This window comes from Psychrobacillus sp. (assembly GCF_032154225.1).
GTDB lineage: Bacteria > Bacillota > Bacilli > Bacillales_A > Planococcaceae > Psychrobacillus.
The window spans coordinates 1-57,671 of the sequence record NZ_JALDYF010000006.1 but is presented as its reverse complement, the minus strand read 5'-3'; the positions used below and the strand labels follow the sequence as shown (position 1 = coordinate 57,671).

Sequence of the window (57,671 nt, the reverse complement as noted above, 5' to 3'; positions counted from 1 at the left end):
CGGTATTATAGTAGATATTTGTAAAAGAAGGGAGGTATACTTTATGACACAAAAGAATTTTCTTGCAACTTTATTACTTTGCCTCTTTGTAGGCGGCTTCGGTGTACATAGGTTTTACGTTGGTAAAATTGGTACTGGGCTTTTAATGTTCTTCACATTCGGTGGATTAGGAATTTGGACGTTAATTGATTTCATTATGATCGCCATCGGGAAGTTTACAGACAAAGAAGGACATTTAATCAAAGCGTAATTATACAATTTTACTTCGCAATTCGCACTAATTATACCCGAAAGGACGTTTAAAGAAGACATCTTCTTTAAACGTCCTTTCATTATCTTCCTATACATATTCCATACATTTCTATATATTAAAATCAGGTGATCATATGAAAACAACTATTTACGTAAACGATGAAAAATTCATCGCTGGAATAACGCTTAAAGATGAAACGGAATTAGAAAACAATAATATGGCACTCCATGCTTGCGAAACACAAGAGCATATAATCGAAAATCGCAAAAAGTTAGCCGCATCCTTTCATTGCGAGCTAAGCGATTTTGTTTGTGCCAATCAAACACATAGCTCCAATTTCCACCGAGTAACATCAGATGATAAAGGCAAAGGTGCTGAACAAATAGGTACTGCCATTGCAAACACAGATGCCCTATATACGTACGAACCAAATCTTGTCTTATGCAGCTTCACTGCCGACTGCGTTCCAGTCATTTTTTACAATGAAATAAATGGCCTCATTGGCGTAGTTCATTCAGGCTGGCAAGGTACTGTCAAAGAGATTACTTGCAAACTGTTTGAACATTTAACACAAGTGGAACATTGTAACCCAAAACATATACATGTCCAAATTGGTGCAGCACTTAGCCAAGAAAAATTCGAAGTCGATGAAGATGTATATGTAAAATTTAAAAATCTAGGCTATGCCAATGACTTTATCTATTACAACGACCAAACTTGCAAATATCATATTGATAATCAACAAACTGTGAAAAAGCAATGTGAACTAGCAGGGATTCCAACTGAACAAATTAAAATTGATCAGACCTGCACATATTTAGATCCAAATGGCTTTTCCTATCGCCAAGACAAAAAAAGCGGAAGACATTTGAATTTTATTATGAGAAAAGAATAATTACAAAAAGCACATCTACTGTATAAAGTGATGTGCTTTCTAGTTATTTAATTTCATAAAAGCTGTCTCTTCCACTAAAGTCGATGTGTTAAATAAAAACAACACATCTGCAATTCCATTCATAGACATATACTCCGAAATGCTCCCGTTATAATACCGAATATCAATTACATGAATTTCCGATACATGGTTTATCAGGAAAGGGATTAAGCTATGTGCGTAGGAATCTTTCAGAACTAAAAGCTTTTCTTGTGAGATTTGCTGCGCTTCTAATTCTGTTGTAAGTGTCATTAAAGCATGGACACCACCTAAGAAATAAGCATACTTATCTTTCTTCGTAAGGTAGCTTGTATCGTACATACTTGTCAGTGTTTTATTTGTATCAGCAACATATACCTCTGTTGTTGGGTTATTATGAGGAATATAAGCTTCAATAGTATCTGGAGACAAACGATTAAACTGCCCCCTTGTATGATAGCTTCCAAGAAATGAATTGCTCACTGTTTGAATCGAAAAACCCTTCTGATCAAGCGGATGCCAGCCTTTCTCTTCTGCATACGCAACATAAGCCAAATAAGCCCCATATGTCGTCCAATGATGATCCGTCCGATAGTAAATTGACTCCGAAGCATGCGAACTTAAGAAATCAAAACCATTTATAAAAGTTAACTTGTTTTGCATATGATTGCCTACAAATTGATGGACTTTTTTTTGTGAGTACGACGGTGCAAACGCTGGCAAACGTTCCGGATACAAACCAACTGATGTAGGAGCAAGCATGAAAGTCATATTTACTTCTGGATGGTCACTAGAAAATTGATTCACCGACTCTATATATTGCATAACCTTCATATAATCAGGCTCTAAAAACTTTTCAAATAAATAACCGTCTTTCCCTTTATAAATCTCATTATTCTCTTGCTGCAATCGAGATTGTTCTGATGCTGATTTTATCCATAACCACTTGTCTCGAAAAGGAAAATGATCCGTGATGAAACTCTCAGCATCTTCCGCATATTTCTTAGACATTAAGTTATCCCAAGTTAAACGTGGAGCACTTTGTAAATATCGGTTTTCCAACTCCGAGAATCGTGGATGAGGCAAGACGAAAAATAACAGAGTGATTAAAAACAACATGCCAACAAACCCAAAAACTAATAATCGCTCTGCTTTTTGCTTCACCACTTCCAACCTCCCTAGAAACGAAAATATAAAAATGGATTAAAAGTTGCATCCACTAAATAAGCTACCGATAGCAAGAAAAGAAACGCATACCAAATAAGATGAAAGAACGATAGATTATCTCTTTTTAAGCTCTGTCCCACAGGTAAAGAGGCAATAATTAGCACAACAAGTAAAATGACATTCGTATAAAAAAGGTATACAGTATCATTATTCCAAAATGATTGACCATTAAGTCCCGTCATTGCACTCAAGTAATGGATAATCGAAGAAGGCTGATCAAAGGCAAACAGCACCCAACCAATTAAAATCAGTATAAGTGCATAGATGTGTCTAACCCAACGTGGTAAAGACAAAAGCATCTTTAACCCCCACCATTTCTCAAATAAAAGAATGACACCGAAATACAATCCCCATAAGATAAAATTCCAACTTGCTCCATGCCAAAACCCCGTAAGTAGCCAAACAATCAGTATATTACGCATTTGAATGATTAAACCCCGACGATTGCCACCAAGTGGAATGTAGACGTATTCTCGGAACCAACTACCTAGAGATATATGCCATCTTCTCCAAAAGTCCGTGATGCTCTGCGCAATATATGGCTTATTGAAATTTTCATTAAAGCGAAAGCCAAACATAAGACCGAGACCAATCGCCATATCGGAATATCCACTAAAATCGAAATAGATTTGGAACGCGAATGCGATTATGCCCAGCCAGGCGGTTAATACTGGCATTGTCTCTAAACTTGAGCTCGAAATAGTATCCCACAGCAGCCCAATATTATTTGCCAGTAACACTTTCTTTGCTAGTCCAATAACGAATCGTCGGACCCCTTCTGCAAACATTCCCATGCTTTCCAAGCGATCTTGCAACTGCTCCGCTATCGTACTATATTTTACAATTGGTCCTGCAACTAATTGAGGGAATAGCGCGACATACGTTCCAAAATCAATCCAATTTCGCTGTGCCTTAGCCGTTCCTCTATATACGTCTATAATGTAAGACATTGATTGAAACGTATAAAAAGATATACCAATAGGAAGTGGCAGCTCCGTTAAAGGTATATCTGTACCTAACAAGGTATTTACATTTTCAATAAGGAAATCTGCATATTTAAAATAAGATAGCAACGCAAGGTTCACGATAATAGAACACGCAACGATACATTTTCGTTTCATTGTAGTCCAATTAGGTTTATCGAGTAGCAAACCGAAGCCATAATCTGTAACAGTAGATACCAACATAATAACGATATAAACTGGCTCGCCCCAAGCATAGAAGATTAAACTCATGATAAATAAAATCAAATTCCTTATTCGCCTTGGCGAACAATAATAAATAGCTAGAACAGCTGGAAGGAATAAGAATAAGAAAAGAAGGCTACTAAATACCATAGCCGCTTACTTTTGTTTGAAGAAGCTCTCATAAACTTCTACAAGCTCATCTGGTTTGTCTGAAATAATCAGTAACACATAATTTCCTTTCGTAATGAGCTTATAATTTTTAGCATTTTCATATTGGTCTGGAAGATAATGCTCAAATTGCTTTTGTACACTTTCCGCTCGCTCCTTTACTGCCAATTCAACGTCAGCGACATCTTTTGCGTCTTTTACTTTTAATATAGCAATTTCATTTGTCTTCACATTCATCATCGGTATTCTAATTGAAAAATCTTCAAGCTTTTCTGGCTCTATATTATATAGGCTCTTCACTTCATCCGGTTGCAATTCCATTAGTGAGGGTTGTTCTACCTTCTCCATCATTTGGTCTATCATTTCTTTCGCAGACAGTTTTGCCTCGATGTTTGCTGATTTATCTCCAGAACAAGCTGCAATCACCATACCTAATACTAAGGTTAATATAAGTAAAACCATTCTTTTTTTCATTGTTATTTACTCTCCTTTTTCTATATGTTGAACTTCAAAGTGATTAGACGTAGGTAATCTACTAATGTTACACATAATATCATTTCCAAAATACGGATATTTAATCGTACTTAAAATAAAATCTTTTCCAGTTATGAGAAAAGTAAAAAAGTCGCTCTAACACAAAGGTTAGAACAACTTTTCGTGATGTATCATTTTTTTTAATTACTAGTAAGCTTTATTTCTTCAATCATCCACTCATATTGCGAATCTCCAAGCCCGTACTGTGAAAACAGTGTAAGCAACTCTTTTACGAGATTGTCTTTCTTCAGATTATTTTTAATATAGCGGTTAATATCACTATGTTTTTCTCTGTAACGAAGGTATAAATTCATCGCCTGATAAGTGACTGGTAACAATTTCGCATCACTTTTTTCCCTGTTACAAAGTACCGTTTTATAAATATCATTATAACCATCTACATTAATTTCTATAGCATCCGATAACATGCTATCCGTCTGTTCCTGTGCCATACAAAAAAGGACATCACCATCAAAATCTATTTGCTCCAAATACGAAAGAATTGTTATTAAGTTCATCTGACAAAACATATCGTCACCAAACCATAAAACGATAATACCAAACTGTTCTTCAAGTAGCGGTTTTAACGGTTCGATTACAATTTTTCTATAATCTTCAGGTGTAGAGTTTAAAGAATACGCCCTTTTTTCGATAAACTCAGAGGAAAATATTTTTTCATCTGTTTCCCCCCAACACATTGCTTCATTAAATGGAATATAGACCGATTTTTCGTTCATCAAGTGATTACTTTGAAAAGATTTAAGCATACATTGTCCATTTAAAACGTGTAGTGTTTTGAAGGGATAATCTTGTTCAATTTGGTTTTGTACATTTTTTATCGTTTCATTTTTCATCATTATGTGCTCCTTATTTTGAAATAGTGAGGAACTTTTTTTCTGATAAATAGCAAAAGGCATTGGATTTTCACGAAACCTTTTAGGAGTTGTGCCAACCATAGCAGAAAATGCTCTTGAAAATGATTCTTGCGACGAATAGCCATATTTTATCGCAATATCAATAATTCTATCGTTTGTACTTTCCAACTCTTTTGCAGCACTAAGTAAACGGCGCTTTTGCATATAGCTTTTCATCGTTTCACCAAAACTTCGATGAAAAATAACAGAACAATAATACGGAGAAAAACTACAGTGCTTTGCCAATTTACTTAAAGAAAAGTCTTCGGTTAGATTTTTCTCCACATAATCCAATATTTTTTGGACATCCATTTCTATCATCAAACATCCCCCCTCTCAAAAGTTAACACGTCTTGAATCGGCAATTTTGATATTCGTTGTGGTGATTTTTATAAACTGACACCTACATTTTTTACTAAGTTGATACTTTTAAGTACATAAATCCTTTGTTAAGGTTATCAATAAATATAAGAGGAGAAAGTAGGTTATAGCTATGCAAAAAACAACAACTTATTCAAACGTCCGCACTTTTGATTTAATTGTAACATCCATGCTAATCGCACTCGTATTCGTCGCAACGATCTTATTAAATATTAAACTTCCTATTACAGCAAATGGTGGATTAGTCCATCTTGGAACTGGTATGCTCTTTATAGCGTCTATCGTATTTGGTCCAAAAAAAGGAGCACTTGCAGGAGCTATAGGTATGGGATTATTTGACTTAGTATCTGCTTATACTTTATGGGCACCTTTCACCATTGTTGCACGTGGCTTACAAGGATATATCGTTGGAAAAATCGCTTGGTCTAATGGGCGGAAAGGAAACAGCCTTGTTTTCAACCTAATTGCTACTATCGCCTCTATTCCCTTTATGTTGGCTGTTTATTACATTTGTGAACGAGTTATATACGGCAGTTGGGTCCTACCACTAGCATCTATTCCAGGGAATATTGTACAAAACGTTGTAGGAATTTGTGTAGCCCTTCCTGTTTGTATTGTACTTAAAAAAATTCCTATGTTTAAATAATTTCAAAAAAGACCCTTCAATCTGAAAATCAATTGAAGGGTCTTTGAATTTAATTTTGTTCAGGCAAGCTTTCGCTTAACCCCAGTGTTTGTGCTGTTGAAGTATGAACTTCTTCTAAAAGTTCTGGGTTTTCCATTAACTTCAAGCCATATGAAGGAACCATTTCTTTCAACTTCGGCTCCCACTCTGCCATATGTTGTGGGAAACATTTTTTAATAACTTCAAACATAACGTGAACAGCTGTAGAAGCACCAGGAGATGCACCTAATAATGCCGCAATCGAGCCATCCTCAGCTGTAATAACTTCTGTACCAAATTGAAGCGTTCCTTTACCACCCGCTTCAGTATCCTTGATGACTTGTACACGTTGACCTGCTACTACGAAATCCCACTCATCGATTTTAGCAGTTGGGATAAATTCTCGTAATTCTTCCATACGTTGCTCTTTCGATAACATAAGCTGTTGGATCAAGTATTTCGTCAATGACATTTCTTTTGCTCCCGCCGCTAACATCGTTAAGACATTATTCGGTTTTACAGAAGTTATTAAATCGAGCATTGAACCTGTTTTCAAGAACTTCGGTGAGAAGCCGGCAAACGGTCCGAACAGCAATGATTTTTTATTGTCAATGAATCTTGTATCAAGATGTGGCACAGACATTGGTGGAGCACCAACCGCAGCTTTACCATATACTTTTGCATGATGCTGGGCTATAACCTCTGGATTGTTACACACCATAAATATTCCACTTACCGGGAATCCACCAATATGTTTTCCTTCAGGAATACCTGTTTTTTGTAGCAAATGCAGACTTCCGCCACCGCCACCGATAAAGACGAATTTAGCAGTATGACGTTCTACATTGCCTGCATTCTTTACTTTTACTTCCCACGAACCATCGTTCATACGGTTAATATTATCGACGCTGTGGTTGTAATGGATATCAACGTTATTAGATTTTAAGTGATCAAATAACATGCGTGTTAAAGCTCCAAAGTTAACATCCGTTCCAGTGTCAATTTTAGTTGCCGCTATCGCTTCATTCGTTGAACGGTCTTGCATAATAAGCGGAATCCATTCCATCAGTTTTTCTGGGTTATCCGAAAACTCCATTCCTTTAAATAAAGGATTGTTTGACATCGTCTCAAAACGCTTCTTTAAAAATGCTACGTTTTTATCACCTTGCACCATACTCATATGTGGCAACGGCATGATAAAGTCTTGCGGATTATTAATCAGCTTCTTATTCACAAGATATGACCAAAACTGCATAGAAAGTTGAAACTGTTCGTTAACATTTATAGCTTTGCTAATATCTACAGAGCCATCAGGTTTTTCACTTGTGTAGTTAAGCTCACATAGTGCTGCATGCCCTGTTCCTGCATTATTCCATTCATTGGAGCTTTCTTCTCCTGCACTTTCGAGCTTTTCGAATACTTTAATTTCCCATTCTGGTACTAATTCTTTCAACATTGTTCCTAAAGTCGCACTCATAATTCCGGCACCAATTAAGATGACGTCTGTTTTAGTTTCTCCGTTGCTCATTTTTACCATCCCTATACTCTAATATTCGCAGAAAAAGCCACTGGCCTTTTCTGTGTCGATTATACTAACTTTATGTGCATTACATTCACAAACTATACCCATTATATAATAGTTGTAGTTTATTTAAAAGGCAGTAAAAGGCATCTGTCTAAAAGGTTATAGTGATAATGGACTTTAATAAATTTTTTTGTGGTTAAAGAGCAGGCTTTACTTATGTCATGCTTTCTCTTACATCTTCAAATAAAGTTATTTCAGCCTATTAATTATCTAATTCTAATGTCAGATACTTGTAATCACCATCTGAAGTAATCTCACCATTTTTCACCTTTAAATCTTGTTTAAATAGCGGTCCACTTATGACTGTGGTATGAAACTCTCCTGCTTCACCACAAGGATCGATACCTCTTTCCTCTAACTCTTTCATATACTCTAAAGTAAGAACACGTCCAAGATCCTCTTCTTTCATTCCCTTTTTTAAATTAACTGTCACTACCTTTGTTACAAAGCCTAAATGTATAAACTCCTCCACTACATCTTTATGTCCTTTTTGCCAAAGCGGCATACCAAGTTCAAGCCCTACACTGCTTGTGACTCTTTCATGCCAACAATCTTCTTCTGGTACATCAATATCACCTGTTACAAGTACCTCTGCACCTAATTCTTTCGCATCTTTTAGTAGCTTTACAAATACTCCTTCATAACCTGCCCATGTTGTAGCCCCTGTGTAAAGTGGAAGTCCTATTGATTCTGCTTGTGCTTTAAGCACCGATGGAATCAGACTATGTGATCTTGATCTTTCACCGTTTTCCTCCATCATTACAATAATTCCTATGGCAGTACCTTCTTGCATAGCTTTGTACAGCGCTAGAGTGCTGTCTTTCCCCCCGCTATATGATGCTATGAATTTTTTATTTTTTGCTCCATCAATCCAGTTTTTCATTTTTATATCACGGCTACTCAAAATATTAAAAAAAGTAGCTTCCCCTTCCTCTTTTTTATAACTGTATCACTAATAAATCCATAATAAAAAGCAGGGAATCTATTCACTATTTCCCCACTTTTTAATGTTATTTATCATTTTTAGTTTCTAAAAAACCTATATTACGTCGCTGCTGCAGTTATTAAGTAGCACTTAACAACTTCTTCTCCAAGAAGTTCCCCTTAACCGAAAACCTTTTTTATATGAATACTGATATTTTATTTAGATGTTTGATACATTAGGAAGTCTGTTTGATTTTCCATCGAACCAATCGCCTCTTTTTTATGTCTTTAGCCTATTTACTGCATGGCCCTTATTATTTTGCTCTAATATAATCCATGAAAATCTTCTTTATGATAGCTAACTGATCACCTGGCGCTAAATCATCATTTAAAAAGGGAATCCTTTTAAATAACGAAAGCTTTCTTGAAAATAATCCGAAAGCATTTATTACAGTAGCTAAATCATCTTTGATTGAGTTATCCGATTGAATGGAACCGTCTTGCATACTTTCTTCTACTATAATTGATAATGCATCCACTATTTTTTTCCGGACTTCAATATAATCCTGATAATTACTAAGCTCCCCAAGTGAGGTAGAAGCATAACTTTCAAACGCTTCAAGCAACTGAGTGTATTCGACATTTTCTGGTTCAACATCCGAAATAAAATGATCAAATAGCTTTTCAATTTTTTCAAGACATGTACCATTTATAGAAGCAACCGATTGAAAGATAGCTAAATATCCTTCCAAAATATTTACCGCCACAGCTACAATCAAATTATCCTTTTTAGGGAAGTAGCGGAAAACTGTTGCAACTCCAATATTTTCTTCATCCGCAATATCCTGCATCGTAGTTTTTTCAAAGCCTTTTCTACTAAAAACCCTTCCTGCGGCCTCAATAATACTCTGCATTCGTTTATTTTTTCCTTCTTTTCTTTCCTGTTCCCATCTATCTTGAGGATTCACATGTACAGCTCCCATTCCAACTTCATTAATGTTAATGATGCTATCAAATAACCCTAAAACCGTCAATTTGGGGAATTACAAAACTATTTAATTGTCATTTACTAAAACTATTATTATACTATCACTATAGTGATGATAGCTTAACTATCACTACAATTACAAATATATGGTGGGGAGAGATTTCGATGACACGATTAACAAACAAAGTAGCTATTATTACAGGGGCAGCTAGTGGACAAGGTGCAGAAGAAGCACGATTATTTGCTAAAGAAGGGGCAAAAGTAATCGCAACGGATGTACAATTCGAGTTATTAGAGACTGTTGTGCAAGAGATTAAGGCAAATGGTGGAGACGCTATCGCTATAAAACATAACGTAACATCAGCAGATGACTGGAAAATGGTTGTCGAAACAGCTGTGCAGGAATTTGGAAAAGTTGATATTCTGGTAAATAATGCGGGTATTACTGGTTTAATTACTCAAACTATTGAAGATCTGGATGAAGCTACTTGGGATAAAATTCTTGATATAAATACAAAAGGTCCATACTTAGGTATCAAAGCAGTCCTTCCTGAGATGAAAAAAGTTGGTGGCGGTAGTATTGTTAATATCTCTTCACTTTCAGGTATTAATGGAGTAGGTAATGCCGCTTATAACAGTTCAAAAGGTGGGCTTCGACTTTTGACTAAAAATGTGGCTCTAGATTATGGAAAATATAATATTCGAGTTAACTCGATTCATCCTGGTACAATTGAAACGCCAATGATTGAGATGTTTACTAGCAATAAAGAAGTAAGAGAAATGACATTAGCTGGCATCCCTCTAAATGTACTTGGCAAACCTTCTGACATCGCATACGGAGTTCTATATTTAGCTTCTGACGAATCTAAATTTGTTACTGGAATTGAATTAATTATCGACGGTGGCTCTATTTTACATTAATTTTTTACACAAAGATGCTGTAATAGAAAAAACGAAGGGTGTTGGATATATCCGATTCCCTTCGTTTTTTTATGATGTTTATACTACTTCATCTAGACGATAAAGCCTCACCTACTTATGGTAAGGTTCACCGTATCATCCTAACAGTGAATTTTAAGGGGCACTCTTTTGGCTGCCTTCAATGGCAGTTACAAATAAGCCCGTGTCCCAACAGGAACACGAGCAACAAATTTGTTTAGAATCCTTCCACCTGTCCCACAGTTGCCGTGCCAGTCAGACTTGAAGGCACCGGCAAGGAGAGTCATTTATATAACAAAGAAGGTATTGCCCCTAGTAGATTTGATTAACAATACCTTCTTTAGTTATTAGACTTTATTTAGTATGATGGGACTGCTCTTGTCTTGATTGTAGCTAAAGTGCTTGAATGTTTGTCGTAAGATGGGTAGTTATTTGAAATGCTGAGTTTACTCACTTATTAACTAGATCAATGCATTGAAATATGTAGGGGTTGATTCAGCTCTAAATTTCTCCGTATATCCGCCTACCTATTGGTTGGCAGCCTCTTTGAAAGCTTGCAAAAATACACCGATTGGCTGCATACCTTGGATGAGGTGCTTTCCAATATCGTGAATATGATCATTGAGGTGGATAAAAGTAGCCGCAACAACGACAAAGCTGCTCTCGCTAAGTGCATTCGAAAGAATCGACTCAATGGATCTCAATACGCTGATTATCGGGGCAATAAATATAGTTGCGAGCACTATTCCACCTCCAGCCTAATCTCTTATACACCATATGAAAGTAGAAAAGATTCCTCATCCGTCCTAATGATAGTAGACCATGCTATTCATCGGATACGCCAAGCCCTTTGTTTCGTTCTTTAAATCTCTCGTTATGCGACGATACATAAGCCATTCTCGGCGCCTCTGGATCCATGTACCGTTTGGCACTGTTAAGCGCTAAGGCTGCATCCGTGAACGCCCCGGCAATGAGGTTGAGCTTGCTTTCGTAATTGACGAAGTCGCCAGCCCCGAAGATACCCGGCAAGTTCGTCTCAAGTCTTGGGCTGACGAATATGTTCCAGTCGTCCATATCCAGTCCCCAATCCTTGATACCTGTAAAATCTGACTTCAGCCCGTGGTTAACGATAACCTCGTCTATTTCCAACTCACGCGAGTCTCCTGATTCGATATGAGTAATCGTCACCCGTTCAATCATCTTTCCGTTGCCGCTGTATAACTGCGTGACTTCATATGGCGTAAATACATCGGCAGAAGACTCCTTCATTCTAACAATGTTTTTCTCATGTCCGCCGAAGTGGTCGCGCCTATGTACGACTGTGACCTGAGCAGCGATGGAAATCAGCTCGTTTGCCCAATCGACAGCAGAGTTTCCTCCACCCGAAATAAGTACTCGTTTCCCCCTAAAAGGCTCTAGTTCCTGCACCGTATAATGCAGATTGGATACCTCATAGCGCTCAGCCCCTTCCAGCTCCAGCTTCGCCATTCGCAGAATGCCGCGACCGATAGCCAGAATGACCGTACGTGTCCAGTGCTTCTCCCCCGTTGCCGCCTCCAGAATGTACGTCGAATCAGCTCGTTTCTCCAATCCGATAATGTGCTGATCGAATACAATCGTCGGATCGAACGTTTTCGCCTGCTCCGACAATTGGGCGATTAACTTCTCGCACAGGACTGGCGCAACTCCCCCAACATCCCAAATCATTTTCTCAGGATAAATAAGCATCCGCCCGCCCAGCTCTTCTTTCGCTTCTATTAGCTTCGTCTTTAAATCGCGCATTCCACTATAAAAAGCAGTATACATTCCCGCAGGACCACCGCCGATAATCGTCACATCGTATAATTCAAGCTGCTCAGTCAATTCGATGTCCTCCTCTAGCCGACTCATATAACGCCCGCGCTATGATAATCATTATCAACATAATTGTAGCTTCGGTAACGTGACAATAACAATGGACAAAATCGATGGTTGCTTTATACAAAATGGAGGATGCAGACCTTTCAGTCGCAAGCAAAACCAAATCAAGCTAACGATCGCAGTATATCATCGATTTTTTTGCCGTTGGAAATAATTCCGTTATTCATCCAAGTTAGAAAATCAACCTCGTAAACGCGGTTGTTTCGTACAGCGGGCAGATCACACCACTCTGGCAGCTCCAACAGCTCCCTCTCCTTTCCTTCTGCCTGGCTATGCCACTTATCAAAAGTAATAAACAGATGATCCGCGGATAACGTACTCAGATCCTCTACAGAGAGATTGAACATGCCCGGCCTATTCGCTTTTGAAGCTACACCTACTGCAGAGTGGGAGCGCAATCCAACATCTCCATAAAGAACAGTGGAAACGAAGCCTTTCCCTTCTTCCGTATATTGGATGATATGGTCCGCCGAGATACGCAAAAAAGCGACCGTTTCACTTTTCATAACTTGACTAAGCCTATGACTCGCGCTCCGTGCTTTGAAATCATAATTTGCAATAGCATCGTCTGCCAGCTCCGTCCGACCGAAATAATCGGCGACAGTACGCAGCAGCGTACGCCAATTATTTGTCTGCTCACGCAGGATGCAGGTGTTGGATATGCGTCGGCACTGAGAATATTGCTGTTGTTCGTAACGATCCATAAGCAATATCAAATCCGGCTTATAATCGGAAAGTGCATCAAAGTTGCCATTGCTCTCGTTAAACGTGGGAATATGTTTTAAGCCTAGATAGTCTTGTTTTCCCCATTTTGCATGCCAATACTGGGCGATAGGCTGCATATCCAGCGCGACTAGGAAATCCTCCAAATACGGTGCTACTACTCTAAGCTGTCCCTTGCGGCCACGACGGTAGTGTCCTGGTGATATGCCTACCGTCTGCTTGAAACGACGATTGAAATAATACTCATTGTTGAAACCTGTATTCAGTGCAATATCGAGCAACTTGTCATCCGCGCTTGCCAGCCACTTCTTGGCTTGATTAATCCGTACTTCATTCAAGTACTGAAGCGGTACTTGACCCGTAGCCTCTTTGAACAGACGGGTATACTTCCAGCGATCAATACCTGCAAGGGAAGCCAATTCCTCCACTGTCAGAACCTCACGGTAATACTGATGAATATGCCGTATACTAAGCTCTACCCCATGCTTCTCGATATCCGTTCCCTTATCCTCGGCTATAGGTATATTTTGGCGGAATAGAAAGAGCAGCAGCTCTTGAAATCTCACAAATCGTTGGAACAGCTCGATCTCATCGCTCGCCTCGCGAAGCCCATATAACTCATCAAGCAACTCCCTCGTCTTCGCAAAGGGTGCACAGGCAAGCTCTTGCTTATCCGGTAGCAAGCTCGAAGCTGTATTATAACCGCTCGTTGTGAAGCATACTCTGTAATAGCTGCAGCTAATAAGCTCTTGGTCAATAGATAAAGACCTTCCAGGCCCTTGCAAATAGCATTTTCCTTGTCCAGTCCCGTTCATTATAATGAGCAGTTCAAAACTATCGATATCGTTTCTATCGTCGCCATCCAAATCACTCATTTCTGCTTGCTCGCCCGCAACGATTAAACGGATAGATTGCAATACATATTGGACAAAAGGAGCAGTCCGAGCTTGTTTGCGCTGTTCAATATCCATCGTTACTAACAACCGCCTTTCAATTGATATTCATTCTCAATTAATATAGTGTAAATCAAAACGAGCCGCCCATCAACCTTCGTTGAAAAGCGGCTCTTTCTCGATTATGGCGATGAGTCCCGCCAATGAACTTAATCATTCTTATTTCCTACTAAGAAGCCAGCAATCGAAGTAAATCATCCATCTTCAACCCGTTGGCCGTAATCGCTCCCGTCTGCCAATATGATCTCTCTACGGGATATACATGGCCGTTCTTAAATGCTTGAACGGTCTGCCATAACGGATCTGCCTTCATTTCCTCAAGTGCTTTCGCGTTACTCTCTTCCTCCCACGTCCCGTTGGATGGAATCAAAATAATATGGTCCGCGTCAAGCTCCGGAACGACCTCCTTCGACAAGACGATATTGCCCTCCGTCATTGCCTCGGCGAACCCTGGCGCCTTCAGCCCAAGATCCTCATATAAGATTTGTCCAACAAACGTGTTATGAATGCCGAAAATATTAATGGATTTGTCTACGACGTTCATCCGCAGAACAACAAGCTTCTCATCGCCAATCGCTGTGTTCAGCTTCGCCTTCACATCGATAATACGGGCTTCGTAATCAGCAAGAACCTGCTCCGCCTTGTCGCTGAGACCAAGCAATTCGCCCATTAAGGTCAATGTTTTACGCGAATCCGCAAGTACGTCGTCCGGCAAGCGGAACGTCGGTGCAACCTTGGAATAGAGCTCGTATTGTTCTGCATCGACTTCTCCGGCACCGATGATCAAGTCCGGCTCGGACACAAGCAAGGCTTCGATACTGCCGGTCACGTCAAACAACGGCACTTCCAGATTCAAATAATCCTGCTTGCCCCACATCGGGTTATAATATTGCACAACAGGCGTTACCCCAAGCGCAACCAAATAATCTTCACGATAAAGAGCTGAGACTCGCTTCGGATTTGTCGGAATCTCTACCTCTCCGAAGCCATCGGTTACGACGTGCGTTTCCATCTGGGGCGGAGCTTCGCCTGTTGAGCTGCAACCTGTCACCGCAATCATTGCTGCCGCTATAAGGAATATCCATCCTGTTTTCATAAATGCCGATCTTGCCATGATTAAATTCACTCCCATAAGTTTTATGTTTTGTAGCAAAACAATTTATTTATTAATAATGATAATCATTATCATTTCTCTTGAGTAGATTGTACCCCAAATTAGATTTCGAGTTCAATACACATTCTCTACAACCGACTTTATACAAACTCGTCACTTCCTTACTAATGAAAAACAATGAAACATTCATAATCCCCGACCTGGTTACTGGCTCTGATGAAAATTTTCATAGCTTTTTTAATTTTTCTAAACTCTTCAATACTCTTCATGAACCAAGATAAAATCTATTCTTGAGCGGTGGGCTGGGCTTGATGTCCATCAAGGAACGGTTCAAATGAGGTATATTCTGATGGATAAAATGGTTTTGTATTTTTCCCTAATCTTTTATATACAACACCTTTTAAAGTGGCTACAATTTCTAGAGACTTTTCAATTTTGATTTTTAGAATACTTCTATCGTCAAATCTTATTACATCAATATTAGTAAAAGGCTTAGGGATAGTCTTGTCATAAATACTTTCAACAATATTCTACTCATCATAATCATCACATCGAGTTATCTCACCATTATCTTCTATTCCAACTAAGATAGTACACCAGCAGTATTGTAAGGTTCACACCCCATCACCTGTGACAAAACTTGAAATATAGTCAAGATTGAAATTTAAAACGACCATAATTGAGTTAACTTCATTAACCTGCTCCACCCATTAATGGAATAAGAAATCTCTACTTCCTTATCATAAAAAAACAAGGTATTAGATAAAAATATCTAATACCTTCTCCTCTAATTAAGCAATTACACTGCTTTTGAAATTTTCCATATAGAATATCTGATAATAACGGTTAGACCATCAAAAAAACACAAGATAAATAAAATGATATTATTCTTAGAGCCTCCAGAACTTGAGATTCTTTCAAAAAACAAAAGATTGTCCCTACTTGTGGTACGGTTCACCCTTCATAATCCTGAAACTACGATAAACCTGCTCCACCAACACCAACTTCATCAACTGATGTGGCAAAGTCATTTTACCAAATGACAGTTTTTCATCTGACCGTTTCAATACGTCATCATGTAAACCAAGAGAACCGCCAATAACAAATGCAATTTTACTTTTGCCGTAAGTCATTAATGACTCTATGCCACTTGCAAGTTCTTCCGAAGATTTCATCTTTCCGTCAATCGCAAGTGCGATTACGTATGTGTCCGCACCAACTTTTGCTAAGATGCGGTCTCCTTCTTTTTTCTTAACAATTTCCATATCAGCAGGGCTTAGCTGCTCTGGAGCTTTTTCATCAGGCACCTCGACTAGATCCATCTTTGCATAACTTCCTAATCGCTTTGTATATTCTTCTATCCCCATTTTTAAATACTTTTCTTTCAATTTCCCGACTGAGATAATTTGAATATTCACAGGTTATCCACCTTTACATTCTATTTACAAACAAGTTATACACATGGTTTATCCACATATCCACAGTGTTTATCTACATATTGTGTTCTATTCTTCATCCGCCACAATATATATAGCAGCTTCTTCACAGTATGTACAGTTTGTGGATAACTTTTCATCATCTTTTAGTTTATCCATGTTTGGAAACGTTTTAGCCTCTGCAACAAACATGTCTAAAGCATGATTAATATGGGTTTCGCAACTGAATATTCTCACTTTTTAACCTCCTTAATATTTACGAATAATTCAATAAGTTATACACAAATCATTCATTCTTATCCACAATCTATTTTACCAAATGAAAAACGAGTAGGAAAGACAAGCTTTTCTTTTCCTACTCGTTGTGTAAATCTATTCTTTACAATTAAAAGTTATCCACAGCACTTATAGTGTATCCGTTTTAACTAAAGTAAGTGTCAGCTCTACTAATTTTCCACTTCGATACACTTTTACTTTTAGTTCATCCCCAATTTCTTTTTCATTATACAGATGTTTTCTCAAACTAATCATATCATCTATTTTTTTCCCGTCCATTTCAACGATAACATCATACGATTCCATTCCTGCAATTGCAGCTGGTGAATTGGCAACAACTTCATCTACTACTACACCTGTATTTACTTCTTCAGGCAATTTTAATGTTTCTTTTTGATGGAATGCAGGAACATTTGTTACATCAATTAACGTTACACCCATAGATGGTCGATTTACTTGACCGTATTTTTCTAAATCCTCAATAACTGGGATTGCTGAATTTACTGGGATTGCTAATCCAATACCTTCAATTGTAGATTCAGAAATTTTCATCGAGTTAATACCAATTAACTGTCCAGCCAAATTGACTAAAGCTCCACCACTATTACCTGGATTTATCGCCGCATCCGTTTGTAAAACCTCTGCTTGCCAATCAACAACTCCATCGTTATTTAAATCTACTGGAATCGCTCGGTCTTTACCAGAAACGACTCCCGTTGTTACCGATCCATAAAAATCAAGTCCTAGCGGGTTACCAATTGCTATAACACTTTCCCCCTGCTTTAAGCTGTCTGAATCCCCAAATTCAATAACTGAGTTTACTCCTTTAGCATCTATTTCGAGCACCGCTAAATCTGTCCAAATATCACTACCTACTATTTTTGCATCCACTTTTGTTCCATCAGTAAAAGTGACTTCTAACTTCTTTGCACCTTCTACTACATGGTTATTCGTAATAACGAAAGCACTTCCGCCTTCTTTTTTATAAATAACACCTGATCCAGTTCCCGCTTCTTTTGTAGATTCCGAACTATTCCAAAAGTCTGTTACAGATTGAATATTCGATACACCAACGACAGCACCCGCTGCTTTCTCAACAGCATCTGTTACCTCCGTTGAAATATCCACAGAAACTTGCTGCGTTTGAGTAGGTTTTTTAACTGACTCTGTTTGATTGTCCGTCGGTAAATTCGTTACAACAGACGGCAATAAAAACCAAACAAGCAAAGCCCCTATCATTACTCCTGCTAACCCACTAAAGAAATAACCTGCAAATCCACGCTTTTTTTCTTTTTTTGGTTCTTCTTGTGGACCATAAATATTTGAATTATCCATTTCCATCTCCCTTTCTTCTTACATATATGTTTGTATTTTTAATTTACCCAATCCACATTAAAATTAGATGAAAATTAATTAAAAATTAGGTAAAACATAGATGAAATTAAAAAAGTCCCAAAAGCTACAATAGCTTTTGAGACTTCATTTCATCTATTAAACAAGAACTAATTCAGTAGGTCTGTTTGCATCCGTATCATGAAGATGTACATATTCTCCTGCAATAATGCCGCAAGACTGTAGCGTTTGTGTAACGCTCATACGTGCAAGATCCTTCATATTATTATCTGTACTTAAATGAGACAAGTATATATTCGTATTTTTTTTATCCACAACTTCACTCATTGCAACAGCTGCGTCTTCATTCGATACATGCCCCACATCACTTAGTATTCTTCGCTTAACAGACCAAGGATAACGACCCATTTGCAACATGCTCACATCATGGTTACTCTCAAAAACAAACGAGTCTGCTCCTTTAATATGACCTTTCATACGATCGCTAACATACCCTGTGTCTGTGATTAACACTAATTTACGATCATTTTCATGAAAGATATAAAACATAGGATCTACTGAGTCATGAGAAACAGCGAATGATTGGATATCAATCGATCCAAATGCTTTCGTTGTTTCCATATCAAATTGAAATCGCTGCTCTACCGGCACTTTTCCTATTAGCGGGTCCATTGCCATCCAGGTTTTTTCATTTGCATAAATAGGTAGTCCATGCTTTCTTGCAAGAACACCCAATCCTTTAATATGGTCGCTATGTTCATGAGTGATGAAAATACCAGAAAGTTTTTTTATATCTCGATCAATTTCACTGAAAAGCTGCTCCATTTTCTTCCCACTAAGACCAACATCAACTAAAAATGAATGCTCGTCATTTTCAACATAAATAGCATTTCCACTACTGCCACTTGCTAATACACTAAACCTCATGTTTAAAACTCCTTACTCTTCTACTTCTACTGCTTCTGCCTCTTTTGGAATTTCAATAATCCTGCCCTCTACTGCATTGACAAAGTAATCTTCTAAAGTTCCATCTGGAAGTTCCGCTAATATATGCCAAGTTGGTGCAAACACTTGCGTATCCGTTAACTGGGCAAGGGTAGAATATCCAAGCTTAATCTCTTTTACCTCTGACTCTGGTTTTAATAATGCTCGTTTGTATAATACTTTAATAGCTTGCATAGGTGACAACAAGCTTTGGGATTCTTTAAAGTCCTCTAAATTATCTAGAAGAGTTTGTTCGTATCGTATAAGCTCTTTTTCATCATTCCAGTATACAATAATTTTTGCATTTTGATTGTTGTAGACTAATCGATCATTCACATATTGAAAAAATATAGCTGACTGATTTTCCTCATCTTTTTTCCACAGTTTATAAGTAGATCCTTTAAACACGTTGTCACGCACTAATTTTTCTAACGTATTTTCTTCTGTAATTTGGAGAGCATCCTTAAATGTTCCACTTAAAAGATAGCCTTCCTTCAATTCTATTTCTTGATTTTGAATCTCCTCTAGTTCCGTCGGTTCAAATAAATGAACATTCCCAGAAACATAGGCAGCTTCCTGAATAACCGTATCCATTTTTGGAACTGTAATATTATCGAGTAACAGACGTTCCTCAATTGGTGTATCGCTCAATTCTACTACTTCCAATGCCGCATTGTATCTATTTATATAAAGGGAAAATAAAAATACATTCAAAACAGAAAACACAATGATGAATATTGTCTTTGTTTTATTCCAATCCAAAATTGCCACCTCCTAGTGTTTCCGGAGATACTCTATTCCAAGTTCCATTCAACAAATAGTACCAAGAAGGTTCTAGATTAAGCTGATTTCCCTGTGACTGTGACAAATAGTAGCCCGTTTTTAGCTCTTCTACAGAATCTATATCAAAATCAGGAGTACTCGCCAGTATATCATATACGGCATGTCCAGAGGCAAGCTGCATTTCCCTCTTTCTTAAAGAAAGAGAAGTATCCAAAGCATAGTATGGTCTAATATATCGGTACACCCTGTTAATACCCCAATACTGCGTAATTTCTGTAGCGGTATCATTACTGAATACTGGCAATCCTTGAAAATAGAGCTGGTAGTCAACTTGTTGATCCTTCGGGTTCATACGACTATACCTGTAATCATCCGTCCAGCCATTATGCTCATTCACAAAGTTCAAGCTACTTTGAATAAGCTCTGCTGGTGTTCTTGAGTTTTCGCTCTCAGAAGCCGGGTGAACATAACTCAACTTTTTCGTTAGAGAATCTACTTTCATTAATGTACTATCGTCAGTAAACTCTTGTATATTTGTCCCTACCGGATTACTTCGCACAAGACTAGGGTTATTAAACAAAGCATCTTTAAAGCGTTCTGGTGCAACCTCGCCTAAATAGTACGTATGCGTTACTGCATCTATTGGATTATTAGAAACAAATAAAGAAAGCTTCCCTTCCTTTACAATTTCATGATACTCAGAAAAGTTAAGCGCAGGCTTTAAAATTCGATTGGAAAAACCTTCTTTATCGACTTTATCAACAACGGCTGAGTACACTTTTCGTTGTATCGTACTTATAAAATACAGCTTCATTTCGTCTGTAACTGCTATTTCATCTCCAACAACAGGCATATTCCACTCCAACACTAGTCGATCAAATCCTGCATCTGGCAAATTATGATTCGCAAATGTAAGTACATTACTATATGTTTTGATTGGTACATCGGTAGTGAAAAAGAAAGTACTTCGACCAGGAGATGTAATATACTCATTTATCTCCTCTTCGGTCGCCTCACTGTCCTGTAACTGTACCGTTTGTATTTCCCATGACTTCATTAGATTGAGTACCTGATCAATATTACCCGAACTAGCAGATCCAGTTATTTTTTCATCCTGGCTAAGTAAAAGTCGGTAAGGTTTTACAACATCCTCTATTCTCCTTTTTTCTGCAATCGAAATATCAAGAATAGGAGTTTCATTCGTATCGTATGTTGGTGAATATGTCCAAATGGTAAAAGTAAGTGTTAGGCTTAGTAGGACAAGCATGAGTAAAATGACCGATTTTACTTGTTCAATATACTTCAATCCCACTCACCATCCTCATCCATTTCAATTTCAAGAGTGAAGAATACAGTTGTTCCATGTCCTTCTTCACTCTCTGCCCAAATGGAACCCCCATGTGCTTCTATCATTTCCCGAGCAATTGCTAAGCCGAGACCAGTGCCTCCCATTGATCTTGCTCTCGCTCGGTCTACTCGGTAAAAACGGTCAAAAATTCTATCTACATTTTCGGTTGGAATTCCCAAACCATCATCTGAAATCATAACCTTCAATAAGCTATCCTTCACGACTATGCCAAACCGAATATTTCCTCCGTCAGGTGAATACTTTAACGCATTTGAAATAATATTATCCATTACTTGCGTCAGCTTATCCGTATCAATATCTACAAGATACTGTGTTTCAGGAAGCATTCGATGAAAAGTTACATGCTGTGGCTTAGATAGCTCAAATCTATTAATGATTCGGTTAAAAAACTGATTGAAATTCACAATTTCACGATTTAATTCATAATCTCTACTATCCATTTTCGATAACTGAAGTAAGTCGTTTACAAGTCGAATCATTCGCTCCGTCTCAGTTTGCGTTACCTGTAAAAATGACGGTGCAATTTCTTCATCTTTCCAGGCACCATCTGCAAGCGCTTCTAAATAACTGCTCATTGTCGTAAGTGGGGTTCGTAGCTCATGGGAAACGTTTGCTACAAACTCTCGACGCTCCATGTCTATTTTCTCTTGTTCTGTGTTGTCATGTAAAACTGCAATTAGTCCATTTACAAAACCTGTTTCTTTTTGAATAACGGAAAAGTTTGCTCGTAATATAAACGGTCTTTCATTCGTACTAAAATCAAGTGTCATTGCTTCCTTTGAATGTATTAAATCTTCAAATGAAAGTGAAGTGTCAATGCCTAACACAGAAATAATTGGTCTATTTAAAACCATTTCTCTAGGAATCCTTAATAATCTAAGTGCAGGATCGTTGATTAAGATAACTCTTCCTTTACGATCCGTTGCAATTACACCATCTGTCATGTTGGTCAAAACCGATGCGAGTTTTCTTCGTTCTGCTTCTGTCGTTGATTGGGCTTCCTGCAAACGGTTCGTTAGGTGGTTAAAGGCTATCGCTAGCTGTCCAATTTCATCCGTTCCATATACCCGTACTTTTCTTGAGTAGTTTCCTTTTGCCATCGCTTGTGCTTGCCTTCTCATATCTGAAATCGGACGGGTAATTGTTTGAGCGATCAATATTCCAAGTACAATCGTAATCACGAGTGCTATTGCAGTTCCACCTGCGAGAATTTGATTAATCTCATTCATTTGACCAAAGACATTTTCTATATTCGATTCCATATAAAGTGTTCCTATTACGTTTCCTTGTGAAACAATGGGTGTCGCTAATATCCAAACCCTATTTTTTGTTTTAGAATCACGATAAATGTTATCAAAGACAGTTTCGGCAGTGATAGACTTTCTTACTAGTTCATCAATCGACCTTTGTCCAACAATTGATTGATTATTAATATCAGAGGTTGCGAGAATTTGATATCTCTCATCAATAACACGAACTTCTTTTATATCGTACGAATTTAATCCAGACAAAATAGAACGCAAACTTTGCTCTACAGTTGCGTCTCCTTCATGTCGTATTTTCAAGATTTCTTCTCTCACGCTAAATTCAAGCAAGTCTACTCTATCCGTGATAGACTGTTGAAAATTTTCTCTCAATGTTTGCTCTAGCCCACGTACAAAGTATAAACCAATAATTTGCATAGCAATAATGATTAATAAGACATAAATGAGCACAATTTTAACGTGTATCGATTTAAAATAGCCAACCTTTTGCATTCTTTCTACTCCTGTTCAGGACTTCGTAAATAGTAGCCAACGCCTCGTCTAGTGACAATCCATGTTGGATGACTAGGATTATCTTCAATTTTCTCGCGTAAACGACGAATCGTTACGTCTACAGTACGAACATCTCCAAAATAATCATAACCCCATACTGTTTGTAGCAAATGCTCTCTCGTCATGACTTGGCCTATATGCTTTGCTAAGTAATGTAACAACTCAAATTCGCGATGCGTTAATTCAATTGTTTCATCTCTTTTTAATACTAAATAAGCATCTGGCTGTATGATTAATGGTCCTACCGTAATATCATTTGTTACTACTTCTGCATCATCCTGTACTGTTTGATGTCTTCTCATATTCGCTTTCACACGTGCTATTAACTCTCGTGTGCTAAATGGTTTTGTTACGTAATCATCTGCTCCAAGCTCTAAGCCTAAAACTTTATCAATCTCAGAGTCCTTTGCGGTTAGCATAATGATTGGGAAATCATACTTTTTTCTAAGCTCTCTACAAACTTCCATTCCATCTCTGTTCGGAAGCATGATATCTAACAGCATCAAATCAGGCTGAATTTCTTCAGCTTTTCTTATAGCTTCATCTCCATCATAAGCACAGTAAACTTGGTACCCTTCTTTTTTCAAATTGAACTGAAGGATATCTGCAATTGGCTTTTCATCATCCACTACTAATATTTTTTTGCTCATTAACTAAACCCCTCTCTTATCTATTCTCTATATATTTAAACGAATTAATATTTACATTTATTCTCTTACTCTAACATGCTTTTTATCTATCCGCATCCTTAAAGGAATACTCACTATTCTATTATTTCCCGGGAAATTTTATATTACGTCAATCTTTTTACTTGCTTAATGATATAAAAAAAGACGGCCAAACTAGTGACCGTCTTCTACATATTATTATTATTTTAAAACAGACATTGGATTTATCGTTGCACCATTTTTCTCTACTTCAAAATGCAAATGGGTTCCTGTAGAACGGCCAGTACTTCCCATTACACCTAGTTTAAATCCTTGTGGAACAATATCTCCCGTACTTACACTAATTGAAGACATGTGAGCATAAGTAGTTTTATATCCATTTTGATGATCGATAATAACTCTTTGACCATATGTACCATCCCAGCCAGCAGCTATTACTACTCCGTTATCTGTTGCTTTAATCGTAAAGCCACTTGGACGTGCAATATCGATACCTTCATGTTTACGGCCCCAACGATAACCCATTTTACTTGAAATATACCCACCTTGAGCAGGCCAAGCAAAAGAACCTGATCCTCTAGAAGGGATAACTTTTGTTCCTTTTAGTACAATATGTTCTTTTGGTTCTACCAAAATAGTTTCAGATGTCATAGTTTGACCAACTTGAATACCATTTTCTTTACGAATAAGATAGGTTGCAACCCTCTTACCATCTGAACCTTCTTGTTTCACTTTTGTCTCACCTTTAGGCATCTCATCTGTTTCTTCTACTTTTTTCATATGTTCCATTACTTCAACAGCTTTTTTCTCGTAATGTACTTCTACTTTAATAAGTGGCTTTAAAACTGTTACATTTAAAGGTTGCCCTATTTGTAGAAGAGTCGTATCTGTAATACCTGGATTTATATTGATAAGTTCTGCTGTAGTTAAGTTATGCTTTTTCGCAATTCCACCTAAAACATCTCCAGCAGCTACTTCATATACTTGCTGTTCAAGTGTACCATCTAGTAATAGCTTTACAGCTTCATCCGGTGAAATAATTTTTTCAGGGTTCACATCAACAGTTACGCCTGAAACTTTTTCACTTAAAATTAAATCTGAAATTCGTGTTTCATCTTCTTTTAATTCGGGTAAAATCTCATTAGAACTCTTTCGTGCTTCCAGTGTGTTCAACTCAGCCTCTGAAATAAAATGCAGTTTAAGTTTCTGAATTGCTTCCTGATAAGCTACTAAATCTTTGACGTAGACGGCAATCTCGTCATTGATAGATAATGCAAATGCTGTTGCTTCTACTTGAATTAATTCATCTAGTTTTTTAAGTGTAGCTTCATCGTTTGTAGAAGATGTAAATACTTGTTCAGGTACTATCGACAAGCCTGAACCTGCTTTTAAAGTTAAGTCCTCATACTGGGAGCTTGAATTTTTAATTTTTTTATCTGCAATTTGTTGTATTGCATCTTTATCTGATAATGCACCTACGTATTGTCCACTTGAGTACACATGGTAAATTTCTTTTAATCCGGCACTTTCACCTTCTTTGGCAAAAGCCATATTGAAAGATATACTTGAAATAAGCAATATTGATATGGCTGCTTTTTTCATCATATTTGACTTTCTGTTTGAAAGAACATCTAATTTAGTTCCTCGTTGTTCTTCATTCTTTCTTTTCAAAAACATGATAAAGCCCCTTCCAAACTCATAAAAAATTATTACTTCTAATTTTCACGCTCTTCTAATTTACCACATTTGTAATAGGTACGTGTAGTTTTATTACATATTGTAAAGAAAATGTATCATTCATTCCATTTCCTACCACAATATGGCGTGATTTTCAAAAAAATAATTCTTTTGATATACATTTTCGACTTTCTTATTTAATCTTTCACCAAATTAACCAAATTTTATACATAAAAGTCCTTTATTCATTGTTATATTTGTAATAATTGAAGGTTTTAATAAATTCACGCTGTCTTAATTTCAAAAAAAACGTCAAGAAGTTAGAACTTCTTGACGTTTTTTGTTTCTTTAATTATCTCCAAACGCTCGAAATAATATTTGTTTGAGTACGATCTGGTCCTACTGAGAAAATAGAAATTTGTACTCCTGTAAGTTGAGAGATACGTTCTAAATAATGACGAGCAGTTTCTGGTAACTCATCAAGTGATTTACAACTTGTAATGTCTTCGCTCCAACCTGGCAGTTCTTCATATACTGGTTTACATTCTGCAAGCATACGAAGATTTGCTGGATACTCCGTAATTAATTCTCCCTTATACTCATAAGCTGTACAAATTTTAACGGTTTCTAATCCACTCAAAACATCAATCGAGTTTACTGTTAAGTCCGTTAAGCCACTAACACGGCTAGCATGTCTAATAACTACTGTATCAAACCACCCAATCCGACGTGGTCTTCCTGTTGTTGTTCCATACTCTTTTCCGACTTCGCGGATTTGATTGCCAATTTCATCAAAAAGTTCAGTTGGGAATGGCCCATCTCCTACACGCGATGTATAGGCTTTGCATACTCCAACTACATGGGAAATTTTTGTTGGACCAACACCAGCACCTATTGTAACTCCTCCAGCAACAGGATTAGAAGAAGTAACAAATGGGTATGTCCCTTGGTCAATATCAAGCATTACACCTTGTGCTCCTTCAAATAGTACGCGGCGTCCTTCATCTAATGCATCGTTTAACACTTTTGAAGTATCTGTTACATATTGTTCAATCTCTTGACCGTAAGCATAAAATTCTTCTAAAATTTCTTCCACAGTAAAGCCTTCTGTTTCATAAAACTTCTCGAACAATCTATTTTTCTCGGCTAAATTCAGTTCTAATTTTTCTTTGAACACTTCATAATCCAACAGATCAGCAATTCGAATGCCAATACGTGCAGCTTTGTCCATATAAGCTGGACCAATCCCTTTACCCGTTGTTCCGATTTTGTTTGCCCCTCTACGCGCTTCTTCCTTTTCATCTTGTTTAATATGATAAGGAAGAATTACATGTGCTCGGTTAGAAATGCGTAGATTTTCTGTAGTTACACCACGATCATGCAATCCTTTTAGTTCTTTCACTAGCGCTCTTGGATCTACAACCATGCCATTTCCTATAACAGAGACTTTATCTTTGTAAAAAATACCTGAAGGAATAAGGTGAAGCTTATATGTTTCTCCTCCAAAAATAATTGTATGCCCCGCATTATTGCCGCCTTGGTATCGTGCAATTACTTCTGAATTCTCGGATAGAAAGTCTGTAATCTTTCCTTTTCCTTCGTCTCCCCATTGTGTACCAACTACTACTACTGATGGCATTCCCAACACCTCCGTCAGACATATATATGTCCTGATTAAAATCAGTGTAATTGTAACAAGAAATTAATGGAAGGTCAATAAATTTAGCAAAAAAACACGAACATATAAATGATACATTCATTTATCGTTCGTGTTTATTGTTATGCTGGAGGAGATTGATGCTGACTCCAGTCTATATTTACAAATTTATTGAATTCCTTCACGAATGCTAATGTAACAGTTCCTGTTGGACCATTACGCTGCTTCGCAATGATTATTTCAATCATGTTTTGATTTTCAGTTTCTTTATCATAATAATCTTCTCGATATAAAAACGAAACAATATCCGCATCCTGCTCAATAGAACCTGATTCACGTAAATCGGACATCATTGGTCTTTTATCTTGTCGCTGCTCCACTCCACGTGAAAGCTGTGATAATGCTATAACTGGTACTTTTAATTCACGTGCTAACCCTTTAAGTGAACGCGAAATTTCAGAAACCTCTTGTTGACGGTTTGCTTGTCCACCACTGCTACTTCCTTGGATAAGCTGTAAGTAATCAATCATAATCATACCTAAGCCGTGTTCCTGTTGTAGGCGGCGGCATTTGGAACGTATTTCATTTACACGAATACCAGGAGTATCATCGATAAAAATTCCTGCATTCGATAAGCTTCCCATTGCCATTGTCAGCTTGCGCCAATCTTCTCCTTCGAGTGATCCTGTACGCAGTACTTGTGCATCAATATTTCCTTCTGCACAAAGCATACGCATTACTAACTGCTCTGCTCCCATCTCCAAACTAAAGATGGCTACATTTTCGTCCGTTTTTGTTGCTACATTTTGAGCAACATTGAGGGCGAAAGCTGTTTTCCCTACAGATGGACGTGCTGCAACAATGATTAAGTCGTTTCGTTGGAAACCAGCCGTAATGCGATCCAAGTCACGAAATCCTGTTGGAACTCCTGTTACATCGCCTTTTCTTGTGTGAAGTTTTTCGATGTTATCATATGTTTCCACTAATACATCTTTTATATGCTTAAAATCACCAACATTTTTTCTGCTGGCAACTTCCATCATTTTTCGTTCAGCTTCTGATAATAAAGCCTCGACTTCATCTTCTCTTGTAAATCCATCCTCTACAATTGTAGTGGCTACACGAATTAATCGGCGTAAAATTGATTTTTCTTCAACAATTTTTGCATAGTGACTAATATTTGCTGCGGTCGGAACACTATTTGCAATCTCGCTTATATAAGAAATACCACCGACATCTTCTAATTCTTTTTTCGCAGATAATTCTTCCGTTACAGTAACAACATCAATTGCTTTTCCTTGATCACTTAATCGAATCATCGTTTGAAAGATAATTTGATGTGCAACTCGATAAAAGTCTTCCGGCATTATAATTTCTGCTGCATTTATTAATGCTTGTGGTTCTAAAAATATAGCTCCAATGACAGATTGTTCAGCTTCTTGGTTATGCGGGGGCACACGGTCCAACAATGGATCGCTCATTTACCTCTCTCCTTACGCTTCTTCTGTTACATGTACTTTTAATGTTGCCATTACTTCTTGATGAAGTTTAACAGGTACATCTGTGTATCCAAGTGCACGAATAGCATCTTCTAAGTCCATTTTACGTTTATCAAGTTTAATACCAGATACTTTTTCTAATTGTGCTGCAATTTGTTTTGTTGTTATTGAACCAAACAAACGACCATCATTTCCTGATTTTGCTTTTAGTTCAACAGTTAGCTTTTCTAAAGTTTCTTTTAGCTTCTTAGCTTCAGCTAGTTCTTCTGCTGCTTCTTTTTCTGATTTTTTCTTTTGTCCTTCTAATGCACTTATAGCTGCTTGGTTTGCTTCCACCGCTAGATTATTTTTTAGTAAAAAGTTATGTGCATATCCATCTGCAACATTTTTTATTTCTCCCTTTTTACCTTTTCCTTTTACGTCTTTTAAAAATACTACTTTCATTCTGATTTTCCTCCTTCAAGTGTCTCTTCTATCGCTTGTTTTAGCATTTCTATTGCTTCTTCTATTGTTACATTTTCTAGTTGGCAAGCTGCATTTGTTAAATGACCTCCGCCACTAAGCTTCTCCATAACTAGCTGTACATTTATGTCCCCAAGAGATCTCGCGCTTATCGCTAAAGACGAATCACTTTTCCGTCCAACGACAAATGAAGCACTAACATCATTCATCGTTAGTAGTATGTCAGCAGTTTGAGCAAGTAGAACTTGACTGTAAGATACATTTTCAGGTCCATGACCAATGGCAATACCTTCTTTGAAAAATTCAACCGTTTGAACGATTTTAGAACGCTCAATATACGTATCTATATCCTCTTTCAACAATTGTTGCACAAGTACTGTATCCGCACCAAAAGTGCGTAAATAGGATGCTGCTTCAAACGTTCTAGCCCCTGTACGTAGTGTAAAGCTTTTCGTATCAACAATTATGCCTGCAAGCATTGAAGTAGCCTCTAACATATTAATTTTCTCATTTTTCGGCTGATACTCAATCAATTCTGTTACAAGCTCTGATGTCGATGAAGCATAAGGCTCCATATACACAAGCATCGTAGGAGAGATAAACTCTTCTCCTCTTCTATGGTGGTCAATAACAACAATTTTTTCTGCTTTTTGAAGTAACTTTTCTTCAATTACTAAACTTGGTTTATGTGTATCGACAACGACTAACAACGTTTTATCGGTCATTTTATTCATCGCTTCTTCAGGCGTTATAAAATGTGAAAACAACTCTGGTTTTTTCTTGATCTCAGCCATTAATCGAAGGACACTCTTGTCTAGCTCATTAAAATCAATAATGACATAACCTTCAACTTTATTCATTTCAGCCATTTTTCTTACTCCAACAGCTGCTCCAATTGCATCCATATCAGGCATCCTGTGTCCCATAACAAAAACCTGGTCACTATCTTGGATCAAATCACGAAGTGCATGGGAGATAACCCTTGCGCGGACTCGCGTTCTTTTTTCCACTGGATTTGTTTTCCCACCATAAAATTTCACTTTTCCACTTGGTTGCTTAATCGCTACTTGATCGCCACCACGTCCTAATACTAAGTCAAGACTAGACTGTGCTAACTCTCCAAGCTCGACAAGCGACGTTGAACCTGCACCTACCCCAACACTCAAAGTAAGTGAGAAGCCAAATTTAGAAGTCGTTTCTCTTATATCATCTAGTATAGAAAACTTACTTTTTTCCAATTCTACTAAAATAGATTCGTTATAGACGGCTAAAAATCGATCCGAGGATATCCGTTTTACATAAATACCGTACCGTGCTCCCCAATTGTTTACACAAGATGTCACTATGCTATTTAGCTGTCCTCTTGTTTGATCGTCCATTCCTTGCGCTATTTCATCATAATTATCAATAAACAAAACAGCTATTACCGTACGGTCACCATAATACAAGGATTCCATTTCTACTTGTTCTGTAATGTCAAAGAAATAAAGAAGCTTTTCTTCTGCCTTATAAAATACTTTGTAGTCCTTATCATCTAAAGAAATAGTCATTTCTTTTGAATCTTCTTGCTTCAAGAGCTGTTGAAAATCCTTAGATATAGAAACAAGCCCCTCACCAATAATCGTATCGAATGGAAGCTTTTGTGTCATATACGGATTTGCCCATTCAATGACATATTGATCATTAATCAATATGATCCCTATAGGCATTTCTAAAAGTGCTTCCTCGCCGACTTTTTTCATTCGGTAAGAAAGTGTTTCAATATGTTTTTCTGTTTCTTCATACACTCGCTGCTCAAGTATCCATGAATAAATAGACACTCCTATAACTAACAAAGCAAATAGTAACCCGACTAATATATTGCTAGACAGAAGTAAATAGGATGCAACTACACCGAGTAGCATAAACAAAACGAGTGGATATCGAATTGGTCGTTTTCTAAAAAAAGACGCCACTTGATCAGCTCCTTATTTTTTGTACCTGTCTTCCAAAAACTTTCTTACCTTAAATCCAAGGTCAAATACACCTAATATTATAGTAAACGTAAATAACGGTACTGAAAGAAGCGTCGCAAGTACAGCAGCCCATTTTGGCCAACCTTGTATATAAAAATAATAATGAATTAACGAAACCCCTTGTAAAAATAGGAGTATCCTCAAAATGAGCATTGCATTCACAACAGCCACATAACCAAACGTTCCAACATCAAAAGAAACGAAAAGAGAGAAGATGGATACGATTAAATAATACCACAACACTGCTTTTGGTAGTCTAAAATTCATAAACTTAGAAAACTTTGGAACTGGCACTTTTAATTTTTTCAATAAAAACAAATTAATCGTCAAAATAACGAATACAAATACAGCTACGAAAGCAATAAAGTAAAATGGCATGCTTGCTTGAATAGCCAGCAAACTACTAGCAACCATTTCATTGTAGGCTTCTGGTAATTGTCCAACTGCAGACATAATTTTCCCTGTTTGTTCGTAGTATATTTTAACTGACTCTAAAAGTTTCTCCAAAACGTTCACGTTCAGTACTAAAATTGAAATTATGTATAACCCAGTAATCATGAATAACCAAGAAATAATAGAAGCCATTAACATATATAGCTTTGACTTCTCGTTTCGTATAGAATCACCTATGATAAAACCTAATACTACTAGTAGCAGCGATAAAACCACACCTACAACGCCAGCAATAATATAAGATATTGCTACGCTCATTATTGCAAGAACTATGGCATATTTTCGTTCAAATTGAGAGCTATACAAAGCAATTGGTATGGAGACAATAGACAGCGTAAGAAAACCTACGAATGGAACGTATAATGAAAATGCCATTATAATTGCAAATAGCGCAATCATCATGATTCCAGATGTTATAAACTTTGTTTGATTCGTTTGCATAAAGGACCTTCCTTCGTTGTAATCATCTATCCATTGTAACAGATTTCAACTACAACTAAAATTCCTATCACTTACGATTAATCGTTTAAGTAAAATTGGTTATAAAAAAAAAGACCGGTTTCCCGGTCTTTTCCATGTATATACTTATCTCTCTTCAGTAGAGAATGGTAGTAATGCCATAATACGAGATACTTTGATAGCTCGTGTTAACTTACGTTGGTACTTCGCACTAGTTCCTGTCACACGACGTGGAAGAATTTTCCCACGTTCTGACACGAATTTTTTCAACAAATCTACATCTTTATAATCGATGTGCATGATATTGTTTGATGTGAAGTAACAAACTTTACGGCGTCTTTTGCCTCCGCGACGTGGTGCCATATTTGGTTGCCTCCTTTTCGATTAAAGTAAACATGCTAAGTGATGCTTTTTAGAATGGTAAATCGTCATCCGATACTTCGATTGGCCCACTACTATTAGAAAAAGGATCCTCATCTACACGTGTATAGTTTTGCTGATTCATTGGTTGGTTTTGCTGATATGAAGGTGTTGAAAATTGCTGCTGTCCGTTGCCACCAGATGATTGTCCACCTTGGTTACGTTCTCCAGAGCTATTACGTGGTTCTAAGAACTGAACGCTGTCTGCAACAACGTCTGTCGTATAAACACGTTTTCCATCTTGTCCTTCATAACTACCCGTTTGAATGCGACCTTCGACTCCAGCTAAACTTCCTTTTTTTAGGAAGTTCGCTGTGTTTTCAGCTTGCTTTCTCCAAACGACACAGTTGATAAAATCAGCTTCTCTTTCACCCGATTGGTTGGAGAATGTACGATTTACAGCTAGTGTAAATCTTGCCATTGCAACACCACTTGGTGTGTAGCGAAGTTCCGGATCTTTTGTTAGTCTTCCAACTAAAACGACACGGTTAATCATCAGTAAACAACCTCCCTCGATCAGCTTTTTTAGTCAATTTTATTTTTTTGCTTTAACTTTAATATCGTCGATACGAACAGCAATGTGACGGATAATGTCTTCATTGATGTTAGCTAAACGTGTATACTCATCGATTGCTTTTGAATCAGCATTTACTTTAACGATTTGGTAGAAACCTTCACGCAAGTCATTGATTTCATAAGCTAAGCGGCGTTTACCCCACTCTTTTGCTTCGATGATTTCTGCACCATTTGAAGTTAAGATTTCTTGGAAACGCTCTACTAAAGCTTTCTTTGCATCTTCTTCAATTGCTGGTTGAATAATGTACATTAATTCGTACTTTCTCATCTATTTACACCTCCCTATGGTCTTTGGTCAACTGTTGCCAGTCGACAAGGAGCAAGTAATATCATTACTCACATCCATGAATTATACCACAGTGCATTCCTAACTTCAATAACTAAGTTCCTTTATTTTCTCTATTCATGTATATTTATTTTAAATGGAGGTGTCATTGATGGGACAGAAAGATAATATCTTTTCAATCATTGAAATTGATTTAAAAAAAGTCGGTTGGTCAAGTTTTATTATGACCATTGTATTATCCTTCGTAGGCATGCTAATTTACACGTTACTTTATAGCACCTCTGAATTTAGTTTTACTTTTCTAGATATTTTATTCTTCCTCATCGGATATGTAGTACTTATATTTCTGCATGAATGTTTTCATTTAATTGGATTTTGGTTTTTTGGTAAAGTCCCTTGGAGTAGTGTGAGTTATGGCATTAATCTTAAACTAGGGGTTGCATATGCAACTACTTCTCTTCCTTTACCAAATCACGCTATGAAGAAAGCCTTACTATTACCATTTTGGACAACCGGAGTTGCTCCAATGGTGATTGGATACTTGATTGGATCACCGTTGCTCATAATTTTAGGTGCCTGGTTAATCGCGGGAGCTGCAGGAGACTTTGCTATGTACAAAGAATTGCGTAAGTACCCTTCTGATGTATATATTAAAGATGATCCAGAGAAACCCAAATTATACGTATTAAAAAAGAGTTAGCAATAGATATCGCTAACTCTCTTTTTTATACGTTAAAACGGAATAACATAACATCTCCGTCTTGTACAATATATTCTTTTCCTTCTAAACGAACTTTACCTGCTTCTTTTGCCAATGCCATAGAACCCGTAGAGACCAAATCATCATAAGCAACCGTTTCAGCTCGAATAAACCCTTTTTCAAAATCTGAGTGAATAACTCCTGCACATTGAGGTGCTTTCATCCCTTTTCTGAATGTCCACGCGCGCACTTCTTGTACACCCGCAGTAAAATAAGTAGCAAGCCCAAGTAGTGAATAAGAAGCTTTGATTAATTGATCTAAACCAGACTCCACTATTCCTAACTCTTCTAGGAACATTGACTTCTCATCATCTTCCAGCGCAGCCATTTCTTCTTCAATTTTCGCACAAACAACAATTACTTGTGCTCCTTCTGCAGCTGCAAACTCACGTACTTTTTGCACATACTCGTTTTCCTCAGAGGCCATAATATCATCCTCTGATACATTCGAAACGTATAGCATTGGCTTCACTGTTAATAAATGAAGTCCCTTTACAACACGAAGCTCTTCTTCTGTAAAGTCAACTGAACGACCTGATTGTCCTGCTTCAAAAGCTTCTTTCAAACGGACAAGAATTGGTTCTTCTACCATTGCGTCTTTGTCTTTTTGTTTCGCCATTTTAGAAACACGTGCTAAACGTTTATCTACGCTCTCTAAATCCGCCAAAATTAACTCTAAGTTAATTACTTCTATATCAGAAATTGGATCTACTTTCCCAGATACATGTGTAATATTGTCATCTTTAAAACAACGAACTACCTGACAAATTGCATCTACTTCACGAATATGAGCTAAGAACTTATTTCCAAGTCCCTCACCTTTACTAGCTCCTTCTACAATCCCTGCAATATCTGTAAATTCAAATGCAGTTGGAACTGTTTTCTTTGGAGTTACTAGTTCTGTTAATTTATCTAAACGTGCATCTGGAACTTCTACTATACCTACATTCGGATCTATCGTTGCGAATGGATAGTTAGCTGCAAGTGCTCCTGCTTTTGTAATTGCATTAAACAATGTGGATTTCCCTACGTTCGGTAATCCTACGATTCCTGCCGTTAACGCCATGTATGACACAACCCTTCTTTTTAGTTAAACCTATCAATTTTATATAACCTGTTCATTATATTGATTTCAATGTTAAAAGTCTATCCTTACTCTGTTTCAGTTTGAACAATACGCCTTTTCATCTTTTTTTCAAATTCTTTTCTTGGTATGAGCACGCTATGCTGACAACCTTCACACTTTATCCGAATATCTGCTCCCATTCGTATAATCTTCCACGCATTTGTACCACAAGGATGTTGTTTTTTCATTTCGACAACATCATTTAATTGAAATTGTTTATTTTCCATTTCATTCACCTACTTATTTTTACTTTGTTAAACAAATGTTTGGGATTATGAAATTTTAACGCCTTTTTGTTCAAGAAACTCTTTTAAATCTCTTCGTACTTCTCTAGCAACAGCACTTTGTTTCGTTGGAATAGTCTCTGCTGCGATTCTAACTACAATACCTGATGCATCGAAGCTTTGTACTCCTAAGAAACTTGGAGGCTTCACAAGTTCTTCGTATTTACTCGGTAAAACTTGTAGAAACTCACCAATATTTTTTTCTAATGCTTGAATATCAGTTGCTGCGGAAACATTAATATCGATTAAAGCTAATGAATTATATATGGAATAATTAATAACAACTAAAATACTTCCATTAGGAATAATATGAAGCTCTCCTGTATAACTTTTCACTTTCGTTGTACGTAAACCAATTTCCTGTACGATCCCATTTGCTTGACCAATTTGTACTTGATCACCGACTGCAAACTGATCTTCAAACACGATAAAAAAACCGGTAATTACATCTTTCACTAAGCTTTGTGCACCGAAACCTACTGCAAGACCTACAATTCCAGCTCCTGCTAACAGTCCTTTAATATCTATACCAAACGTTGGCAAAATCGCTAAAATAGCGGTGAAATAAACAACATAAGATAGAACGTTTTGTAATAACTTTAGTAAAGTATTTTGTCTGCGCTCAGAATATGCCAAAGGACTCTTCTGTTTCATTAAAAATACTCTTGCTATTACCTTCTTCCCCACTCTCACAACTAATGCTGTTAACAGTAATATAAAAACTACTTTAACAACTTCAGTACCTAAGTCTATCCACGTATCTTCTTTGAATAAGTACATAGATACCTTTTCCCACATAATGTTTAGATTTTTAAAATCCATTGTCCACCTCGCTGAATAAATAAATTCTTACTTGCATATACTATGTCAAAAAGAGAGTGAGTCTATATATGAATTCTAATGCGGCATTGATTCAAAATCCATCTACTATCTATTATAAAGAAACAGGTGTTATTTGGCGATTAAGCAACTACTTTTTAGAACAAATTCCTTTTAACCACCCCAACTTAGTGTTTTGCTGCATTGGAACCGATCGCTCTACAGGCGATGCACTCGGGCCCATGACAGGTTCATTTTTAACTCAACTATTTTCGTTTCCATTCCAGATCGTTGGTACACTCGATAATCCATTGCATGCTTTAAATATTGAGGAAATTACAAAAGAATTAAACAACTCGCCTGATAAACCTTATATTATCGCTATCGACGCTTGCTTAGGTAATGTAAATAATATTGGGCAGATTATTATTCATCCTGGTCCACTTTATCCCGGAAAAGCGGTAAAAAAAGAATTGCCCCCAATTGGAGAAATATCGATTAAAGCTGTAGTAAATATCGGAGGATTCATGGAGTACAATGTTTTGCAAAGTACTCGCCTGAATATTACTTACGAGATGGGTAAAGTCATTTCACGTTCATTACTTCTAGCATGGCATCGCTACAACTTAAAAGGTATAAATAAAAGCAACGGCAACCCCAACAACAACTAAACTTGGAAGAAGATTAGCTACTCTAATTTTAGTCAAACCTAATAAGTTTAATCCAATTGCAATAATCATAATCCCTCCAGTAGCTGTCATTTCTTGAATAAACAATTCAAGTGCAGCTTCTGGAATTAGTTTTGTTATCTGTGTAGCAAATAAAGCAATCAAGCCTTGATAAATCGCAACTGGTATAGCCGATAACAACACACCTATACCTAATGTTGCAGAAAGTATAATAGAAGTAAATCCATCAATTATGCCTTTACTTATTAATAATTCGTGATCATTTTGAAGCCCACTATTCAATGCTCCAAGTACTCCCATAGCTCCAATAACAAATATTAATGTACCTGTTACAAATCCTTGAGCAATACTTCCACCTTGTGCCTTAGCTCCAAATTTACTCTCTATAAAATGTCCAAGTCTATTTAGTCCTTTATCTACGTCAATCCATTCTCCTATTACCCCGCCAAGAACTAAACAAATAATCACAACAACAAAACTGCTACTCTCAAAACCCATTTGAATCCCCATAACAATCACAGCAATACCAATTGCATTCATGACTGTTTGTTTCATATTCTCTGGAATGCCCTTTAAAAGCCTCCCTATAATAGACCCTATAACGATTAACACTGCATTTATAAGAGTTCCTAGTAAAACCATAACGACATCCTCATCCTTTAGTTAAAAATATAACCTATTTCTAGGACAATCTAGAAATAGGTTTATTTTAGTTTTCTAATAGTTGTAATATTCTTTCTAAGTCGTCATCCGAATAAAATTCAATTTCTATTTTACCCTTATTACTATTTTTCGTAATAGAAACAGCAGTTCCAAATTTTTCCCTTAAATCAGATTCTTTCTCTACAGTAAAAATATCTTTTTTCTCTGTTTTTTTTGTTTCACGTGGAACATTTTCATTTAAACGCTGGACTAAAGCTTCTAGCTGACGAACATTTAAGTTTTCTTTAATTGTTTTTTCCATTATTAAAGAAATGTTTTTCTTCTTTTTTAAACCTAATAATGCCTTACCATGACCCATCGTTAGTATTCCACTAGAAATAATATCTCTCACTTCAACTGGTAATGATAATAGTCTTATATGATTTGCAATGTGCGGTCTGCTTTTCCCAAGTCGAAACGCAAGCTGTTCTTGCGTTAAATTTAAGTTTTCTATTAAGCTTTGATACGCTTCTGCTTCTTCTATAGCTGTTAAGTCTTCACGTTGTAAGTTTTCTAAAATAGCCAGCTCCATCATTTGCTGGTCAGTTAGTTCACGAATAACAGCAGGAATACTGTCTAAACCAGCTAATTCTGATGCACGAAATCTTCTTTCTCCAACAACTATTTCGTATTTTGATCCTTTTTTCCGAACAATTATTGGTTGTAAAACCCCATGTTCTTTAATTGACTCAGAAAGGTCCGTCAAAGCATCTTCATCAAATATTTTTCGTGGTTGAAATGGATTTGGTTTTAATGTAACTAAAGTTAGTTGTTCAACCTGCTCTGCTTTTTCTAAATCTTCTCCTGGAAAAAGTGCATTGATTCCTTTACCTAAACCTTTAGCCATTACGAATCACTTCCTTCGCTAAATCTAAGTATACTTCTGCCCCTCTTGACTTTGGATCATAAATAATAATTGGTTCTCCATGACTTGGTGCCTCACTTAGACGAACGTTTCTAGGTATAATTGTTTTGTATACTTTATCTTGGAAATACTTTTTCACTTCTTCTATTACTTGAATTCCTAGATTTGTACGAGCATCGAACATCGTTAATAAAACGCCGTCAATTTCTAAGTTTTTGTTTAAATGTTTTTGTACAAGTCGAATCGTACTTAAAAGCTGGCTCAAGCCTTCTAAAGCATAAAATTCACACTGTACTGGAATTATAATTGCATCTGCTGCTGTTAGTGAATTAATTGTAAGTAATCCAAGGGATGGGGGGCAATCGATGATAATATAATCATAGTCACCTTTTACTTCCTGTAGCGCCTTTTTTAATCGAACTTCTCTAGAAATTGTAGAAACTAATTCAATCTCTGCTCCTGCTAATGAAATAGTTGCAGGTACTATATGTAAATTTTCAACTTTTGTTTCTAAAATTGTTTCTACTACTGCTACATCATCTATTAATACATCGTATATACATTGATTTACATCACCTTTATTTACTCCCACACCACTTGAAGCATTTCCTTGTGGATCTATATCGACAAGCAATACCTTCTTACCTAAGTAAGCAAGGCAGGCACTCAGGTTAACAGATGTAGTTGTTTTTCCTACTCCACCTTTTTGGTTAGCAATTGCAACAATTCTTCCCACACTTGCACCTACTTTCATCAACTTTTACTTAACTATACTCCATTCTATCAAATTTTTATATAATTTTGGGTATTATTCATGTGACAAAAGAAAAACTCTCACTAAATAGTGAGAGTTTAAATAGAAATATATATATATAATTACTTCTTTTTAGGTATTATTACTGTAATTTGATAGAAGTCTTCTGTATCTTCTTCTTCTGTTTTTATGTTTATTCCACTTTTAGTTACCATCGACAAAGAATGTTTAATCGTATTCAGCGCTATTCGTACATCTTTACTAATAGCCTTTCGTTTAGGCTTAGCGGTTTTCTTATCTTCTTTGATAGGAGGATTAAGAAACTCTTCTACTTTTTCTTCTAATTGTTTTACGTTCCAATGATTTTCAATACTCATCTGCATTAATTTTAATTGATGTTCTTTTTCTTTAATTTGCATTAAAGCTCTTGCATGTCTTTCAGATAGCTCTCTTTTCATAATAGCTTCTTGCACTTCTTCTGGTAGTTTCAGCAATCTCAGTTTATTTGCTACTGTAGATTGTCCTTTTCCAAGTCGTTGTGCTAAAGCTTCTTGTGTTAATTCATGTAATTTTAATAGCTTTTGATAAGCAACAGCTTCTTCTATCGCCGTTAATTCTTCACGTTGCAAGTTTTCAATCAACGCAACTGATGCAGTTTCCTTATCACTTAAATTACGAATAATTGCTGGAACTTCAGCCCACTTCAGCTTCGACATTGCTCTAAATCTACGTTCACCAGCGATTATTTCGTACTTTCCATCTTCTATTTTACGAATTACAATAGGTTGAATAACACCATGTGTATGGATTGTTCTTGCTAATTCTTCTATTTTTTCATCATCAAAAACAGTTCTTGGTTGATACTTATTTGGAACTATTTGATTGATTGCCACATTTACTACTTCTTCTAAATGAGATTGCGTAGTCGCCACAACCTCATCTTGCCCTTGCTTTTCCGAACTACCAAAAAAACGTGAAAAAGGACTTTTCATCTAACAAGCACCACCTTTTAGAAACTCTGTAAACTAAATATTCACGATAAAAATTACAATACTATAAATGTTTCACGTGGAACGTTCCTCATTAAATAATAGGTGTTTTGTTTGGAATACCTGGTTTTCGAGGGTATCTTTTCGGAGTGCTTTTTGTTTTAGAAAAGACATATAACGTTCTTTCACTGTTTTCTATTGGTAAAAGAAAAGAATATTCTGCACTTTTTTCTGATCCCAGTACTTGAAGTGCTTTCTTTGCATCTTTCAACTCATCAGAAGCACTAGCTGCTTTCATCGCTATAAAATTCCCACCCACTTTTACAAGCGGGATACATAGTTCCGATAATACTGATAGTCTTGCTACAGCTCTCGCAGTGACAATATCAAATTTTTCGCGATACTCATTATTTTGTCCAAACTCTTCTGCTCTTGCATGTACAAAATGAACATTTGTTAATTCTAACTCTTTACTTAAGTGAGTTAGAAATTGGATTCGTTTGTTTAATGAGTCGACAATTGTAACTTTTAAATCAGGGAAACAAATCTTTAAAGGAATACTTGGGAAACCAGCTCCCGCTCCTACATCACATACTGAAAATGAGTCTGTGAAGTTTTCATAGAAAGAAGCACTTATGGAATCAAAAAAATGCTTCAAGTAAACAGAAGGTTCATCTGTAATTGCTGTTAAATTCATCTTTTCGTTCCATTCAACAAGTAGCTCAAAGTATCTTCTAAACTGCTGAGTTTGTTTTGTAGTTAATTCAATTCCTTTTTCATGAAGGGCTTGAATGAATTGTTCTTCGTTCATGTAGTTCTCCTTGTCATTTTAGACTATCCAGTAATTTTCGCAATTTTTCCTTGTTCAATATATATAAGTAAAATTGAAATATCTGCTGGATTTACTCCTGAAATTCTTGACGCTTGTGCAATAGATAGTGGTCGTACTTGCATTAACTTCTGTTTAGCTTCCGTTGCTAAACCAGATATAGCATCATAGTTAATTTGATCAGGAATTTTTTTGTCTTCCATTTTTTTAAGTTTTTCTACTTGCTGAAGAGATTTTTCAATATACCCTTCATACTTTACTTGTATTTCTACTTGTTCTTTTTCTTCAAAAGTTAACTCCACTTCTGAAGGAACTAATTGTGCAACTAACTCATAGTTCATTTCCGTACGTTTAAGTAAATCTGCTGCACGAATACCATCTTTTAATTCACTGCCTTCTACATCTCTAATTAATTGTTGAGTTACCTCATTTGGTTTAATCATTAATGTACGAAGTCGAGCTAATTCATCTTCAATACGCTGCTTTTTACCTAAGAATTTTTCATAACGATCTTGAGGAACAAGGCCAATTTCATGACCTATTTCAAGAAGCCTTAAATCAGCATTATCATGACGTAATAATAAACGATATTCTGCACGTGATGTCAATAATCGGTAAGGTTCGTTTGTCCCTTTCGTTACTAAATCATCAATTAAGACACCAATATATGCATCTGATCTACTTAATACTTTTTCTTCTTTTTTAAACACTCGAAGTGCTGCGTTAATGCCAGCCATCAATCCTTGGCCAGCTGCCTCCTCATAACCAGAAGTCCCGTTAATTTGCCCAGCAGTATAAAGGTTTTTGATTTTTTTTGTTTCAAGCGTTGGCCATAGTTGCGTTGGAACCATAGCGTCATATTCGATAGCATAGCCAGCACGCATCATTTCTGCATGTTCAAGACCTGGTACAGAAGCTATCAATCTACGTTGAACATGCTCTGGAAGGCTCGTTGATAACCCTTGAACATATACTTCACGTGTATTTCTTCCTTCTGGTTCTAAGAAAATCTGATGGCGCGGTTTATCGCTAAAACGAACTACTTTATCTTCTATAGACGGACAGTACCTTGGACCAGTACCTTTAATCATCCCTGAGTACATAGGAGATAAATGTAGATTTTCATTAATAATTTGGTGAGTCATTTCACTTGTATATGTTAACCAACAAGGTAATTGATCCATAATGAATTCAGTTGTTTCAAAACTGAAAGCTCTTGGTACATCGTCCCCTGGTTGAATTTCAGTTTTACTATAATCAATTGTTTTACTATTTACACGAGGTGGAGTTCCAGTTTTAAAACGAACTAAATCAAAGCCTAAATCACGAATATTATCCGCCAACTTAATGGATGGCTGCTGATTATTTGGACCACTAGAATATTTCAAATCTCCAATTATTATTTCCCCACGTAAAAAAGTTCCTGTAGTAATAACAACTGTTTCCGCACGATAAATAGCTCCAACTTGTGTTACTAACCCAATAACTTCTTCATTTTCTACAAGTAATTCCTCTACTACAGCTTGATGAACGGTTAAATTATCTTGTTCTTCAAGAAGTTTTTTCATCTCATTTTGATATAAAACCTTATCTGCTTGTGCGCGAAGTGCTCGAACAGCAGGACCTTTCCCTGTGTTCAACATTCTCATTTGAATATGTGTTTTATCTATTACTTTCCCCATGGCCCCGCCTAGTGCGTCAATTTCACGCACAACAATTCCTTTTGCTGGTCCTCCGATGGATGGATTACATGGCATAAATGCAATCATATCAAGATTAATTGTTAAAACTAGGGTTTTTGCACCCATTTTAGCAGCCGCTAGTGCCGCTTCAACACCTGCATGCCCTGCTCCAACAACAATCACATCGAACTTGCCTGCTTCAAATTTTGGCATGTTCGTTTCTTCCCTTCATATATTATTTTCCTAAACAAAACTGTGCAAATAACTGGTCGATTAGGCTTTCTTCTACGGTATCTCCGATTATTTCACCTAATATTTCCCAAGTTCGTGTCACATCTATTTGAATCATATCCACAGGAACATCACTATGGGCTGCTTCTAAAGCATCAATAATCGTTGCTTTAGCTAAATGCAATAATGAAATATGTCGTGCATTTGAAACATACGTTAAATCAGAGGATTCAATAGAACCTTCAAAGAATAGAGAAGCAATAGCTTCCTCTAATTCATCAATACCTTCTTCTCTCAATAACGAAGTTGTAACGACATGTCTAGTTCCTGCCGCTTGTTTTACTTTATCTATATCAATTTGAGCTGGCAAATCAGTTTTATTGATAATAACAATAAAGTCCATACCTTCAATTGCCTCAAATAATCTAACGTCTTCTTCTGAGAATTGCTCCGCATTATTCAAAACAAGTAAAATAAGATCTGCTTCTTTTAACACCTGGCGAGACTTCTCTACCCCAATTCGTTCTACTATATCTTCCGTTTCACGAATTCCAGCTGTATCTACTAATTTTAACGGAACTCCTCGAACATTTACATACTCTTCTATAATATCTCTAGTTGTTCCAGCAATTTCCGTCACAATTGCTTTGTTTTCTTGGATTAAGCTGTTAAGTAAAGAAGATTTCCCTACATTTGGTCTTCCTATAATAACAGTTGCAAGACCTTCGCGGAGAATTTTCCCTTGCGATGACGTAAGTAATAATTTATCTATTTCTTCTTTCACCCACGTGCATTTATCAATCATAAGTGGAAGCGTCATTTCTTCTACATCATCATATTCTGGATAATCAATATTCACTTCCACTTGTGCTAATGTTTCTAGTAGTGCTTGCCTTAATGTTTTAATAAGTCTAGATAACCGCCCATCCATTTGCCCTAAAGCAACATTCATCGCTTTATCTGTTTTTGCTCTTATTAAATCCATTACAGCTTCAGCCTGTGATAAATCGATTCTACCATTTAAAAATGCACGTTTTGTAAACTCACCTGGTTCTGCAAGACGAGCGCCATTGATTAAAATAAGTTGTAAGACACGATTGACTGACACAATCCCACCATGGCAGTTAATCTCTACAACATCTTCTCTAGTAAATGTTTTTGGACCCTTCATTAAGGATAACATTACTTCTTCTACTGTTTCACTTGTTTTTGGATCTACCAAATGTCCATAGTGAATCGTATGGGATGCTTGATCCAATAAATCTTTTCCGTTTGGTGATTGAAAAATTTTATTTGCAATAGAAATTGCAGTCGGACCGCTAAGCCTTACTATTGCGATAGCTCCTTCTCCAAGTGGAGTTGAAATTGCAGCTATTGTATCGAATTCCACTAGTGTCCACCTCCTTACAAATCTATACTTATCCACATGTGAATAAGTATAACGAACATGACTATCTAACATATAACAATAACACAAATTCATCTAAATCAGAAGTAATGATACTTTTCTTACTTGTGAAAAACTTATCCACATAAAAACGGATTCTAGCTAAAAAACAGCTAAAATCCGTTGATAATTATTTTATTGGTTCAATAACCAAGTAACGATTTGGATCTGTTCCAACTGAATAAGTTTCAATATCTAATCTAGTTGATAATGCATTATGAATTATTTTTCTTTCATAAGATGACATTGGCTCAAGTTTTTCTTTTTTTCCTGTACTTACAACTTTATCAGCCATACGATCAGCTAACTGTTCCAGAGTTTCTTGTCGACGTTCTCTGTAATTTCCAACATCTACTTTAATAATCATAAACGAATTAGAAAACTTATTTGCGACAAGTTGAGTCAAATTTTCCAATGCATTTAATGTTTGACCACGTTTTCCTATTAACAAAGCAGCTTTTTTACTATCTAAATGAAGATGAATAAATTTACCTTCTCGTCTTTGATTGATTGTTAAATCATCTATATTCATCTCTTTAGCTATTTTGTGAATATATTTGGTAGCTTCTTCAATTGCATGATCGTTCGTGCCTTCTGTGTACACTATTTCTCCGATATTGACTATATTACTTGGGTTTTCTTCTAAAACTTTAGGAACTTCCGTTATTTCTACTTCTTTTTCTATCGTTACTTCCTCTATTACCTCTTCATTTTCTAAAACAGTTACTTCAACAACTGCAGGCTTTGCTCCAAATCCGAAAAAACCCTTTTTACCTTCATCTACTATTATAATCGACACTTCTTGTCTTGTTACTCCAAGCTTTTCTAGTGCAACATTTATAGCTTCTTCTTTTGTAGGTGCAGTTTGCGTAATCTGATTCATTTTTTTGCCCCTCCCGATTTAACAGGCTCAGTTTTTGTTTTCTTCCAAGGTTTATAGATGAATAAGTTTTGAAGAATAGAAATAATATTTCCGATAACCCAATACAATGTTAATGCTGCTGGTAAAACGATACCAAATCCCATGATCATAAATGGCATAATATACATCATTATCTTCATTTGAGGATTGTCCATTGCTGGACCAGTACGTAAAACGATCAATTGCATCAATCCTGCAAGTACTGCAAGAATAATACTAGGTTCTGCTAATGCAAAGCCTAAGAAACTTCCTAAATTGATCTCCGGTGTATTATTCATTCGACTAATTGCATGATAGAAACCGATTAAAATCGGCATTTGAATAAATACAGGTAAACAGCCAGCTGCTGGATTAACACCTTTTTCTTTAAACAAAGCCATCATTTCTTGTTGATACTTTTGTTGCGTTACCGCATCTTTTGAACTGTACTTCTCTTTAAGTTTTAGTAATTCAGGTTGCACTTCTTGCATATTTTTAGAACTTTTCGTTTGTTTAATCATTAATGGTAGTATTGCTAAACGTATAATAATAGTTACCGTAATGATACCTAAACCATACGTACCTAATACACCTTTAAAAAAGGTAATAGCTGAAACCAATGGCCAAACAATATATTTATTCCAAAAACCTTCGGAATCTGAATAAATTGGCTCATTGAATTCGGAACAACCTGCTAAAAAAGCGGTTACAACTACTAGTAAAAATACTAAATATAATCTTTTCTTCAACCTTCTTCCCCCTATTAATGCTTAAATATATAGTCATTCTATATTACCACTCAAAAGAAAGTCTTCACTAGCTTTTCTTTTTTATAACCTTTGCCACTTTTAATACATGTTCAAGACTTTTCTTTGTTTCATGAAAGTCTAATTTGGCCGCCGGATTTCTGGCGATAATAATATAGTCCATATTTTTAAATACTTGATCATTTATCTCTAAGAAGGTTTGGCGAATATACCTTTTTATACGGTTTCGGACTACTGCGTTACCTACTTTTTTACTTACAGATAAACCAACCCGATAATCATCTTGATCTTTTTCTAGGCAATATACAACGAACTGTCTATTAGCGAATGATTTCCCTCGTTTAAAAATTGCCTGAAACTCTGCATCTTTTTTCACCCGTTGTCTCTTGTTCATCTGTTCACCTGCTCTAACTAATCGTTTTAAAAGAAAAAAAGACCACTGAAATGTTCAGTGGACTTATGCTGATAATACTTTTCTTCCTTTTGCACGACGCGCTGCAATAACGCGGCGACCGTTTTTAGTACTCATACGTGCACGGAATCCGTGATTTTTGGCACGTTTACGGCTATTTGGTTGGAATGTACGTTTCATCTATATGACACCTCCTGAGTGATCATCTTAAATTCTACTTTAGACAGTCTACGATATTATATATAAGAAGGACACCATTTGTCAATTTTTTTTTAAGCAACAATATTAGCAGCTAATCAATGTTATCCACAATCCATATTTCCTTCTCTGCAAAACTGTTAATAAAGAAATTCACGAAAAAAATTATCCACATAGCTTATTAACATGTTCTAAACATATTAATAGGTTGTGGACAACTTACTTTGTTAATAACTCTTTTTATGTGGATAAGCCTCAAAACTCTTGTAATCTCCTCGCTTTTTTGATACGATATCTGTGTTTTACTCTTTCTGAGAAAATTTAAAGAAAAACCTTATCCACAGTTGTTGATAATCTGTGGATAAGATTTTCCACATACGTTTATAATATTTATCCACAGGTAGTGGATTTGTGTATATCTTGAATTTATACATATTTTATAATCATAAATATAAAGGAGATTAGATAATTGGAACATTTAGAAGAACTTTGGACTAAAGTTCTCTCTGAAGTAGAAAAGAAGACATCTAAACCTAGTTTTGAAACTTGGTTAAAGTCAACCCGACTGCTTTCATATAAAGGAGAAACCGTAACCATCGCTGCTCCCAATTCCTTTGCAAGGGACTGGCTTGAAAATCATTATATTCATTTAATTGCTGGCATTTTAACTGAACTAACTGGCAATGAATTACTAATTTCTTTTGTCGTACCGAAAAATCAAGATATGGATGATTTTGAAATTCCCAAACCTAAAGTTTTAGTAAATCAAGGAGATCAACCTGATTTTTCTCCGGGAATGTTAAATTCTAAATACACATTTGATACTTTCGTTATTGGATCTGGAAACCGCTTTGCTCACGCTGCATCGCTAGCTGTAGCAGAAGCACCGGCAAAAGCATACAATCCTCTTTTTATATATGGGGGAGTAGGATTAGGAAAAACCCACTTAATGCATGCAATTGGTCACTATGTACAAGAACATAACCCAAATGCCAAAGTGGTTTATTTATCTTCTGAAAAATTCACAAATGAATTCATTAACTCTATTCGTGATAATAAAACAATCGAATTTCGCAATAAATACCGAAATATTGATGTGTTATTAATAGATGATATTCAATTCCTTGCTGGAAAAGAATCAACGCAAGAAGAATTTTTTCACACATTCAATGCTTTACATGAAGAATCGAAGCAAATTGTCATTTCAAGTGACCGTCCTCCTAAGGAAATTCCTACACTTGAGGATCGTTTACGTTCACGGTTTGAATGGGGACTAATAACAGATATTGCCCCTCCTGATCTAGAAACAAGAATTGCAATTTTACGTAAAAAAGCAAGAGCAGATGGCCTAGATATTTCTGATGATGTAATGGCCTATATTGCAAATCAAATCGATTCAAATATTCGAGAACTAGAGGGCGCTCTTATAAGAGTTGTTGCTTATTCTTCTCTTGTTAATAAAGACGTAAATGCTGATCTAGCAGCAGAAGCTCTTAAAGATATTTTGCCTAATGTAAGACCAAGAATTATCACTATACTTGATATTCATAAAGTCGTTGGAGAGTATTTTCATATAAAATTAGAAGATTTTACTGCGAAAAAACGAACTAAGTCTATTGCTTTTCCAAGGCAGATTGCAATGTATCTTTCACGAGAGTTAACAGACTTTTCTTTACCTAAAATAGGTGAGGAGTTTGGCGGAAGAGATCATACAACAGTTATTCATGCACATGAGAAAATTTCTAGAATGTTAAAAGAAGATGCTAATTTACAAGATGATGTTAAACAAATAAAATCGATACTTGGGAGATAAGTTGAAATGTGGATAAGTAATAAAGTTCCCATAAAACTTATGCACAACTTATAAACATGTGGATAGTTGAGAATAAACAAGCTAAACATACTTATCAACATATCCACAAGCCCTATTACTATATCTATTAATCTTTTAAATAAATAATAACTATATAAGCGAGGTACAAAAATGAAATTCGATGTAATGAGAGATAGTTTACTTGATGGATTAAACGATGTAATGAAAGCAGTAAGTTCAAAAACAACAGTTCCTATTTTAACTGGATTGAAACTGGAAGTTACTGAAAAAGGATTATATATTACAGGTAGTGATTCTGATATTACTATTCAAACATTTATACCTACTGAAAAAAATGGAGAACAAATAATTCAAATAGTTGAAACTGGTTCAATCGTTTTACAAGCTAGAGTATTTAATGAAATTGTTCGTAAACTGCCTACAAATGACGTAGAAATAGAAGTTACCAACCAATTTCAAACTCATATTCGATCAGGTAAATCTGAATTTAGTCTTATTGGATTAGATGCATCTGAATATCCATTACTTCCACAAATCGAAGAAGATCGACAATTCATCATGCCTTCTGATTTATTAAAATCGATTATTAAAGAAACTGTATTTGCTGTATCAACATCAGAAAGTCGTCCTGTATTAACGGGTGTTAATTGGCAAGTAAAAGATGGAGAATTACATTGCGTTGCAACTGATAGTCACCGTCTAGCCAAAAGAAAAACAGCATTGAAGGATTTACCAGAAGAAGAATATAGCGTAGTAATTCCAGGGAAAAGCTTGAATGATTTAAATAAAATTTTAGAAGAAACTTCTTCAGAAGTTGCGATTGTTATGACACAACAACAAATTTTATTTAAAACTGGAGATGTATTATTCTATTCAAGACTTTTAGAAGGTAACTATCCTGACACATCTCGTTTAATACCGAACGAATATAAAACAACCATTTTAGTAAATGGAAAATCACTTCTACAAGCTATTGATCGTGCGTCATTACTTGCAAGAGAAGAAAGAAATAATGTAGTTCGTTTTTCAACAATTGATCAAAGTTTCGTCGAGGTTTCTTCTAATTCACCGGAAATTGGAAATGTAGAAGAACAAATTCAAGCAGAGTCGATCGATGGGGAACAATTAAAAATTTCATTCAGTGCCAAATACATGATGGATGCTTTAAAAGCAATTGATGGACAAGATGTGAAGATTTTATTTTCAGGTGCAATGAGACCATTTGTACTGAAATCAGTTCATGATGATTCCATTTTGCAGCTTATTTTACCAGTCAGAACATATTAAGAAATTCGGAGATAGTCACTTTTGTGACTATCTTTTTTACTTATCTCGTTAATTGGAGTAAAATGAAAGGATAATGAAAACGAGAAGAGGTAGGATTATTTTTGGAACAGATTCGAATTGATACAGAATTTATAACACTTGGTCAGTTATTGAAAATGACAGATGCAATTGATTCAGGTGGAATGGCTAAATGGTTTTTAAGTGAACATCTTGTTTATGTAAATGGAGAAGTTGATCAAAGAAGAGGTCGCAAACTTCGCGATAAGGACATAGTGAATATTCCGGGTGTAGGGAAATTTCAATTGGTTGGATCAGAGAACGGGGATTAATTATGTACATCGAACGATTAGAATTAAAAGATTACCGTAATTATGATTCAATTCAATTGGATTTTTCCTCAAAAATAAACGTCTTTATTGGTGAAAATGCACAAGGTAAAACTAACTTAATGGAATCATTGTATGTTTTATCGATGGCAAAGTCTCATCGAACTACGAACGATAAAGAATTAATACGTTGGGAATCAGACTATGGTAAAATAAAAGGTGATATTCAAAAAAAGTACGGTCGTTTACCTTTGGAATTAGTTTTATCAAAAAAAGGAAAAAAAGCAAAAATTAATCATTTAGAACAAACCAAACTGAGCAATTATATTGGTCAATTTAATGTTGTTATGTTTGCACCAGAAGATTTGTACTTAGTAAAAGGTAGTCCACAAGTTAGAAGACGATTTCTAGACATGGAAATCGGTCAAATTTCCCCGGTTTATTTACATGATTTACTTCATTTCCAAAAGCTTTTAAAACAACGAAATAGTATTTTAAAACAGAATCAAAGTAAATCCTTTATAAAAGATGTCATGTTTGAAGTTTATACAGAACAATATATTGATGCTGCCGTAAAAGTGATATCAAAGAGATTTCAATTTATGGATTTATTACAAAGATGGGCAGAACCAATTCACTTTGGTATTTCTAGGGGCTTAGAAAAATTGACTGTATCCTATCACACTGCATCAGGTATAAAAGCTGATTGGACCGAAAATGAAATGAAGAACTTCCTAGAAATCAAACTGTTTGAAAATCAAAAAAGAGAGCTAGATCGAGGAGTAACTTTAATAGGTCCTCATAGAGATGATCTTCAGTTTTTCGTTAATGACTATGATGTTCAAACATATGGCTCACAAGGTCAGCAGCGAACAACTGCTTTATCATTAAAGCTTGCAGAAATTGAACTTATTAAAAAAGAAGTAGGGGAAACTCCTGTCTTATTGCTAGATGATGTTTTGTCTGAACTAGATGATTATAGGCAATCTCATTTATTAAATACAATTCAAGGCGAAGTTCAAACATTCGTTACTACGACAAGTGTAGATGGATTGGCACATGAAACGATGAAGCGTGCACAAATGTTTCATGTGGAACAAGGTGCAGTTAAAATTGATTAATAACTTTTAGTTAGTTTCAGTTAAAAATAAATTAGTAAAAATATTATAACTTCAAACTGATTTGTTAGAAGGCTGTCATGTAAAATAAAGTGTTATACATAAATAACAGTTTAGTTTTCCAGTATTGAAGTAATGAAAGAGTGGGTGAGCAAGTTGGCAATGGAAGAAAAAGAGCTAGAAACATCTTATGATGCTGATCAGATACAAGTACTAGAAGGCTTAGAAGCGGTAAGAAAACGTCCAGGAATGTATATCGGTACTACCAGTTCAAAAGGACTTCACCATCTTGTTTGGGAAATTGTCGATAACAGTATTGATGAAGCATTAGCTGGCCATTGTGATCACATTATTGTTACGATCGAAAAGGACAATTGGATTCGAGTAGAAGATAACGGACGTGGTATCCCTGTAAGTAACCAAGAAAAAATGGGGAAACCTGCTGTTGAAGTCATCATGACCGTTCTACATGCCGGAGGTAAATTTGGCGGCGGCGGTTATAAAGTATCAGGTGGACTTCATGGTGTTGGTGCTTCTGTTGTAAATGCCCTTTCTGAGTTTACAGAAGTATATGTTAAACGTGATGGGAAAATTCATTGTATTAAGTTTGAACGTGGCGACGTTAGTACTCCTTTAGAGGTTATTGGTGACTCAGAAGAAACAGGAACAATGACTAGATTTAAAGCAGATGCAGAGATTTTTACAGAAACAACTATATATGAATTTGATATATTGGCGCATCGTGTACGTGAATTAGCTTATTTAAATCGTGGTTTATCTATTACAATTGCTGATGAGCGAGAAGATGAAAAATCCGTTACGTATTTTTACGAAGGCGGAGTAAAATCATACGTTGAAGACTTAAATAAATCCAAAGAACCAATCACAGAAGAAGCAATATTTGTAGAGGGAGAAAAAGATGGAATCTCTATAGAAATTGCTATGCAATATAACGCAGGATATGCTTCAAATATTTTATCGTTTGCAAATAATATTAATACTTATGAAGGTGGAACACATGAGTCAGGGTTTAAAACAGCACTTACTCGTGTGATAAATGACTATGCTCGTAAAAATGGGTTATTAAAAGAGGCGGATACGAATTTAACTGGAGACGACGTAAGAGAAGGTTTAACAGCAATCGTTTCTGTAAAACATCCGGATCCTCAATTTGAAGGACAGACAAAAACAAAGCTAGGTAACTCAGAAGTGAGTACTATTACTAATAGTTTGTTTTCGGAAGGCTTTGAGCGATTTTTGTTGGAAAATCCATCCATAGCTCGACAAGTAGTAGAAAAAGGGTTAATGGCAGCTCGTGCACGTGTTGCAGCTAAAAAAGCACGTGAATTTACACGTAGAAAGTCAGCACTTGAAGTTTCTAGCCTACCAGGGAAACTATCTGATTGTTCTTCACGAGTCCCGGCAGAAAGTGAACTATATATTGTTGAAGGTGACTCAGCTGGTGGATCTGCTAAATCTGGTCGTGATCGTCACTACCAAGCAATTCTTCCTTTGCGTGGAAAAATCTTGAATGTGGAAAAAGCACGTTTAGATAGAATTTTAGGAAATGCAGAAATTCGTATGATGATAACGGCACTTGGTACCGGTATTGGAGAAGAGTTTTCATTAGAAAAGGCCCGTTACCATAAAGTTATTATTATGACGGATGCAGATGTCGACGGTGCACATATTCGAACTTTACTACTGACATTTTTCTTCCGTTTTATGCGACCATTAATTGAAGCTGGCTATATTTATGCAGCACAGCCACCATTATATCAAGTGAAACAAGGGAGACATGTTGAATATTGTTATAATGATGAACAGCTAAAAGAAATTATGGCTCGTTTATCTAGCACTCCAAAACCAAATATTCAACGATATAAAGGGTTAGGAGAAATGGATGCTACACAACTGTGGGAAACAACAATGGATCCGGAACATCGTACTCTCCTTCAAATAAACCTTGATAATGCAATGGAAGCAGATGCAATATTTGAACAGCTAATGGGCGAAGAAGTAGAACCACGTCGTCAATTTATCGAAGAAAATGCTGTGTACGTGAAAAATCTAGATATATAAGAATGTGTGTGACTGGAGGTCTTTAGGATGTCAGAAATACCGAATAAAGGTGTCAAAGGGATCAATATTAGTCAGGAAATGAAAACTTCCTTTCTAGACTACGCCATGAGCGTAATTGTATCTCGTGCGTTACCAGACGTTCGTGACGGGCTAAAGCCTGTGCATCGTCGAATTTTATACGGAATGCAAGAGTTAGGAAATACACCAGATAAACCTCATAAAAAATCAGCTCGTATTGTTGGGGATGTAATGGGGAAGTATCACCCACATGGTGACTCATCTATTTATGAAGCAATGGTACGTATGGCGCAAGATTTTAGTTATCGTTACATGTTAGTAGATGGCCATGGTAACTTTGGATCTGTCGATGGTGACGGAGCAGCTGCGATGCGTTATACAGAATCTCGTATGTCTAAAATTGCGTTAGAGATGTTGCGTGATATTAATAAAAATACGATAGATTATAAAGATAACTATGACGGGCAGGAAAGAGAACCAGTTGTTTTACCTAGTAGATATCCTAATTTACTTGCAAATGGTGCTTCCGGAATTGCGGTTGGAATGGCAACAAACATTCCTTCGCATAACTTAGGAGAAATAATAGATGGAGTTTTAGCATTATCAGAAAACCCTGCTATTACCATAGAGGAATTAATGGAGATTATTCCAGGTCCTGATTTTCCTACTGGAGGAATTATTTTAGGGCGTAGTGGTATTCGCCGCGGATTCGAAACAGGTAGAGGTTCTATTTTAATTCGTGCAAAAGTCGAAATTGAACAAAAAGCAAGTGGCAAAGAAGTAATCATTGTTAGAGAGTTACCTTATCAAGTAAATAAAGCGCGTCTAATAGAGAAAATTGCAGAATTAGTCCGTGATAAGAAAATAGATGGTATTACACACTTAGCGGATGAATCCGATCGTACTGGTATGCGTATCGTAATTGAAGTACGTAAAGATGCAAACTCGCATGTTTTATTAAATAATTTATACAAACAAACGGCATTGCAAACAAGCTTTGGTGTAAACATGCTTGCACTTGTGGACAATCAACCAAAAGTCTTGAATATAAAAGAAATGCTTTATCATTACTTAGAACATCAAAAAGTAGTTATTCGTCGTCGTACCGAATTCGAGTTGAAAAAAGCTGAAGATAGAGCACATATTTTAGAAGGCTTGCGAATCGCCCTAGATCATATTGATGAAATTATCAAGTTAATTCGTTCTTCTCAAACGGGAGAAGAAGCGAAGAATGGCTTGATGGAAACATTTGATTTATCTGATCGTCAGGCACAAGCTATTCTAGATATGCGTTTACAACGATTAACTGGATTAGAACGAGATAAAATAGAAGAAGAGTACAATTCACTTATAGCGTTAATTGAAGAGCTTAAATTTATTTTAGAGAATGAGTTTAGAGTACTTGAAATTATAAGAGAAGAAATTTCTGAGATTAAAGCAAAATTTGCTGATAAACGTCGTACAGAAATCGTTTCAGGAGGAGCAGAGGTTTTAGAGGATGAAGATTTAATTCCTGTAGAAAATTCCGTGCTTACTCTAACAAACAAAGGATATATTAAACGTCTACCAGCAAATACGTATAAGAGTCAAAAACGTGGTGGCCGTGGTGTACAAGGAATGGGTACAAATGAAAATGATTTCGTAGAACATTTGTTGTTTACTTCGACACATGATACAATTCTTTTCTTTACCAATAAAGGGAAAGTATATCGTGCTAGAGGGTTTGAAATTCCAGAATACGGAAGAACCGCGAAAGGCTTACCTCTTATTAACTTGTTAGGCGTTGATAAGGATGAGCAAGTAACTGCAATGATTCCAATGGCTTCTTTTGAAGAAAATAATTACTTTATTTTTACAACTAAATACGGTGTTACAAAACGTACACCAGTTTCTGGATTTGCACATATTCGTGCGAACGGACTAATTGCTATTTCGTTACGTGAAGAAGATGAACTTATATCTGTTCGATTAACGGATGGAAGCAAGGACATAATTATTGGAACCCGTCAAGGTAAGCTTGTACGTTTCGAAGAAGAAGATATTCGTTCAATGGGTAGAACAGCAAGCGGTGTAAGAGGTATTCGCTTAAAAGATGATGACTATGTTGTAGGAATGGAAATCATCGAACCAGGACAAGAAATACTAGTTGTAACTGAAAATGGTTATGGAAAACGAACACCAGAATCAGAGTACCGTCTACAAAGTCGCGGTGGTATGGGTGTGAAAACTTGTCAAATCACAGACAAAAATGGTCCGCTTTCTGCAGTGAAAGCAGTCGATGGATCTGAGGACTTAATGTTAATTACGATAAATGGAATGCTTATCCGAATGGACGTCAACGATATTTCTGTTACTGGTAGAAGTACTCAAGGCGTTCGACTAATGAGATTGGCAGGAGACGAACTAATAGCAACAGTAGCAAAAGTTGAAAAAGAAGATGATGAAGTAATAGAAGAAGATTCAACGGATGAAAATGATTCATCATCATCAATAGAAGAAGAGTAAAAACTAAAGAAAAAGCACGTTTAAACAAGACCTTTTGTTTAAACGTGCTTTTTGCATATGCATTTATCTTATTTATTAGTATAATTAGGAAAATCACTGTTCAAAGGAAGGTGCTATATGGAACAAGCAGTAGAAAACTTAGACGAGTTAAAGTTGGGAAGTGTTGTTGCAGAAGACATCTTGGCTAATACCATGACTCCCATTATTCGAAAAGATACGAAAATAACAAGAGAACATATACAAGTACTACGTGCCTTTGAAATAAGTAAAGTCCCGGTTAAAATTGAAAACATTTTTAATAGAACAGAAGAAGAATTAAAGAAACTCAAAGAGGAAGAAGAAGCGATTGTATCCGTTAGCAAAGAGACATCTAAGCCGAAAAAAGTAAGTTTTGAAAGCTTATATATGGATTCTGTGAAAAAATACCATAAAGAATTTTCTTCATGGGAAGCAGGCGCAAAGGTAGATGTTACAAAACTGCGTAATATTATTATGCCATTAGTAGAAAGAGCACTGGAAGAGCCAAAAGTTTTCTCACAGTTGAATGAGTACTCTAACATAAGTAAGTATAATGCTCACCATTCTATAGCAGTTGGAATAATTTCAGGAGCAATTGCGAAAAAGATGGACTACCCTGCAGGACAAATTATTCAAATTGCAACTGCTGGATTACTTGCAGATTGTGGAATGGCAAAAGTTGATGTGAAAATTAGAGAGAAAAAGTCTTTCTTAACAGAAGCAGATTTCTCTGAAATTAAAAAACATCCAATGAATAGCTTCCAAATGATCAAAGATAGCCCATTAATAAAGCCAGAGATGAAACTTGCAGTATTTCAACATCATGAAAGATTAGATGGAAGTGGTTATCCTAAAGGTGAAAAAATGGATAAGATTTCTGTAGTGGCACAAATAATAGCTGTTTCAGATGTTTATCATGCAATGACGTCTGAACGAGTTTTCCGTACGAAGAGTTCATCTTTTAAAGTTTTAGAGATGATAAGAGAAGAGGAGTTCGGTAAGTACAATATTACAGTTGTAAATACATTACTTTCTTTAGTAGGAGAGTTACCTATTTCTACACGTGTTCTTTTATCGGATGAAAGTGAAGGAGAAGTAGTGTTCTTACATAGAGACTCTCCAGTGAGACCAATGATTCGATTAACAGAGAGTGGCCAAATCATAGATTTAGCAGCTAAAAGAGTTTTATATATTGAAAGCATATTGAATTAAACTTGTCTCTTTTCTACTCTTCAAATGGTAGAAAAGAGTTTTAATTTGTCTAGCTTCAGCGTTTAACTGCCTTGGCAGATATAGGTCATGAGGCTCTTCCTATCAAGTTTTAAAAAAGTGTTGACACTTATATTAAAACTTGATAATATAGAGAAGTCGCCAAAACAAAACGACAATTTATAACAACTGAACATTGAAAACTGAACATGCAAAACGTTAAGAAATATAGCTAGACAGAT

56 protein-coding genes are annotated in these 57,671 nt (G+C 36.2%); 13 read left to right on the top strand and 43 right to left on the bottom strand.

Features of this window, described 5'->3' with window-relative positions; genetic code table 11:
* Positions 1-43: 43 nt before the first annotated feature.
* Together RUH95_RS10100 and pgeF are read left to right on the top strand one after the other, a co-directional pair.
* Entirely contained in the window at positions 44-250 is a 207-nt protein-coding gene (locus RUH95_RS10100; RefSeq protein ID WP_313892744.1) for a TM2 domain-containing protein, read from the top strand.
* Positions 251-386: 136 nt separating this feature from the next.
* Positions 387-1,148: a peptidoglycan editing factor PgeF gene (gene pgeF, locus RUH95_RS10095; RefSeq protein WP_313892743.1), complete on the top strand. Its 762-nt coding sequence runs from the start codon at positions 387-389 to the stop codon at positions 1,146-1,148.
* 39 nt (positions 1,149-1,187) lie between these two features.
* On the opposite strand, the gene RUH95_RS10090 is transcribed toward pgeF, so the two are convergent.
* The 4 genes from RUH95_RS10090 to RUH95_RS10075 form a co-directional block, all read right to left on the bottom strand.
* Entirely contained in the window at positions 1,188-2,333 is a 1,146-nt protein-coding gene (locus tag RUH95_RS10090) for a DHHW family protein (protein ID WP_313892742.1), read from the bottom strand.
* A gap of 11 nt (positions 2,334-2,344) precedes the next feature.
* Positions 2,345-3,730 carry an MBOAT family O-acyltransferase gene (locus RUH95_RS10085; RefSeq protein WP_313892741.1) on the bottom strand — a complete coding sequence of 462 codons (1,386 nt, stop codon included), beginning with the start codon at positions 3,728-3,730 and terminating at the stop codon, positions 2,345-2,347.
* A gap of 6 nt (positions 3,731-3,736) precedes the next feature.
* Positions 3,737-4,222: a DUF4358 domain-containing protein gene (locus RUH95_RS10080; RefSeq protein WP_313892740.1), complete on the bottom strand. Its 486-nt coding sequence runs from the start codon at positions 4,220-4,222 to the stop codon at positions 3,737-3,739.
* A gap of 200 nt (positions 4,223-4,422) precedes the next feature.
* Complete coding sequence (locus tag RUH95_RS10075; RefSeq protein ID WP_313892739.1) at positions 4,423-5,517, bottom strand: helix-turn-helix transcriptional regulator; 1,095 nt, start codon at positions 5,515-5,517, stop codon at positions 4,423-4,425.
* A gap of 172 nt (positions 5,518-5,689) precedes the next feature.
* Between RUH95_RS10075 and RUH95_RS10070 the strand changes: the two genes are divergently transcribed.
* Positions 5,690-6,223: an ECF transporter S component gene (locus RUH95_RS10070; RefSeq protein ID WP_313892738.1), complete on the top strand. Its 534-nt coding sequence runs from the start codon at positions 5,690-5,692 to the stop codon at positions 6,221-6,223.
* Between the two features lie 49 nt (positions 6,224-6,272).
* On the opposite strand, the gene RUH95_RS10065 is transcribed toward RUH95_RS10070, so the two are convergent.
* From RUH95_RS10065 to RUH95_RS10055, 3 genes are all read right to left on the bottom strand, one after another.
* Complete coding sequence (locus RUH95_RS10065) at positions 6,273-7,769, bottom strand: malate:quinone oxidoreductase (protein ID WP_313892737.1); 1,497 nt, start codon at positions 7,767-7,769, stop codon at positions 6,273-6,275.
* 259 nt (positions 7,770-8,028) lie between these two features.
* Positions 8,029-8,709: a Dph6-related ATP pyrophosphatase gene (locus RUH95_RS10060; protein ID WP_313892736.1), complete on the bottom strand. Its 681-nt coding sequence runs from the start codon at positions 8,707-8,709 to the stop codon at positions 8,029-8,031.
* 355 nt (positions 8,710-9,064) lie between these two features.
* Entirely contained in the window at positions 9,065-9,718 is a 654-nt protein-coding gene (locus RUH95_RS10055; protein ID WP_313892735.1) for a TetR/AcrR family transcriptional regulator, read from the bottom strand.
* A 185-nt stretch (positions 9,719-9,903) separates the two neighbouring features.
* Between RUH95_RS10055 and RUH95_RS10050 the strand changes: the two genes are divergently transcribed.
* Positions 9,904-10,659, top strand: a complete 756-nt coding sequence (locus RUH95_RS10050; protein WP_313892734.1) for an SDR family NAD(P)-dependent oxidoreductase — start codon at positions 9,904-9,906, stop codon at positions 10,657-10,659.
* A gap of 545 nt (positions 10,660-11,204) precedes the next feature.
* Here the strand turns inward: RUH95_RS10050 and RUH95_RS10045 are convergent.
* The 22 genes from RUH95_RS10045 to rpsF all read right to left on the bottom strand — a co-directional run bounded on the left by RUH95_RS10045 (position 11,205) and on the right by rpsF (position 33,559).
* Positions 11,205-11,420, bottom strand: coding sequence for a hypothetical protein (locus tag RUH95_RS10045; protein WP_313892733.1), 216 nt, complete (start codon positions 11,418-11,420; stop codon positions 11,205-11,207).
* An 82-nt stretch (positions 11,421-11,502) separates the two neighbouring features.
* Positions 11,503-12,540 carry an NAD(P)/FAD-dependent oxidoreductase gene (locus RUH95_RS10040; RefSeq protein WP_313892732.1) on the bottom strand — a complete coding sequence of 346 codons (1,038 nt, stop codon included), beginning with the start codon at positions 12,538-12,540 and terminating at the stop codon, positions 11,503-11,505.
* Between the two features lie 161 nt (positions 12,541-12,701).
* Positions 12,702-14,291, bottom strand: a complete 1,590-nt coding sequence (locus tag RUH95_RS10035) for a helix-turn-helix domain-containing protein (protein ID WP_313892731.1) — start codon at positions 14,289-14,291, stop codon at positions 12,702-12,704.
* A 151-nt stretch (positions 14,292-14,442) separates the two neighbouring features.
* Positions 14,443-15,387 carry an ABC transporter substrate-binding protein gene (locus RUH95_RS10030; protein WP_313892730.1) on the bottom strand — a complete coding sequence of 315 codons (945 nt, stop codon included), beginning with the start codon at positions 15,385-15,387 and terminating at the stop codon, positions 14,443-14,445.
* Between the two features lie 284 nt (positions 15,388-15,671).
* On the bottom strand, positions 15,672-15,902 hold the full coding sequence (locus RUH95_RS21520; RefSeq protein WP_397469493.1) for a hypothetical protein: 231 nt from the start codon (positions 15,900-15,902) through the stop codon (positions 15,672-15,674).
* A 423-nt stretch (positions 15,903-16,325) separates the two neighbouring features.
* The gene (gene rlmH / locus RUH95_RS10025; RefSeq protein ID WP_313892729.1) at positions 16,326-16,805 is read right to left on the bottom strand and encodes a 23S rRNA (pseudouridine(1915)-N(3))-methyltransferase RlmH; all 480 of its coding nucleotides are present in this window, start codon (positions 16,803-16,805) and stop codon (positions 16,326-16,328) included.
* 87 nt (positions 16,806-16,892) lie between these two features.
* A complete protein-coding gene (locus RUH95_RS10020) occupies positions 16,893-17,060 on the bottom strand; it encodes a CxxH/CxxC protein (RefSeq protein ID WP_313892728.1) in 168 nt (55 codons plus the stop codon).
* Between the two features lie 168 nt (positions 17,061-17,228).
* Positions 17,229-18,434 carry a S1C family serine protease gene (locus RUH95_RS10015; protein WP_313892727.1) on the bottom strand — a complete coding sequence of 402 codons (1,206 nt, stop codon included), beginning with the start codon at positions 18,432-18,434 and terminating at the stop codon, positions 17,229-17,231.
* Between the two features lie 156 nt (positions 18,435-18,590).
* A complete protein-coding gene (locus RUH95_RS10010) occupies positions 18,591-19,379 on the bottom strand; it encodes an MBL fold metallo-hydrolase (protein WP_313892726.1) in 789 nt (262 codons plus the stop codon).
* 12 nt (positions 19,380-19,391) lie between these two features.
* Entirely contained in the window at positions 19,392-20,198 is an 807-nt protein-coding gene (locus RUH95_RS10005) for a two-component system regulatory protein YycI (protein ID WP_313892725.1), read from the bottom strand.
* Positions 20,185-21,531, bottom strand: coding sequence for a YycH family regulatory protein (locus RUH95_RS10000; protein WP_313892724.1), 1,347 nt, complete (start codon positions 21,529-21,531; stop codon positions 20,185-20,187). The genes RUH95_RS10005 and RUH95_RS10000 overlap by 14 nt, the downstream gene beginning before the upstream one ends.
* Positions 21,522-23,345, bottom strand: a complete 1,824-nt coding sequence (gene walK, locus RUH95_RS09995; protein WP_313892723.1) for a cell wall metabolism sensor histidine kinase WalK — start codon at positions 23,343-23,345, stop codon at positions 21,522-21,524. Before walK ends, RUH95_RS10000 begins: the two co-directional genes overlap by 10 nt.
* 5 nt (positions 23,346-23,350) lie before the next feature.
* Positions 23,351-24,055 (bottom strand): response regulator YycF, encoded by a 705-nt coding sequence (yycF, locus tag RUH95_RS09990; RefSeq protein WP_313892722.1) that lies wholly within the window; start codon positions 24,053-24,055, stop codon positions 23,351-23,353.
* 219 nt (positions 24,056-24,274) lie between these two features.
* A complete protein-coding gene (locus tag RUH95_RS09985) occupies positions 24,275-25,750 on the bottom strand; it encodes a peptidoglycan DD-metalloendopeptidase family protein (RefSeq protein WP_313892721.1) in 1,476 nt (491 codons plus the stop codon).
* A 352-nt stretch (positions 25,751-26,102) separates the two neighbouring features.
* Positions 26,103-27,389 (bottom strand): adenylosuccinate synthase, encoded by a 1,287-nt coding sequence (locus RUH95_RS09980; protein WP_313892720.1) that lies wholly within the window; start codon positions 27,387-27,389, stop codon positions 26,103-26,105.
* A 140-nt stretch (positions 27,390-27,529) separates the two neighbouring features.
* On the bottom strand, positions 27,530-28,888 hold the full coding sequence (dnaB, locus tag RUH95_RS09975; protein WP_313892719.1) for a replicative DNA helicase: 1,359 nt from the start codon (positions 28,886-28,888) through the stop codon (positions 27,530-27,532).
* A 12-nt stretch (positions 28,889-28,900) separates the two neighbouring features.
* Positions 28,901-29,350: a 50S ribosomal protein L9 gene (gene rplI, locus RUH95_RS09970; RefSeq protein ID WP_313892718.1), complete on the bottom strand. Its 450-nt coding sequence runs from the start codon at positions 29,348-29,350 to the stop codon at positions 28,901-28,903.
* Positions 29,347-31,323, bottom strand: a complete 1,977-nt coding sequence (locus tag RUH95_RS09965) for a GGDEF domain-containing protein (protein ID WP_313892717.1) — start codon at positions 31,321-31,323, stop codon at positions 29,347-29,349. Before RUH95_RS09965 ends, rplI begins: the two co-directional genes overlap by 4 nt.
* A 12-nt stretch (positions 31,324-31,335) precedes the next feature.
* A complete protein-coding gene (locus RUH95_RS09960; protein WP_313892716.1) occupies positions 31,336-32,277 on the bottom strand; it encodes a YybS family protein in 942 nt (313 codons plus the stop codon).
* A gap of 144 nt (positions 32,278-32,421) precedes the next feature.
* The gene (rpsR, locus tag RUH95_RS09955; protein WP_313892715.1) at positions 32,422-32,658 is read right to left on the bottom strand and encodes a 30S ribosomal protein S18; all 237 of its coding nucleotides are present in this window, start codon (positions 32,656-32,658) and stop codon (positions 32,422-32,424) included.
* A gap of 49 nt (positions 32,659-32,707) precedes the next feature.
* Complete coding sequence (gene ssb / locus RUH95_RS09950; protein WP_090567345.1) at positions 32,708-33,211, bottom strand: single-stranded DNA-binding protein; 504 nt, start codon at positions 33,209-33,211, stop codon at positions 32,708-32,710.
* A 39-nt stretch (positions 33,212-33,250) separates the two neighbouring features.
* Positions 33,251-33,559: a 30S ribosomal protein S6 gene (rpsF, locus tag RUH95_RS09945; RefSeq protein ID WP_090567343.1), complete on the bottom strand. Its 309-nt coding sequence runs from the start codon at positions 33,557-33,559 to the stop codon at positions 33,251-33,253.
* 169 nt (positions 33,560-33,728) lie between these two features.
* Between rpsF and RUH95_RS09940 the strand changes: the two genes are divergently transcribed.
* On the top strand, positions 33,729-34,277 hold the full coding sequence (locus RUH95_RS09940) for a DUF3267 domain-containing protein (RefSeq protein WP_313892714.1): 549 nt from the start codon (positions 33,729-33,731) through the stop codon (positions 34,275-34,277).
* 25 nt (positions 34,278-34,302) lie between these two features.
* Here the strand turns inward: RUH95_RS09940 and ychF are convergent, their stop codons facing one another.
* The 3 genes from ychF to RUH95_RS09925 all read right to left on the bottom strand — a co-directional run bounded on the left by ychF (position 34,303) and on the right by RUH95_RS09925 (position 36,569).
* Positions 34,303-35,403 (bottom strand): redox-regulated ATPase YchF, encoded by a 1,101-nt coding sequence (ychF, locus tag RUH95_RS09935; protein ID WP_313892713.1) that lies wholly within the window; start codon positions 35,401-35,403, stop codon positions 34,303-34,305.
* Positions 35,404-35,489: 86 nt separating this feature from the next.
* Positions 35,490-35,690 (bottom strand): DUF951 domain-containing protein, encoded by a 201-nt coding sequence (locus tag RUH95_RS09930; protein WP_313892712.1) that lies wholly within the window; start codon positions 35,688-35,690, stop codon positions 35,490-35,492.
* Positions 35,691-35,735: 45 nt separating this feature from the next.
* Positions 35,736-36,569, bottom strand: a complete 834-nt coding sequence (locus RUH95_RS09925; RefSeq protein WP_313892711.1) for a mechanosensitive ion channel family protein — start codon at positions 36,567-36,569, stop codon at positions 35,736-35,738.
* A gap of 68 nt (positions 36,570-36,637) precedes the next feature.
* Here RUH95_RS09925 and yyaC point away from each other — a divergent pair, with 68 nt between their 5' ends.
* A complete protein-coding gene (gene yyaC, locus RUH95_RS09920; protein WP_313892710.1) occupies positions 36,638-37,237 on the top strand; it encodes a spore protease YyaC in 600 nt (199 codons plus the stop codon).
* Here yyaC and RUH95_RS09915 read toward each other — a convergent pair.
* The 11 genes from RUH95_RS09915 to rpmH form a co-directional block, all read right to left on the bottom strand.
* The gene (locus RUH95_RS09915) at positions 37,193-37,897 is read right to left on the bottom strand and encodes a DUF554 domain-containing protein (protein WP_313892709.1); all 705 of its coding nucleotides are present in this window, start codon (positions 37,895-37,897) and stop codon (positions 37,193-37,195) included. The genes yyaC and RUH95_RS09915 overlap by 45 nt on opposite strands.
* A 67-nt stretch (positions 37,898-37,964) precedes the next feature.
* Complete coding sequence (locus tag RUH95_RS09910) at positions 37,965-38,804, bottom strand: ParB/RepB/Spo0J family partition protein (RefSeq protein ID WP_313892708.1); 840 nt, start codon at positions 38,802-38,804, stop codon at positions 37,965-37,967.
* On the bottom strand, positions 38,797-39,558 hold the full coding sequence (locus RUH95_RS09905; RefSeq protein WP_313892707.1) for a ParA family protein: 762 nt from the start codon (positions 39,556-39,558) through the stop codon (positions 38,797-38,799). The genes RUH95_RS09910 and RUH95_RS09905 overlap by 8 nt, the downstream gene beginning before the upstream one ends.
* 140 nt (positions 39,559-39,698) lie before the next feature.
* Positions 39,699-40,568 carry a nucleoid occlusion protein gene (noc, locus tag RUH95_RS09900; RefSeq protein WP_313892706.1) on the bottom strand — a complete coding sequence of 290 codons (870 nt, stop codon included), beginning with the start codon at positions 40,566-40,568 and terminating at the stop codon, positions 39,699-39,701.
* Between the two features lie 91 nt (positions 40,569-40,659).
* Positions 40,660-41,376 (bottom strand): 16S rRNA (guanine(527)-N(7))-methyltransferase RsmG, encoded by a 717-nt coding sequence (gene rsmG, locus RUH95_RS09895; RefSeq protein WP_313892705.1) that lies wholly within the window; start codon positions 41,374-41,376, stop codon positions 40,660-40,662.
* Positions 41,377-41,399: 23 nt separating this feature from the next.
* Positions 41,400-43,289: a tRNA uridine-5-carboxymethylaminomethyl(34) synthesis enzyme MnmG gene (gene mnmG, locus RUH95_RS09890; RefSeq protein WP_313892704.1), complete on the bottom strand. Its 1,890-nt coding sequence runs from the start codon at positions 43,287-43,289 to the stop codon at positions 41,400-41,402.
* A gap of 22 nt (positions 43,290-43,311) precedes the next feature.
* The gene (gene mnmE, locus RUH95_RS09885) at positions 43,312-44,697 is read right to left on the bottom strand and encodes a tRNA uridine-5-carboxymethylaminomethyl(34) synthesis GTPase MnmE (protein ID WP_313892703.1); all 1,386 of its coding nucleotides are present in this window, start codon (positions 44,695-44,697) and stop codon (positions 43,312-43,314) included.
* 187 nt (positions 44,698-44,884) lie between these two features.
* A complete protein-coding gene (jag, locus tag RUH95_RS09880; protein ID WP_313892702.1) occupies positions 44,885-45,637 on the bottom strand; it encodes an RNA-binding cell elongation regulator Jag/EloR in 753 nt (250 codons plus the stop codon).
* On the bottom strand, positions 45,634-46,404 hold the full coding sequence (gene yidC / locus RUH95_RS09875; protein WP_313892701.1) for a membrane protein insertase YidC: 771 nt from the start codon (positions 46,402-46,404) through the stop codon (positions 45,634-45,636). The genes jag and yidC overlap by 4 nt, the downstream gene beginning before the upstream one ends.
* Before the next feature lie 67 nt (positions 46,405-46,471).
* Positions 46,472-46,816 (bottom strand): ribonuclease P protein component, encoded by a 345-nt coding sequence (gene rnpA / locus RUH95_RS09870; RefSeq protein WP_313892700.1) that lies wholly within the window; start codon positions 46,814-46,816, stop codon positions 46,472-46,474.
* A 63-nt stretch (positions 46,817-46,879) separates the two neighbouring features.
* Positions 46,880-47,014, bottom strand: a complete 135-nt coding sequence (gene rpmH / locus RUH95_RS09865) for a 50S ribosomal protein L34 (protein ID WP_144540295.1) — start codon at positions 47,012-47,014, stop codon at positions 46,880-46,882.
* Positions 47,015-47,501: 487 nt separating this feature from the next.
* Between rpmH and dnaA the strand changes: the two genes are divergently transcribed.
* The 7 genes from dnaA (at position 47,502) to RUH95_RS09830 (ending at position 57,432) form a co-directional block, all read left to right on the top strand.
* Complete coding sequence (gene dnaA / locus RUH95_RS09860) at positions 47,502-48,845, top strand: chromosomal replication initiator protein DnaA (RefSeq protein ID WP_313892699.1); 1,344 nt, start codon at positions 47,502-47,504, stop codon at positions 48,843-48,845.
* A 171-nt stretch (positions 48,846-49,016) separates the two neighbouring features.
* Entirely contained in the window at positions 49,017-50,153 is a 1,137-nt protein-coding gene (dnaN, locus tag RUH95_RS09855; RefSeq protein WP_313892698.1) for a DNA polymerase III subunit beta, read from the top strand.
* Between the two features lie 101 nt (positions 50,154-50,254).
* Complete coding sequence (gene yaaA / locus RUH95_RS09850; protein ID WP_313892697.1) at positions 50,255-50,482, top strand: S4 domain-containing protein YaaA; 228 nt, start codon at positions 50,255-50,257, stop codon at positions 50,480-50,482.
* Between the two features lie 2 nt (positions 50,483-50,484).
* Entirely contained in the window at positions 50,485-51,600 is a 1,116-nt protein-coding gene (recF, locus tag RUH95_RS09845; RefSeq protein ID WP_313892696.1) for a DNA replication/repair protein RecF, read from the top strand.
* A gap of 159 nt (positions 51,601-51,759) precedes the next feature.
* Positions 51,760-53,679 (top strand): DNA topoisomerase (ATP-hydrolyzing) subunit B, encoded by a 1,920-nt coding sequence (gene gyrB, locus RUH95_RS09840; protein WP_313892887.1) that lies wholly within the window; start codon positions 51,760-51,762, stop codon positions 53,677-53,679.
* 27 nt (positions 53,680-53,706) lie between these two features.
* Positions 53,707-56,202: a DNA gyrase subunit A gene (gene gyrA, locus RUH95_RS09835; RefSeq protein WP_313892695.1), complete on the top strand. Its 2,496-nt coding sequence runs from the start codon at positions 53,707-53,709 to the stop codon at positions 56,200-56,202.
* A gap of 117 nt (positions 56,203-56,319) precedes the next feature.
* A complete protein-coding gene (locus tag RUH95_RS09830) occupies positions 56,320-57,432 on the top strand; it encodes an HD-GYP domain-containing protein (protein ID WP_313892694.1) in 1,113 nt (370 codons plus the stop codon).
* Positions 57,433-57,671 lie beyond the last annotated feature (239 nt).

Excerpts from the sequence above, each read along its gene's own strand:
- RUH95_RS10100 (WP_313892744.1), top strand. The coding sequence starts at position 44 with ATGACACAAAAGAATTTTCTTGCAACTTTATTACTTTGCCTCTTTGTA.
- pgeF (WP_313892743.1), top strand. The coding sequence starts at position 387 with ATGAAAACAACTATTTACGTAAACGATGAAAAATTCATCGCTGGAATA.
- RUH95_RS10085 (WP_313892741.1), bottom strand. The coding sequence starts at position 3,730 with ATGGTATTTAGTAGCCTTCTTTTCTTATTCTTATTCCTTCCAGCTGTT.
- RUH95_RS10080 (WP_313892740.1), bottom strand. The coding sequence starts at position 4,222 with ATGAAAAAAAGAATGGTTTTACTTATATTAACCTTAGTATTAGGTATG.
- RUH95_RS10075 (WP_313892739.1), bottom strand. The coding sequence starts at position 5,517 with ATGATAGAAATGGATGTCCAAAAAATATTGGATTATGTGGAGAAAAAT.
- RUH95_RS10070 (WP_313892738.1), top strand. The coding sequence starts at position 5,690 with ATGCAAAAAACAACAACTTATTCAAACGTCCGCACTTTTGATTTAATT.
- RUH95_RS10065 (WP_313892737.1), bottom strand. The coding sequence starts at position 7,769 with ATGAGCAACGGAGAAACTAAAACAGACGTCATCTTAATTGGTGCCGGA.
- RUH95_RS10060 (WP_313892736.1), bottom strand. The coding sequence starts at position 8,709 with ATGAAAAACTGGATTGATGGAGCAAAAAATAAAAAATTCATAGCATCA.
- RUH95_RS10050 (WP_313892734.1), top strand. The coding sequence starts at position 9,904 with ATGACACGATTAACAAACAAAGTAGCTATTATTACAGGGGCAGCTAGT.
- RUH95_RS10035 (WP_313892731.1), bottom strand. The coding sequence starts at position 14,291 with ATGGATATTGAACAGCGCAAACAAGCTCGGACTGCTCCTTTTGTCCAA.
- RUH95_RS10030 (WP_313892730.1), bottom strand. The coding sequence starts at position 15,387 with ATGGCAAGATCGGCATTTATGAAAACAGGATGGATATTCCTTATAGCG.
- RUH95_RS10015 (WP_313892727.1), bottom strand. The coding sequence starts at position 18,434 with ATGGATAATTCAAATATTTATGGTCCACAAGAAGAACCAAAAAAAGAA.
- RUH95_RS10010 (WP_313892726.1), bottom strand. The coding sequence starts at position 19,379 with ATGAGGTTTAGTGTATTAGCAAGTGGCAGTAGTGGAAATGCTATTTAT.
- walK (WP_313892723.1), bottom strand. The coding sequence starts at position 23,345 with ATGCAAAAGGTTGGCTATTTTAAATCGATACACGTTAAAATTGTGCTC.
- yycF (WP_313892722.1), bottom strand. The coding sequence starts at position 24,055 with ATGAGCAAAAAAATATTAGTAGTGGATGATGAAAAGCCAATTGCAGAT.
- RUH95_RS09985 (WP_313892721.1), bottom strand. The coding sequence starts at position 25,750 with ATGTTTTTGAAAAGAAAGAATGAAGAACAACGAGGAACTAAATTAGAT.
- RUH95_RS09980 (WP_313892720.1), bottom strand. The coding sequence starts at position 27,389 with ATGCCATCAGTAGTAGTAGTTGGTACACAATGGGGAGACGAAGGAAAA.
- dnaB (WP_313892719.1), bottom strand. The coding sequence starts at position 28,888 with ATGAGCGATCCATTGTTGGACCGTGTGCCCCCGCATAACCAAGAAGCT.
- rplI (WP_313892718.1), bottom strand. The coding sequence starts at position 29,350 with ATGAAAGTAGTATTTTTAAAAGACGTAAAAGGAAAAGGTAAAAAGGGA.
- RUH95_RS09960 (WP_313892716.1), bottom strand. The coding sequence starts at position 32,277 with ATGCAAACGAATCAAACAAAGTTTATAACATCTGGAATCATGATGATT.
- rpsR (WP_313892715.1), bottom strand. The coding sequence starts at position 32,658 with ATGGCACCACGTCGCGGAGGCAAAAGACGCCGTAAAGTTTGTTACTTC.
- ssb (WP_090567345.1), bottom strand. The coding sequence starts at position 33,211 with ATGATTAACCGTGTCGTTTTAGTTGGAAGACTAACAAAAGATCCGGAA.
- rpsF (WP_090567343.1), bottom strand. The coding sequence starts at position 33,559 with ATGAGAAAGTACGAATTAATGTACATTATTCAACCAGCAATTGAAGAA.
- RUH95_RS09940 (WP_313892714.1), top strand. The coding sequence starts at position 33,729 with ATGGGACAGAAAGATAATATCTTTTCAATCATTGAAATTGATTTAAAA.
- ychF (WP_313892713.1), bottom strand. The coding sequence starts at position 35,403 with ATGGCGTTAACGGCAGGAATCGTAGGATTACCGAACGTAGGGAAATCC.
- RUH95_RS09930 (WP_313892712.1), bottom strand. The coding sequence starts at position 35,690 with ATGGAAAATAAACAATTTCAATTAAATGATGTTGTCGAAATGAAAAAA.
- RUH95_RS09925 (WP_313892711.1), bottom strand. The coding sequence starts at position 36,569 with ATGGATTTTAAAAATCTAAACATTATGTGGGAAAAGGTATCTATGTAC.
- yyaC (WP_313892710.1), top strand. The coding sequence starts at position 36,638 with ATGAATTCTAATGCGGCATTGATTCAAAATCCATCTACTATCTATTAT.
- RUH95_RS09915 (WP_313892709.1), bottom strand. The coding sequence starts at position 37,897 with ATGGTTTTACTAGGAACTCTTATAAATGCAGTGTTAATCGTTATAGGG.
- RUH95_RS09910 (WP_313892708.1), bottom strand. The coding sequence starts at position 38,804 with ATGGCTAAAGGTTTAGGTAAAGGAATCAATGCACTTTTTCCAGGAGAA.
- noc (WP_313892706.1), bottom strand. The coding sequence starts at position 40,568 with ATGAAAAGTCCTTTTTCACGTTTTTTTGGTAGTTCGGAAAAGCAAGGG.
- rsmG (WP_313892705.1), bottom strand. The coding sequence starts at position 41,376 with ATGAACGAAGAACAATTCATTCAAGCCCTTCATGAAAAAGGAATTGAA.
- mnmG (WP_313892704.1), bottom strand. The coding sequence starts at position 43,289 with ATGCCAAAATTTGAAGCAGGCAAGTTCGATGTGATTGTTGTTGGAGCA.
- jag (WP_313892702.1), bottom strand. The coding sequence starts at position 45,637 with ATGAATCAGATTACGCAAACTGCACCTACAAAAGAAGAAGCTATAAAT.
- rnpA (WP_313892700.1), bottom strand. The coding sequence starts at position 46,816 with ATGAACAAGAGACAACGGGTGAAAAAAGATGCAGAGTTTCAGGCAATT.
- rpmH (WP_144540295.1), bottom strand. The coding sequence starts at position 47,014 with ATGAAACGTACATTCCAACCAAATAGCCGTAAACGTGCCAAAAATCAC.
- dnaN (WP_313892698.1), top strand. The coding sequence starts at position 49,017 with ATGAAATTCGATGTAATGAGAGATAGTTTACTTGATGGATTAAACGAT.
- recF (WP_313892696.1), top strand. The coding sequence starts at position 50,485 with ATGTACATCGAACGATTAGAATTAAAAGATTACCGTAATTATGATTCA.
- gyrB (WP_313892887.1), top strand. The coding sequence starts at position 51,760 with ATGGAAGAAAAAGAGCTAGAAACATCTTATGATGCTGATCAGATACAA.
- gyrA (WP_313892695.1), top strand. The coding sequence starts at position 53,707 with ATGTCAGAAATACCGAATAAAGGTGTCAAAGGGATCAATATTAGTCAG.
- RUH95_RS09830 (WP_313892694.1), top strand. The coding sequence starts at position 56,320 with ATGGAACAAGCAGTAGAAAACTTAGACGAGTTAAAGTTGGGAAGTGTT.